The organism is Vreelandella sulfidaeris Esulfide1, from assembly GCF_054072535.1.
On the sequence record NZ_CM133364.1, the window covers coordinates 1318781 to 1376451 of the forward strand.

Genomic DNA, 57671 nt, shown 5'->3' on the forward strand with positions numbered 1-57671 from the left:
CTCCTAAGCGGCAGGTCGCAGGTTCGACTCCTGCCAGGGACGCCAATTAAATCAGTTGCTTAGCTTTGTTTTCAATCCCCCTCGTTCCGCGATTTAGCCTTTCGACCCCACAGGCGACCCCACAGAGAAAGCTCGCTATAAGCTGTATTCCTACTATATTGCCCTCTACTAATGTTATTCCCGACTGCACAATTTTTAACGCGTGGACCAACCAATAAATGCATTACCTACGTTTTTAGCGCTCCTAAGTATTCTCCCAGCCATACCTATGACGTTGTTCGATACAATAAGCACTTGCTAGGAAAGTGTTGCCACATCACGTATACGTGATGAGTTCGCATCTAGGCACGCGGCAAAACCTCGCAGTTAGGAGGGCGCATTATTAATTGGCATGTTTTCATGGTGGGTGTTGTTGTGAATGAGGCAACTACAGCAGTTATTGATTAAGTGCACCTAAGCGTGTGGAAGTTAGTCGCAGAGCCTGGCTGAGGAACTACGTAGGCTAAAGTATGTACCCTGTCATTTGGCTTGTTTTGTAGATGGATTCAACATATTGTAGAACTTATTTTAAGTTGTTTATTTTTTTTTGTATAATAAGTCACTGTTTTTAAGGCTTTTTATTGATTATTTTACAGATGTTGCGATTGAGGAATTAAGATAGTGAGTGATCTTGCGACGTTTCACCATCATGACTTGACGCTCCTGAATCCATCCTTTGATTCGCCTTTGGTAGATGTGCTGACTGAGCTTGAGCATCTCAGGAGACTTCGGTTTGAAGGCACTACCCCAGCCCCCACCTTTTTTCAGCTAAAAAACATTTTTCATATATTGGAGAGTTTAGGGTCGGCAAGAATCGAAGGGAACCATACTACACTGGCTGACTACGTTGAAAGCACGCTAGAAGGTACGCAGCGCTCAAGTGACCATTTAAGCGAGATAGCCAATATAGAAAAGGCTATGTCATACATAGAAGAAGAGATAAGTCCTGGATATCCTATCTCAGAACATTTCATAAGGGAGATACATCATCTCGCAGTCGATGGCCTTAAAAGGGAAGGAGATGAAACACCTGGAACTTATAGAACTGGCCAAGTCAGAATAGCCAAATCCAAGCACCTTCCTCCAGAGCCATTTCGGGTTGGAGAATACATGCGGGAGCTAGTTGACTTTATAAATGGTGACGATCAACCAAAATACGATCTAATGAAAGTTGCTTTAGCCCACCATAGATTCGGGTGGATACACCCATTTAGTAATGGTAATGGGAGGGTGGTCCGTTTGTTAACCTATGCGTTAATGATCAAATATGGGTTTAACGTTTCGATGGGTAAGACGGTCACTGGGCGTGTACTCAACCCGACGGCTGTATTTTGTAATGACAGGGAGCGTTACTATGAAATGCTATCGCTTGCTGATTCAGGCTCCTCAGAGTCGCTACATGACTGGTGTGTATATGTTTTGCAAGGGGTTCTAGAAGAGCTCAAGAAATTGGACAAACTTACAGACTACTCGTTTTTGAAAGAAAACATTTTGTGGCCAGCGTTAGAGCATGCCCGAGAAAGAGAGCTGATAACATCACAAGAGATGGGTATTCTAAATCTGGCTATTGAGAAAACTGTGGTTAAAGCAAGTGACCTTTCTTCTGTAATGAAAGGATCAAAGCCACCTCAAAGAACATACCAAGTGCGTAAGCTTGTTGATGCTGGGATGCTGAGACCGATAGTCGAGGGGGCTCGACAATATACGATTGGTTTTGATAATAGCTTTCTAGTAAGAGGGGTCATAAGAGCACTATCAGACAATGGTTTTATTCCATCTCAAGTTGAAATGCCTTGATGAACGGGTTGTGGGGGGGCTGAACTAAGAGTAATGAAATAACGACCTTTGCCCCCACCGCAACCATAATGGCTGCAAGGCATGCCTACTTCTAAATCGTATGATCTTGCATGCAAGGCCTATATGCCGGCCTCTTCACAATGGCTGGCAAAAGCCTAATTTGCTGCAATCTTACAAGTGGCTCAAGCTCACATGTAAGCGCCAGCAATGGCCATTCACAAAGAGTTTTAGAGGAAAAGACTAATAAGAGTTGAACCGCCCCGGCTTTACCGGAGACTCCATATCTTGAGAGGATGGAGTTATGAACTCACCAAAACGATATTCCCCAGAAGTCCGGGAGCGAGCTGTTCGATTAGTCCTTGAACAGCAAGGCGAATACCCGTCCAAGTGGGCGGCGATCTGCTCCATTGCCAGCAAGTTTGGCTGTACACCAGAGACCTTAAGAGCCTGGTGCAAACGCTCAGAACTCACGCAGGAAGATAGCTCGGCTAACCTGCCTGAAAATGAACGACTCAAGCAGCTAGAGCGTGAAAATACCGAATTGAAGCGTGCCAATGAAATTCTCCGTAAGGCGGCTGCTTTTTTCGCCCAGGCGGAGCTCGACCGCAAACCCAATTGATGGTGTCATTTATCGACGAGCATCGTGCTCAGTTCGGGGTCGAGTCGATTTGTAGCCAACTGCCAATCGCCCCATCGACGTATTACCACCACAAGGCACTTGAAGCTGATCCTGAACGGCGGGCAGACCGGTATCGGCAGGATGAGTTTCTTACCGCTGAGATTCAGCGAGTGTGGGAAGATAACTTCTGCGTCTACGGTGCCCGTAAGGTCTGGCGGCAACTCCGCCGTGAAGGCGTTAATGTTGCTCGTTGCACTGTAGAGCGGCTCATGCGCCGCCTGGGAATTCGCGGCGTGGTGCGAGGCCAACGCCCCTTCACGACCATCAGTGATCCCGGCCAGAAACGGGCACCTGATTTAGTGAAACGTGACTTTACGGCCATGCGTCCAAATCAGCTTTGGGTGGCCGATTTTACCTATGTCGCTACCTGGTCTGGCTTCGTTTACGTTGCGTTCGTTATCGATGTTTATGCACGCTGTATCGTGGGTTGGCGTGTAGCGACGTCGATGAGAACAGCACTGGTGCTGGACGCTCTAGAGCAAGCTCTGTGGGCACGAAAACACAGACAAGGGTTGATCCACCATAGTGATAGGGGAAGCCAATATCTCTCGATCCGCTACACCGAGCGTATGGCTGACGAGGGTATCAATGCCTCAGTCGGCACCACCGGCGACTCCTACGACAATGCGCTGGCAGAGACCATCATCGGCTTGTTCAAAACGGAGGTGATCCATCATCGTGGCCCATGGAGGGGACTAGATGCCGTTGAGTATGCCACGCTGGAATGGGTTGATTGGTTCAATAATCGCCGACTGCTGGAGCCTATCGGAAACGTTCCACCAGCAGAACGAGAAAGGACGTATTATCGTCAATTGGAGGAGTCGGGTGAAGCTGCCTGACTCAAACAAACCGGTCTCCGGAATAACCGGGGCGGTTCAAGTTGCGGCATTACCAATATAGCGGGTAACGGCGATGCCTTGCGAGGTTGTTAACCAAAATAGCGATTACTAGCATAATAACGCAGCCTAAGCCTATGGGGAGGAGTGGGAACCACCAGCCTAATTGATGCACGCTCTCTTCTCCTGCAACTGCAATTAAGGCTGCTGCAGCGCCTGGCGGATGCACCGTATGGGTGAGTTGCATCGCTAAAATTGCGAGTGAGACGGCTAAAGCCATTGCTAGTGGTGTAGCCCCTAACCCTTGGTAGCACGCTACGCCAATGGCCGCGGAAACAATACTTCCAAATAGAACATGACTGGGTTGAGCGAAAGGGCTATCCGGAGCCGCATAAATCAATACGGAGGTAGCACCGAATGACCCCACTATTAATAAGTTTTGTGGAAACCAGCCTGCGCTTAATAAACAGATGGTCGCCATGCCACTGAACGCGCCGAACCAAGACCAAAGCGCGTCCTTCCAACCGAAGAAAGGACGCTCTCTACGCCCACCACGCATTTTATTTAGGTAAAACTTCATTTTAGTCAACGATAGCAAGGGGGCTAGCTATGATGGCAAACGAGGGAAGATTAGCAAGCGAATTACAGTCAGTTGACTATTAGTTTTGTTCAATTTGATAGATAGATACTCGCATTGAGGTTCATGCAGCTCACTTTTAGGCGAACCGGGAGTGCACAGCATCAATGTCATATGAAATCATGCTGAAACGGGTATATGCCCCGTTAGAGGATCGGGACGGCGTACGTGTATTAGTCGATCGATTATGGCTTTGCGGAAAACCGCGAAATACGCTTGCACTCGATAAGTGGTGTTGGAGAGTGGTTCCATCACCCAAATTGCGACGTCACTATCATCAGCAGAAGATGAGTCATGCTGTCTTTACTACTCGTTCAGAATTACGTTGCCAGAGCGATAAATTTAAATGACCAATAAGTTTTTAAAGACGCCAGCAAAGCCAAACCGCCGAGTAGCCTAGCGATGCGATTTTCATAGCAACGGCCAACGGGCGCAAGAATGCGTTCATTTAAAACCCCGCCAAAGCGGGGTTGGTATTAGGTGTGAATCACATGTTCGATGGCGGTTGCCACAAACTGGTTTAGACTCTGCCCCCCTAGCATTAGCAGCATCTACTGCATGCTCGTGAATTTCAGCAGGCAGGCGAACCTGGAACTTGCCCGAATAGGACTTGGAAGGCTGAATGCCGAGGCGCTCGCACTCTTCAAGAAAAATGCGAAGGGATAGCCGTCCTTCCTTGCGAAGATCGGAGACACTATCGGCGTAGAAATCGGCGCTGCCGTTAAGTCCGACGAACTCGCCGCGAAACATTTCAACCTCTAGATCGTACTAAATCACGGTGCGATAGCCGTCGATAGCCATGATGTTGTTCATAAGGCTTCTCCATTCTCTTCTAACCACTTACGGACACAGGCAAAGGCACCGTTGTCTGTATCTGGTGATGGGTGCGGACGGTGAAATACGCGCACTTCGCCGAACAGCACAACCGCGATTTTTAGGCATCGGCCTGCCTCGTGCGACAGAGAAAAAACACTTTAATAGGCCTACAGGGAGAGCCGGAACTAGGAGCCATAGTTTAGTTATGATATATAAAAAAATATTCTAAACGCCCAGCCTGAAAAACCAATGAAAAATTGACCTAGATCAAAAATACAAAATTATTGTTTTTTAATGATTCATGTTCGGATGGCTCCTGCCGATAGTGAATTTACTTGCTTAAAACACGCATTGCTATTGCATGTTATTGAATTGCACCTTCCCTTGGCTGGATACATTCGTTACCGATTGATCCCCTATCTAAGAGCGGAAAATGAATAACGTATTGAAAAACCTCTCCGTTAAGTCAGGCTTAACGGCTGTTCTGGGCTTGTTTACTGCATTGATCATCCTAGTCGCTGCGTTGGGGTACCAATCTAGCACGCTGGGTGCTAGTTCGATTGATGAACTTAACCGTATCAATATTGAGCAGTTGAACGCTCTCAACCGTGCGCAAGTAAATATCGCTGACACCCAGCTGTTTTTCCTGAATCATCTCGACGCTTTGAACGAAGGGGAGCGGGCTCTGGCAGAAGCGCATCTCGAAAAAGCTGACCAAATGCTGCAGAGAGCCCAGGAGCGTTTTGAAGTCTTCGCAGCAGTACCTAAGTCAGAGCAAGGAAAGCACTATGCAGAAGCGCTAATAGCTGCTTTTAATCAACTTGTGACTAGTGGTTTAAAACCGCAATACCAGGCATTAGAGCGAAATAATGAAAGCGCCTTTCGTGCGGCTAAACGTGAAGGTGACCAGCTCAACCTAGCCTACATGCAGGCTAATGAAGCTTTCATCGATTTTGCGAGGACACGCGGTCAGAACCTTATGGCCGATTACCAATCGACCATGTCTAGCTCTAGTTATATTGGGCTGGCTGCATTGCTACTGGTTGGCTTTTGTGTCGTCTTGGTTCGGGTAGGCATGATGCGTGTTGTCATTCGTCCCCTTCTTGAAGCCGTGCAGCATTTTGAGCAGATTGCTAAGGGAGACCTTTCGCACAAGATCGCCGATCGTGGGCGAAACGAAATTGGCCAACTGTTCGCAGCCATGCAGCATATGCAGACAGGGCTTTATCAAACCGTTTCAACTGTGCGTGACAGTAGTGAGTCCATCCATATCGGCGCACGTGAAATTTCCGGTGGCAATGCCGACCTATCATCGCGTACTGAGCAGCAAGCAGCTTCACTAGAAGAGACGGCTGCCAGCATGGAACAGCTAACCGCCACAGTGAAACAAAACTCAGATAACGCTCGACAGGGCAGTATGTTAGCTAGTGAGGCTTCTGCTACAGCAGCTCGTGGTGGAGACGCCGTTGATCAAGTGGTCGTGACAATGCACGGCATAGCGGAAAGCTCTAAAAAGGTAAGAGACATCATTGGCGTGATCGACTCGATTGCCTTTCAGACCAATATTCTGGCGCTCAATGCCTCTGTTGAAGCAGCCCGTGCGGGGGAACAAGGGCGAGGTTTCGCCGTTGTAGCGAATGAAGTGCGCAATCTCGCTAGCCGTAGTGCTGATGCAGCTAAAGAAATTAGGGCATTAATCGAAACATCGGCTGGTCAGGTTGACCAGGGCTCAACCCTAGTGGAAGGAGCAGGCCAAACGATGGAAGATATTATGGCTTCTGTGAAGCGTGTTGCCGATATTATGGATGAAATTTCTGCCGCTTCGATGGAGCAAAGCGACGGGATTGAGCAGGTAAATCAAGCTGTGTCACAGATGGACGAGGTTACTCAGCAGAACGCAGCTCTCGTTCAGGAATCTGCTACAGCGGCATCGTCCCTTGAAGAGCAAGCAGCGCAGCTTGAATCAGCGGTCTCAACCTTTAAGCTGTCGGAGGGAGAGGTTCGAGGGCACCTTCCTGTCGGCAAACCCATATCTAGGACAATCTCCCCTGCTATAAAGGTTCGTGCTCCAAGTGGAAGACTGCCTAGCTCTAAAACGGCAGAGCTGGAGTGGGAAGAGTTTTAAGTAAGAGCCTAACTCAAAGGCAGGTTATCGTTAGTTAGTGTTGAAACCCAGCCCCACGGCTGGGTTTCTATTTTACTCATGCTTTTCTCGCTTGATCCCAAGTTAACTACCTGAGTGATTCCTACACTTGGCTCTGGAACCGTCTTGGTTAGTTTCGAAGTGATGGCCGTGCCGTGTTCGGTGCGGTGATCCGCTAGAGAGCTTTCGATCGTCGCGCGGTAGCTTAGCCTACTCACGATATCTGGTCGGTGGCGGCGCTTGGAGCGTGTCTGGGTGTTGCTTTGTTATAGCGCACCACGTGGCAGGTGAGAGTGACGGAGGCAAGGCGTTGTTATCTGGTGAATATCCAGCAATGTCGCGTAGCTTTCGGGGACCGAAGCCGCTGCTACTGGCAATTTCACCCCAAGTGACCTTTTACAGGTGATCGCTCCGGTGCTGTTCGCGGGTACTTCGTTGCACCACAAAACGCCGATTACCTAGACCCCTACTATGTTATGCATTTCGCGCCGAACTGATCGATCAGGAGGCCAACCTGCAAGAGGAAGGCATTGATGTGTCGGGGTGTATCGGCCACGTGCCTGAGTTTGTCAGCACTTGACTGTGCTGGTTGGCGAGGTGCGGCAAGTGATGCACGTCAGCCTTCCTTGGTTGGCCCAGCACGGCGAGCCAACACACCCGAATGAACTGGAGGCGTTGTCCAGGGTAGTGGCTGAAGGCGGCAACTTGAGCGGCCGTTGGTGCTTCGAGGAGAAGAGCATGCGTGTATAGGTAACAGCCATCAGCATGACTGCGCATCTGCGCCAGTCACGCGGCTTTAATGGGGGGCGAGGCAGGCGCCAGGCTTGTCCTAACAGCTGGCCGCGTATGCGCACCTTCGTTTATTTTCTTGTCGAGCGGCTAGTTGTGAACGGAGAGGGCAGGAATACGCATCAGCGTTGAGAGCTGTGATGTACGATCTGTTAACAAGTCGGCAAGCGTATATTGATCCAATACTTTAAGGAATGCCGTGAGCGCTTCCGCCAAAATTGGCTGCAAGCGGCATGAGGGCGTGATCACGCAATTATTACCCTCGCGAAAACACTCAACCAGCGCCATCTCGTGCTCGGTATCACGAACCAGCGCCCCAAGTGAAATCGTTTCGGGTTGGCGTCCAAGCAGTAACCCGCCACTTTTACCGCGAATGGCGGTGAGATATCCCTTCTGATTGAGCTCTTGAACGATTTTCATCAAGTGATTACGTGAGATAGAGAACGTCTCTGCTATCTCACTGATCGTGGTCCGCTCTTCGCCCTTAACTGCGAGGTAGAGCAGTACGCGAATGGCGTAATCGGTATAGCGAGTCAAATGCATAGAGGACCATCGGCTCAAAGAAAACGCCATTGTACGGTGTGTGCAGACGTGCGGAAATAATATTCGGTTTCAGTTTACGCCGAAAGGAAAGCTTGGTAGTTTAAAGAAGTATTTATGATGCATCTTATGGAGGGCGTATGTTAACACCTATTCAGGAAGAGGTAGTTCAAGCCACAGCGCCTGTCGTGGCTGAGCATCTAGACGAAATCACTCAACGCTTTTACCCGCTTATGTTTGAGCGCTACCCGCAAGTAAAGCCCTTATTTAACCAGGCACATCAACAAAATGGTGGGCAGCCCCGCGCACTGGCAGGGATGATTCTTGCCTACGTGCAGCTACGCCATTCACCACAAAAGGCGTTAGAAACATTGCAAATCGTGGTGAATAAGCACGTCGCTCTGGATATTCAGCCGGACCAATATCCCATTGTGGGCGAATGCTTGATGGCGGCGATTGGTGACGTTCTGGGGGATGAGGTCACGCCCGAAGTCGCTGATGCATGGAGTGCGCTCTATCAGGAGTTGGCCGACCTATTAATTGGCCTGGAAAAGCAGCGTTACCAAGCGTTTGAGCAGGAGCCTGGCGGCTGGCGCGGGACTCGGCGTTTTCGTATTGCGAAAACCCAACAGGAGAGCCGCGTGATTCGCTCGTTTATTCTCGAACCAGAAGATGGTGGCCAAGTGGCTGCGCACCTGCCCGGGCAATATATCGGTGTCAAACTCAGTATCAATGGCCAGCCGGTTTATCGCCATTATAGCCTTTCGGATGTACCCAACGGCCGCTCTTATCGGCTTTCTATTAAGCGGGAAGCTCAAGGCGTAGCGAGCCGTTTTTTTCATGACCAGCTTAGCGTCGGCGATACCATCGAACTGCTGCCGCCTGCGGGTGAGCTAACCTTGGTGGGTGATAAAGAGCCGCTAATGCTGATTAGCGGGGGCGTCGGTCAAACACCCTTGCTGCCAATTGCCAAGCAGGCGCTTGAGCAGGGACGCTATGTTACTTACCTGCATGCTGCGCTAGATGCCGAGCACCATGCCTTTGTCGACGCAGTAGAGGAGCTACGCAGCGCCTATCCCAACCTGCTGGAAACCGTCACCCTCTATGAAAATGAAGCGGGTGGGGATCATCAAGGGCGTATCAACGAGAACCTGCTTGCGAGCTACCTGCCGCCTCAGGCCCGCTGTTATTTTGTGGGGCCACATGGTTTTATGTCGCTTGTTAATCAAGAACTGGAACGTTTGGGTATACCTGCATCGAAGCGACATTTTGAACACTTTGGGCCTGCCGAGGCATTGAGCGCTGCGTAACTCATAGGGCGGCTGTCGACAGCAGAGCCTGAGGAAAGAAAGTATTGACGTGAGTAATACACACTGTGCCAGTGGCGGAATTGAGGGTGAGCGGCCTGATGCTCTCGCCCCTCTTACTCGATAGTTGTAATTATTTACATATACGTCAATACTTTCTCCATTACCCTCTAAGAATATCAACTGCCCGATTTTTGCATCACATGGACTAGTATCAATCGCAGTAAATAAGGCATTGTCAGCGGAGAGGGTGACAGAGCGATGGTGTATCACATTGAGCTGAAGCGCGTGTACGCTCCTATCGACGAGCAGGATGGCGTTCGTGTATTAGTCGACCGATTATGGCCCCGTGGGAAGACGCGGAGCACTCTTGCGCTGGATGAATGGTGCCGAGAAGTGGCGCCATCATCCGAGTTACGCCGACACTACCTCCAGCAGAAAATTAGCCAAGCCGTTTTTAACTCACGCTACCGTCATGAGCTCAAAAGCGCACCGGATAACGTACTACCGCTAATGAGGTATGCGCGGGAGGGTCGCCTTACGTTACTTACCGCAAGTCGCCACATAGAAAAATCGCACCTTCCAGAGCTAAAGGAAACGACGCTGGCCGCGCTTGCAGAAGAAGACGCTAGTGACAGCGAACCCTCTTCTTCCCCTTGCTATGCTCAAACCTTACCCACTTCTCTACGCTAGGGATGACCTCAAACACATAATAGCTAATAGCGCCTTTTTTATACGCTCGGACCTTAGCTAAGCCAAGAGAGGGGAGAGTGCTCCACCGCAACGCCAACTATGTAGGCGAACGTCAAAACCGCGGCGACGGCAGCCGTGGCACGAATTCTAGGCGTTCTACCAAGTTTGATAGCGACAGTGCCGAGCAAAATATAAATCACAAGCGCCGTGATTTTGGCGATAAGCCAGGGTGGTAGCGGCCAGAAGTTGAGTAGAACGGCCAGTGTTACGCCGAGCGTGAGCAGTAGGGTATCGATCACATGGGGTACGACTTTAACCCAGCGCGCTTGCAGTAAAGATACTCCCCGAACCGACCAGAATGCCCGTAGAACAAAAAATGCCAGGCTGGCATAAGCCGCTGTGATATGCAGCTGTTTCAATACTAAGTAGTGTTCAATCACCCTCATCCTCCCGCGCTGTTTGCCGCGCAAAAAATGGGCGATTGTTAGCCGTCCTCGCCATCAACACGCATGCTCAATAGTGGTACAGCGTAGTGCAACACAAACACTAGATAGCTTAAGCACCAGGCAATAATCACGACGCTGTAAACCCAGTGGCTAGAATGAGGAAATAACACTAGCCATACCGAGCGTAGCAGCGCAGCGATAAGCAGAACCCCTAACGCCACCCCAACACCTGGCAGTGTTCGAATGGTGCGCCCCGTGTGACCTAATGACACCCGCGCCATCATTGCCAGCATCATCGTGCCCATGCTACCAATCGCAAGCGCGTGAAGGGCGGTCTCTACCCGTTGACCAGTGAAGAGCTGCCACGCCCACATCGCCAACCCCAGCGGAATAAATGCATAGCTGAGGTGTAGTCCCCAGAGCAGTGGCTCTTTCCAGCTTAGCCATCCCTTCCAAAAGCTTAAACGCCAACCGTTGCTGATAGCCGCTATTACCATTAACGCCGCCAGCGTCGTATTAGCGCTTAGGCTGCTGAGCATGATTATCCCTTGAAGGAGTACGACTGACGCCAGGGCGCCCACGCTGGTAATCTCAATCGAGCGCCTTCGATCAGGTTGAGGAATCCCCAGCTTACGCGAAGTAAAAAACGGAATAACGCGACCCCCTAACAGCACCATCACTAACGTGATTATCAGTATCGCCAAGTGTCCCGCCTCAGGGATCAAGAGTGTATTGCCGGTCATAACACCGACATGCATGGCGATATTCGTCAGCGCCAGCACAAGAAGAACAGGAACAAACATCAGGTTACGCCACATTCGTACGGTGATGACAGGTTTTGCCATAGCTAACGCTACTAGTGGCAAAAATGAACCGTCAATCAGAAGCAGCAACCAAGCGGGCAAGTGAGCAGCGTAAGCAAGGAGTAAGCGAGCGGTTAGCCATAGGCTTACGAGTGCAAAGAGTGGCCAGCCAGACAGGCCAGGGCGCCCTGTCCAGTTCTGAACCGCCGTCAGTAGAAACCCGGCAATAATGGCGCTGCCAAAGCCAAACAGCATCTCGTGCTGATGCCACCAGAACATGCCGCCGTAGGGAGCAAGCCATAAATTGCCGTGCCAAAACGCTAGCCAAACTAGCAGTGCCAGTAAGCTAAATAGCGCGCCTAGTAAGAAAAAGGGCCGAAAGGCAAGGCGCATAAAGGCGAAGCGTTTAGGATTGCAACGTGCTGTCATGAAAAGCCTATTGGCGAAGAGCCAGAATTTTGATCAAGTTTACGTAGTCTACAAAACTGCCACTTAGAATTGATGACGTAGATCAATGGCAGCAAGCTATTTTTACTTCACCAGTTTGTGGTTGTCATAACCCATATAAGCGTCAGGCGCTTTGCTTGCAGCGCTGACATTAGAAAAGACGCTACTTACCTTTTGATAAGAATCAAAGCTCATGTTTTTTCAGATGGTTGAATCGCCCCAGGTTTCGTAGACACCTCCAGGCCTTATACTAAAGGTATCTAGGAGGATCCATGAGCCGCCCCCGTTACACTGAAGAATTCAAAATCGAAGCTGTTAAACAGGTGGTAGAGCGTGGCCATCGCGTGGCCGAGGTCGCTGAGCGTTTAGGCGTGTCAGGCCACAGCTTGTACCACTGGATCAAGCGCTACGATAAGCCGGCAGAACAACGGCAAGAAGATGATGATCTTCAAGCTGAAAACCGTCGTTTAAAGGCTGAATTAAAACGCGTGTCAGAAGAGCGAGATATATTAAACAAGCCACCGCGTACTTCGCCAGAAAGTCCGACTGAGGTACGCGTTTATGCAAAAGCATGCGAGCCAATATCCGGTACGGCGCTTGTGCCGCATGATGACCGTGCACCCTAGCGGCTACTATGCATGGTGCAAAAAAGCACTGTCTAATCGAGAACGGGATGATCAGCGTCTCTTGGGATTGATCAAGCATGCGTGGCTGGAAAGTGGCGATGTATATGGCTATCGCAAGGTCTATCAGGATTTGCGTGAGGCTGGCGAAGCCTGCGGTAAGCACCGAGTGGCCCGCCTGATGCGTAGGGAAGGTTTACGCTCTCAGACGGCCTATCGACGACGCCTTGGCTGCTATGGCGGTGGAAAACCGGCTGTTGTATCACACAACCATTTAGACCGTCAGTTTGAAGTAACAGTGCCCAATGTTGCTTGGGTGACGGACATTAACTACATTCGGACATACGAGGGTTGGCTCTCTTTATCGGTGGTCATCGATCTATTTTCTCGTCAGGTTGTTGGATGGTCGATGAAGCCACGTATGACCACGGAATTGGTGCTGGATGCTTTACTGCCAGCAGTTTGGCGACGCAAGCCGCAAAGAACTGTGATGGTGCATTCGGATAGTAAATGGCAGTTTAGATAGAGGGTTATATCGCTATCGTCATCTTATGGAGGATACCTTTCTAAGTCGAAGCCATATCGCGCCATAGCGGCGCGTTAAGACAAACTCAAGCGAAACTACGAAAGCATGGTGGCTTAGCTTGTGTTTTTTATGGCTGCCCATGTGAAACGTCAACAGGCCCTAGAAGCTGGGTGATCAAATAACCCTTCCCCAACGAAATGCCGTGGGCTCTAGAGCAGGTGGCATTTCGCTGACGGGTGAGGGTTACTGCGCGGTTAGCAGCATGACCACCGATAACGAGGCAGTTATCCACATGGCTGGCTTGATCTCGACAAAGCGCCCGGTGAGCAGCTTAATCAACACAAAGCTGATAAAGCCAAAGGCAATTCCCAGCGTAATTGAGTAGGTCAGCGGCATCAGAGTGATCGCCAGAAAAGCGGGGAACGCCTGATCAAAGTGCTCCCATTCTATCTTGCTGATGGGTGCCATCATGAACAGTCCCACCATGACCAGCGCTGGTGCGGTTGCAATATTTGGCACCAAAGAAAGCAGTGGCGAGAGAAACAAGAACGGCAGAAACAACAGCGCAATTACCAAAGCCACCAACCCGGTGCGCCCACCCTGGGCCACCCCCGCGCCGGACTCAATGAATGTCTGCGCCGCACTCGTGCCAAGCGGAGCGGCAATCATCGAGGAAAAGGCGTCTACTGTCATTGATCGCTTGAGATTGCGGGGGTTGCCTTCTTCATCCTTGAGATCGGCAGTTTCGGCCAACGCCATAAAGCACGACATGGCGTCAAAGAAGTTGGTGAACAGCATCACGAAGATGAACGGCAAGTAGCCGACTTTCAGCGCCCCCATAATGTCCACTTTCATGACCGCGCTGAAATCTGGCCATGCGGCAAGGCCTGTCCAAGCCACCAAGACTTCGTCTCCCCACAGTCGTCCCATGGGTGCGGCGGCCAGTGTGGTCAGCGCAATGCCCATGACCAGTGCACCGTTAAAGCGCATTATCACGAATACTGCCGTGGCAATCAGGCCCAGAAAGAATGTGGCCAGGTGAGCATTCATAGTGCCAAGCGAGACCACAGTGGCATCGCTTCCCACAATGAAGCCGGCATTTTGCAATCCGATGAAGGTGATGAACAGCCCTATTCCGCAGGTGATCGCATAACGCAGCGACAGCGGAATTGCCTCGATCACGGCCTTGCGCACATTGAACAGCGCCAGCACCGCAAAGATTACCCCGGACCAGAACACGCAGCCAAGTGCTACTTCCCAACTGATGCCTGCGCCCAGCACTAAGGTATAGGTAAACAACGCGTTCATACCCATGCCCGGCGCCACCATTATGGGGTTGCGGGCGTAAAGCGCCATGGCCAAACTGCCCAAGAAGCTGATCAGAACAGTGGCTGAGAGCGCGGCAGAGAAGGGAATGCCGGCATCGCTGAGTACGGCTGGGTTGACGACGATGATGTACATGCCAGCAAGGAAGGTAGCAATACCAGCGAGGACTTCTGTTTTTATAGAAGAACCGCGTTTGGATACATTGAAAAAGTGATCCAGAAATGGCGTACGGCGCGCCGCATCGGCAGCATCCGAGGTGTGTGCCTCGGAAGAGTGAGCAGTCGTTTCATGCATACCCAATACCTTGTTGTATTTGTGGTTGGAGGTGTTGTTATTGGAATTTAACGGTCTTCAAAATTTTCTGACCATTCGGTCAAGTCTATTCAGGCAACCATAGTCGGTCAAGGCAGGACAGACTGGTTTTTGACGAGCTCTTTCGTCCTTGAAATAAGCGATCGAGATGAGGGTAGACGATGGGTACCATGAATTGAGGTTGAGTGAGAAGCGAACTGCAGTTATTCCAATGGAAGGTTTACACTCTCAGACTGACTATCGACGGCGTCCTGGCTACTCCCAGGCGTACGAAAGCTGGTTCTATTTATCGATGGTCATCAACCTATTTTCTCCTCAGGTCGTAGCTGGTCGATAAAACCACGCAAGACCATAGAATTGGTTTTGGTTGCTTTATTGTCAGCAATTTGGCGTCGAAAGCTACAAGGAACTGGATGGTGCATTTGGATCAGGAAGGCCAGCTCAGTAGCGGAGACTGGCAAAGCTATCTGAAAGCTAACCACTGTGTGGGCAGCATGACCTGACGTGGTAACAGCCATGGAAACGAGGTTGCTGAAAGTCTCTTTCAACTCCTCAAGCGAGAGCGGATTAAGTGAAAGATTAATTCGACACGGTAAGCGGCTAGACGCGACGTGTTCAATTATGTCGAAATGCTTTACAACCCAAAGCGCCGACACGGCACTAGTGATAACTTGTCACGGTTGAGTATGAAAGGCGTTACTTTAAGGGCATAACGGGTGTCTAGAATATCCGGGTCGATTCATCCAGTCTCTTCGAAGCCGCCAGCGCTATCCGCCACAACACGCTATAAAAGTGCGTCATACAATCCATAGAAACCACAACACGCTGTAAAAGTGCGTCATACAATCCATAGAAAACGCAGTTTTTGCACTCGAATCACCCTAATCTTTTGCTTTATTTCTGTGGATAAGCCGTTGGTGCGCCGTAGAATCCATACAAATTGCGTCGGAGTCCATAGAACCTGGCTGAGACCTCGCGATCGAGAACAGCGCGTCCTTGATTCTATAGAAATGACGGAACCACTGGGCGGAACGATCACTGAAAACGGCGTGGTTACTCCGTAGAAGGGGAGTTAATTGCTTCTCTCTCAGCAAACTATAAGAGTAACTACGCGCTTAACCTATTGTAATTTATGACGTATCAGGGTAGCTGCGTCATAGCATCCATAGAATATTCAAAGAACTTTATTCTCCCATGTTTACTGGGAGCTACTGTCTCATACATGGCATCCCCCGCTCTAATATGCACAAAAAATCCCTACGTAAGTTACTGAAATATAATAGAGATATGGATAACTGCGTCACGGAATCCATACAAAGTGCACTGAAAGAACATAAATGCCTTAGTTATCCATGAACCAGGCGAAAAACGTGAGAATGTCCTTACGGAGCGGGAAGTGCCACTGTAGTAACGCGCTGAATTAGCAGTGGAATTTATATAAGTGCGTCGTGGCATCCATAGAAAACCATGTGATAGCTGCATAAACTGGCTGGAACCAATCAATCATCTCCAACTAGAGGAGGGTATCAAACAAAGGTGACCGGGACTGCGTCAAGGGTAGCCTAAAGGGCTTCTATGCAAGTGGAGCTGAATGCCTTGAGCACTTCGTAGCCTTTAGACGAGGCAGAGCTGTACAAAGCGACGCGGTTTCATAAATTTCTATCTTAAATAGAGCAGGACGACCTTCAATGACGAGGTGATATCGAAACAATTAGAGAATGTGAAAAATTGCTAGCGCTATCGTCTAGAATACCTGGAGATATCCACAGGTCGCCCATGTTGGCATCTTCATCATGAGCCTTAATAGCGCCATTGACCTACCGTTCGGTATAGCGTGTCATTCTCATAGTAGGCTCCCCGTCAACCATAGTTGGTTGTAAACCTCACCAAGTTCGTAATGTTAGTTTCCGGGGAAAAAACGACGAATCTCAATACACGCTGAGAATGATGAAATATTTTTTCCTACACACCCTTAAGCTTTATGTACAAGTGCCGATACAAACTTTGCACCAGAATTTGACCAAACGGTCGTTCGAATACGTCGTCTTGTATAGGAAAGAAGAATGAAGCTTCAGAAAGCCCTCATTGTACCTTTGACCACCGCTTCCTTGGCGGTATGTAGTGCCTACGTTATGGCTGCACCCGATGTCAGGGTCAGTGGTTTCGGTACGCTCGGTTATGTCACCACCGATACCAATGATGCTGAATACCGTAGCAGCCTGCGACAGCACAAAGGTGCAACCGAATCCAACGGTGATTGGGGTGTTGATAGCCGCTTAGGTCTGCAAGCAAACACTACCTTCAACGAAACCTTCTCGGCAGTGGCGCAGGGCTACATCAGCCGTCGTGATGGCGACTCTTCTCCCGATATCGAATGGCTATTTCTGCAAGCCGACGTGCTTGACGGTACGAGCTTTCGCGCCGGTCGCATGCTAGTTCCGACATTTTTACTCTCTGATTTCCGTCAAGTTGGCTATGCCCAGCACTGGCTACGCTCACCTGTCGAAGTCTATGGCAATTTCTTGAACACCTCCTTTGATGGATTGCAGAGCGTTTCGCGCTTCGCATTGGGCGACTACAACGCCACCGTCCAGCTATCAGGCGGTGAGGCCACGGGCAATAAAAAGTATTTCGCTGTTGGCAACAACTTGTTTGAAACCGATGAAAAAAGCGACAGCCTCTATTCTGCAAATGTATCGCTACAGCAGGGCGATTGGACGGGCCGCGTCGGCTACACGTACATGAAGGACGTTGAAATTGTTAGCGGCGGTCGCGCCATTCAGAGTGGCGACGACAACTTCTATAGCGCTGGCCTGCAATACGATAACGGCACCGTTCTCGCCATGTCAGAATATATTTGGCGTCTTTGGGATGCCGAAGGTGCTCAGGATGGCACGTTGGACAGTGAGGCATTCTACTTGACTGCCGGGTATCGTTTTGGCGATGTCATGCCCTATGTGACGTATTCAAAATTCACGCCTGAAGGTAATGGCTATGTCGCTCAGGGCAGCTCCATGGATAGCCGTAAAACAACCGCTATTGGTGCGCGCTGGGATGTTGTCACCAACCTGGCATTAAAAGCTCAGATCGAAGAAGTAAGTGGCGGCGTGGGTGATCAGTTTATTTCTGATCCGAGCCGTCAAGGCCGCGAGCCAACCACGCAAGTCTATAGCATCGCCCTCGACTGAACCGCCCCGGTTATTCCGGAGACCGGTTTGTTTGAGTCAGGCAGCTTCACCCGACTCCTCCAATTGACGATAATACGTCCTTTCTCGTTCTGCTGGTGGAACGTTTCCGATAGGCTCCAGCAGTCGGCGATTATTGAACCAATCAACCCATTCCAGCGTGGCATACTCAACGGCATCTAGTCCCCTCCATGGGCCACGATGATGGATCACCTCCGTTTTGAACAAGCCGATGATGGTCTCTGCCAGCGCATTGTCGTAGGAGTCGCCGGTGGTGCCGACTGAGGCATTGATACCCTCGTCAGCCATACGCTCGGTGTAGCGGATCGAGAGATATTGGCTTCCCCTATCACTATGGTGGATCAACCCTTGTCTGTGTTTTCGTGCCCACAGAGCTTGCTCTAGAGCGTCCAGCACCAGTGCTGTTCTCATCGACGTCGCTACACGCCAACCCACGATACAGCGTGCATAAACATCGATAACGAACGCAACGTAAACGAAGCCAGACCAGGTAGCGACATAGGTAAAATCGGCCACCCAAAGCTGATTTGGACGCATGGCCGTAAAGTCACGTTTCACTAAATCAGGTGCCCGTTTCTGGCCGGGATCACTGATGGTCGTGAAGGGGCGTTGGCCTCGCACCACGCCGCGAATTCCCAGGCGGCGCATGAGCCGCTCTACAGTGCAACGAGCAACATTAACGCCTTCACGGCGGAGTTGCCGCCAGACCTTACGGGCACCGTAGACGCAGAAGTTATCTTCCCACACTCGCTGAATCTCAGCGGTAAGAAACTCATCCTGCCGATACCGGTCTGCCCGCCGTTCAGGATCAGCTTCAAGTGCCTTGTGGTGGTAATACGTCGATGGGGCGATTGGCAGTTGGCTACAAATCGACTCGACCCCGAACTGAGCACGATGCTCGTCGATAAATGACACCATCAATTGGGTTTGCGGTCGAGCTCCGCCTGGGCGAAAAAAGCAGCCGCCTTACGGAGAATTTCATTGGCACGCTTCAATTCGGTATTTTCACGCTCTAGCTGCTTGAGTCGTTCATTTTCAGGCAGGTTAGCCGAGCTATCTTCCTGCGTGAGTTCTGAGCGTTTGCACCAGGCTCTTAAGGTCTCTGGTGTACAGCCAAACTTGCTGGCAATGGAGCAGATCGCCGCCCACTTGGACGGGTATTCGCCTTGCTGTTCAAGGACTAATCGAACAGCTCGCTCCCGGACTTCTGGGGAATATCGTTTTGGTGAGTTCATAACTCCATCCTCTCAAGATATGGAGTCTCCGGTAAAGCCGGGGCGGTTCACGACTTCATATTCTAAAAGGAGCTGACATGAAAACTAGTAGAACCTTATTGTTCGCCATGCTTCTTTTGTCTTTCTCCAGTTTCAGCTTTGCTGCTGATTTGGTAGTGATCGGGCATCCTTCGGCGGAAACGTTGACCAAGAACCAAGTGGCAGACATTTACTTGGGTAAAACCAGTAGCGGAACCCTTTACGATTTACCTGAGGGAAGCGACCTTTACGCTTCTTTCTATGACCAAGCGGCGGGACGCAACGTTTCTCAAGTGAAATCCACTTGGGCGCGAATCGTCTTTTCCGGTCAGGCTCAAGCGCCTAAGCAATTGAATGATTCGAATGCGGTGCGTAGTGCGGTCGCGGAAAATCCCAATGCAATCGGCTATATCGAAAAGTCAGCGCTAGACGACTCAGTGAAAGTTCTTCTTGAACTGAATTGATCGCTATTAATCGGCCCACGTTTGGGCCGATTTTTATTCATTTAGTGACGCGGGATTTGCCGTGAAAATACGTACAAAGATTTGGATGTTGCCCCTCAGTGCTGCAGTTATTTTGCTGGTGGGTATTAGTTTTAACTATTTTGTGGGTAGCAATACTTCTTCGGCCATCGAGCGCCTTAGGGATATCGATAACCCCTACATGCTTGAAATTAACCAAATTGACAGAGAATTAGAGGCTTTTCGTAATCAAATACAAGCAGCCGCAGCGGAAGGCGACATTGATGCCCTAGATAGTGTCGAAGCTCTAAATGAGCGGGTCTTTAGTCGTATTCAGAATATTGCTGAGATTCCCGGTAAGGAAAGCATTGCCGCCGAGTTAGAAACGACTTATGACACTTATCAGTCAGCTGCACTTGGGGCTACCCGTGCCATGCTGGGAGTAGGCGAACTTGGCAATCAAATAACGCAAATGCAAGCTTCTCAAGCCAGTCTGACTGAGCTAGTAGATATGGAGATGGCCAATGCCCTGCAGTCTACGCTTGACCGCCAGGAAAGAGCCAACCACGGTGTTACAACTTCGCTTTTAGTCAATTTGCTGACTGGCTTGGCTGTACTTACTGTGCTTGGCGTGTCCTCCTATTTTGTAGTCAATGCTGTCTGGCGTGAGCTAGGCGACGAACCTGAAAACCTGCGTAAGGCAATGAAGCGAGTTTCTGCAGGCGATCTAAGAACTGAGTTTACTGTTAGCAATAGCGCAAAAGATTCGTTGAACATGAGCGTGCAGCAAATGGTTCTGACCCTGCGTGACATGATTGGACAGATACGGGAGTCAACTGAGTCAATTAGCTTAGCCTCATCTGAAATCGCTTCAGGAAATCATGACCTAAGCTCCCGCACCGACACGACCGCTGGTCATCTTCAGCGAACCGCAGCCGCTACGGAAGAATTGACCGTAACGGTAGGGCAAACTGCCGATTCAGCTCGTCATGCAGATCAGTTAGCCTCATCTGCTGCTAATGCCGCAGCTCGGGGAGGTGATATTGTAGAGCAGGTAGTTGTCAACATGAGCGAGATTGAACAATCATCTAAAAAGATCACTGAAATTATCGGTGTCATCGATTCCATTGCCTTTCAAACCAATATCCTCGCGCTTAATGCATCGGTAGAAGCTGCCCGAGCCGGTGAGCAAGGACGAGGCTTTGCAGTCGTCGCAAGTGAGGTCCAGCTACTGGCTCGCCGAAGTGCAGAAGCAGCCAATCAAATTAAAACACTCATCGGTACATCGAGTGAAAAAGTAGCCAGTGGAACCAAGCTGGTAGAAGACGCTGGTGAAGCAATGGATGAAATTGTAAAAGGTGTACAGCAAGTTACCGACATTATTGGAGAGATTAGTGCTGCGACAAGTGAGCAATCATCTGGGCTAGCCTCTATCAATGTTTCGGTTGCTGAGTTGGACGACATGACCCAGCAAAACTCAGCTTTGGTACAAGAATCTGCTGCCGCTGCCGCAAGCCTCAGTGGCCAAGCAGAAATGCTCTCTCAGGTTGTATCTGCATTTCGTTTGGCTCGTGGTGAGAGTAACCTGTCGCATTCATCATCTTCGAAAGAACTCTCAAAGGAAGTTGACGGTTATCACTACCAGAGTTCTCCGAAAAGCCTAGCTGCCCCAAGCGTAGTTTAAAACGTCACGAAGGGGTTTGTATCTTGTCCAAGCAAACCCTTTCTTTGACTGAACCTTTTACGATGATTTATGTAGGTCCCAGCCTCTGCTTTGTGATGTAGCTAAAGTAATACTCGCATGGGGGGTATGACTTGCCACGCACATGAAATGTTTCTGCTCGTGAATTTCCTACCAAAAGGACTCACATATCCCCGCTTCCTATTCTAGTGATTGGCTTCCTAGAAAGGAGTTTGCACGCTATCTCCTATGTGTTTCTCGGTATTGTTACTAACATTTGTTAAGTATAATTGCAAAATGCTACCTTTAACCTACCGAAAATATAGCTGGCAGTTTCGCAGGCTGACAGCACAGCAGCAGGAACAGTTATCATGGCGTCTTCGTCGAGTGATAGTTCAGGACTACTGGATATTATTTTGCCGGCGACGGCTCGTCTGTTTGATTATAGTGGTGCAGCCATCTCTCTGTTCGATGACCAAGACCGCTTACTTTATGCAAATACCTGCTATTACAACTTAATTTGCTACAAGTGGGGGACGCTCCCAACCTGGCCAGATATCGTGCGTGACAACTACGCTAGGGGGCAGGGACTGATTGCTGATACAGATGATATTGAACTGTGGATTCAGACGGTGTTAGCTAAGCGTCGTACGCAAACCTACCGCCAGTTTGAAATCGACGCATGGGATGGTCGTTGGCTGTTGATGACGGAAACATGGATTCCAGATGTTGGCCTTCTTGGTATCGGTGTCGATATTACTCTGGCAAAGAATATTACTACTACTTTAAAACAAGAATACCAGAATGCCTTAGTCAGGGCGGAAACCGACCAGCTTACGGATTTAGGTAATCGCCGAGCCTTAGAAAGCTTGCGAAAATTTTTGTTGAGTAAGGAGCCACGTCTTCAGGTAACAGCATTAATGATCGATATTGATCAGTTCAAACCCTACAACGATACCTTGGGGCACTTGCAAGGAGATCAGTGTTTACAGCAGGTGGCAGGGGTGATTCGAGGCAGTATCAAAATGAGCGAGAGCTACCCTATAAGGCTAGGCGGTGACGAATTCCTGGTTCTGATACTGGATGCTCCACTGTCAATAGCTCAGCAGCTGGCGCAGAGAATCAAAAATAGAATGCGTATAAGTGCTATCACCCACCCTGCGACAGGGTCTGGGCTGGTTACCCTCAGTATGGGCCTTGCTAGTCGAGAAATTGCTGATTCAACATGTTTTACATCGCTTCTTAAGGCTGCTGACGACGCGCTCTATCAAGCTAAACGTAACGGGCGTGACTGCATCACCAGCCCGATGGAAACTTCTGGAAGTCAGCACCCATTAAATAGTCATTTAGAAGCTCCCTAAATTTACTAATAAACGAACAGGTAGAGGGATATATAAAAATAAAACGTTCGAATACTACGATACTGTGTCTGCTCTGGATAAGCTTATCCTGGACGGCGACCATTCACGTAAGATTAGTATGAATCTAGTAACAATCCGGTCCTTTTTCATCCAGCCAAGCTAAGCCGCTACCGCCATGCAGACGAGTCTGACTACGTCATTCGCTCTCGGATAACCCGACGTCTTCCTGGCGATGGTTCTGAAGCATCCCAAGGTGCTTACGCAAGGCTTCATAAGTGACCTTGAGATGGTTTGCTCGCTCGGCGTCCTCAAGACTTTCAGGGGGTATTTCCTGCAGTAAATCCAATGCCTGACGATGGACATTCATTTGATAATCAAGAAACTGGCGATCGAACTCGGCGCCGTCCTGAGACTGTAGAGCTTCGTAGGCCTGCTGTTGTTCATCGTTGCTATACGCCGCGTCGTCACCACGCTGCCGCTCATCGTGCCCGGCCTCCTGTAACCACTCGTCGAGAAGGTGGTGATCCACGGCGATTGATTCCGCTAACTCGCTAATCTCTGCGGACTCGGCTTGTTGTTCAGTCAGTGAATTCAGTTCCTGCTGATGCTGGTGAAATTCGCTGAGTCGGGTTAGGAGAGCTGCGGAATCATCTTCTGTGGTGGCTAGCGTAGCCCCCGAGAACACCAGCATACACAGCAAGGACCAAGCACCCCTCTTAAAAGTCTTTCTCATTTCAAGTCTCCTTTCGTCAAATTTGGCAAAAATTAAGTTTGGCGCATCGATGAAAAACAGATTTGCCAGCTGCGCCGATGATTCCTAAGGTAGTACAAGGAGTCGCGTTGGGGTGAGTCTATTTATGGAAAGCACTAACGATAAGAAAGAGAAAAGACGCGAGCTAGCCGTCTTCCTGTTCCTGGCGGGTATCCTGTTTCCGATCCTGGCGGTGCTGGTGGTATCCGGGTATGGCTTTCTCGTATGGGCCTACCAGATATTTACCGGTCCACCGGGGCCGCCAGGATGACAGGAGGAGCCATGGCGAATCCATCCAAGCAGGTATCGGTTGATCATTCGCGGCGAGCTTTGCTATTTGGCTACCGTGGGCGTCATGCCCCGCTGCGCCCACCCTGGTCCCAGCACGAGTCGCACTTCACGGCGCGTTGCACCCAATGTGATGACTGCGTGCGAGCCTGTGAAACCGGCATCATCGTACGTGGTGATGGCGGCTATCCCGAAGTTGATTTCAACCGAGGCGAATGCACTTTCTGCGGTGCCTGCGAGCAAATCTGCGTCGAAGGCGCTTTCCTTGATGCCAACCAAGAACCTCCCTGGGATTACGTCGCTAAGATCGGCGACGGGTGCTTGGCCCTACAAGGTGTCTACTGCCGTAACTGCGGGGAGAGCTGCGAGGCAGAGGCGATTCGCTTTCATTTTAATATGCACCGGGTACCCGAACCCACGGTGGGAACGGATGCTTGCACCGGCTGCGGAGCTTGCGTCGAGAACTGTCCTACCCAGGCCGTAACGGTGAGACAACAAATCTAATAAGACTGACAAGTAAGCCAAGCACACAACCCAGTACGCAAGGATGGATTATGAATGATAACAATATACATATCTCCAGCCTGCTGGTGCAGCTACAACCAGAGCGGATAGAGACGATAAGCGAGCGCTGCTTAGCTTTCGACCAAGCGGAAATCCACGCCACCGACCCGTGCGGCAAAATGATACTGGTGCTTGAGACGCCCGGACAGCAGGAAATCCTAGAGTTTATCGACTGGTTGCAGAGCGAGAAGGGAGTACTTTCGGTTAGCTTGGTCTACCACCATGTGGAGAGCGCGCAGGAATTGGAGCAAGAGATCGACGCTGGTGAACCAGCCAGCGATATACCGACCGTCCAAATAATGGAAGCCACATAAAGGACAGGGGGAGAAGCCATGAAGCTGACGCGACGTAGTTTCATCAAGAGTTCCGCAGCCGGCACGGCCGCCGCCGCCGCGGGTATCAGTCTGCCCGGCCAGGCGCAGAATATCATCACCGATGCCAGCCAGACCCAGTTGAAGTGGGCAAAGGCGCCCTGCCGTTTTTGTGGCGTGGGGTGTGGTGTCAATGTGGCGACCCGCGACAACCAAGTGGTGGCTACCCACGCTGACATCAACTCGCCTGTCAATCGGGGCGTCAACTGCATCAAGGGCTACTTCCTGTCGAAGATTATGTACGGCGAGGACCGCCTAACCCAGCCGTTGCTGCGCAAGACCAACGGCCAGTACGACAAGAACGGCGAGTTCACCCCAGTGAGCTGGGACGAGGCATTCGACGTGATGGCCGACAAGTTCAAGGCGACGATTCGCGACAAAGGCCCTGAGGCGGTGGGCATGTTCGGCTCGGGTCAGTGGACGGTATGGGAAGGCTACGCGGCCAACAAGTTAATGAAGGCGGGATTTCGCTCCAACAATATCGACCCCAATGCGCGCCACTGCATGGCCTCGGCAGTATTCGGCTTCATGCGTACCTTCGGTATGGACGAACCGATGGGCTGCTACGACGATATCGAGGCTGCGGACGCTTTCGTACTATGGGGCTCCAATATGGCGGAGATGCACCCCATTCTATGGACCCGGGTAACCGACCGCCGCCTCTCCGCGCCGCACGTGAAAGTGGCGGTGCTCTCCACCTATGAGCATCGCTCCTTTGAGCTGGCTGATACTCCCATTATCTTCACGCCCCAGGCCGACTTGGCGGTGCTCAACTATATCGCCCGCTACATCATCGAGAATGATCGGGTTGACTGGGACTTCGTCAACGAACACGTGCGCTTCATGGAAGGCAATGTCGATATCGGGTATGGCCTGCGCCCCGAGCATCGCCTGGAGCTGGCGGCGGAAAATGCCGAAGATGTTGCCGGCGCGCGTGACATCAACTTCGAGCGTTACCGGGAATTTCTGCAGCAGTACGATGCTGATTACGTCACCGAGATCTCCGGTGTGCCCAAGCGTCAGCTTGACGAGCTAGCCGAGCTCTACGCTGACCCCGAAAGGCGTGTGATGTCGTTCTGGACCATGGGCTTCAACCAGCACACTCGTGGGGTCTGGGCGAACAACATGATCTACAACATTCATCTGCTCACCGGCAAGATATCGACCCCCGGCAATAGTCCCTTCTCGCTGACCGGCCAACCTTCCGCCTGCGGTACCGCGCGCGAAGTGGGCACGTTCTCGCATCGCCTGCCGGCTGATATGGTGGTGACCAACGACTATCATCGCCAGTTCGCCGAGGAGGTCTGGCGCGTTCCGGCGGGCACTATCCAGAAGCAGCCCGGCGCCCATGCGGTGCTACAGAACCGTCAACTCAAAGATGGCGTGATCAACGCCTATTGGGTGCAATGCAATAACAATGTCCAGGCAGCGGCTAATCTCGTTGAGGAAACCTATCCCGGCTATCGCAACCCGGACAATTTCATCGTGGTATCGGACGCTTATCCCACCGTTACCACCGAGCTTGCCGATCTGATCCTGCCGACTGCCATGTGGGTGGAGAAAGAGGGGGCTTATGGCAACGCAGAACGGCGCACCCAGTTCTGGCACCAGATGGTCGAGGCGCCGGGCGAGTCCCGCTCCGATCTGTGGCAGTTGATGGAGTTCTCCAAGCGCTTCCAGATCGAGGAAGTGTGGCCGCAGGAGATGGTCGACGCCAACCCTGACTTCCGTGGTAAATCGATGTACGACGTCCTGTTTCGCAATGGCAACGTTGATGCCTTCGGTCTCGACGACGTCGATCAAGAGTACCCCAACCAAGAGGCGGAGCACTTCGGTTTCTATGTGCAGAAGGGGCTCTTCGAGGAGTATGCCCAGTTCACCCGTGGCAAGGCCCATGACCTCGCTCCGTTCGATCGTTATCACCAGGAGCGCGGGCTGCGCTGGCCGGTGGTCGATGGCGAGGAGACTCGCTGGCGCTATAACGGCGAATACGACCCCTATGTCGAGGCGGGACGTGACTTCCAGTTCTACGGTCATGCCGATAACCGGGCTGTTGTCTACGCTGTGCCCTATGAACCCCCGGCCGAGTCGCCCGATGACGAGTACCCGCTGTGGCTGGTTACCGGACGGGTGCTTGAGCATTGGCACTCCGGTTCGATGACTCGGCGTGTACCCGAGCTGCATCGTGCGTTCCCCCAGGCGGTGGTGTATCTCCATCCGCAGGATGCACGCGAGTTGGGGGTGCGGCGGGGCAGTGAGGTACGCATCATTAGCCCGCGGGGCGAGATGAATAGCCGCGTTGAGACGCGGGGGCGCAACCGTATGCCGCGTGGCCTTGTGTTTGTGCCGTGGTTCGATGCCAGCCAGTTAATCAACAAGGTAACGCTGGACGCCACCGACCCCATTTCCAAGCAGACGGACTTCAAAAAGTGCGCCTGCCGGATTGAGCCGGCTTAGGGAGAGAAGGCTTCGGGGGAGAAGACTTAGGGGGAGAAGACTTAGGGGGAGAAGAACAATGCGCCACATTACGATTGCTTTAATACTGCTTTGCTTCAGCATGGGGAGCTTTGCTGCGGAAGGGGAGCACGATGCGCTGCGCGGCAACGTACCGCTGCTGGAGGAGCGTACGCCGGAGCCCCTTTATCAGGTCGAGAATAAGGACTTGAGAAGGGCTCGCGCCTATCCGATGCAGCCGCCCACCATCCCGCATAAGATCGACAATTATCAGGTTGATCTTAACGCGAACCGTTGCATGAGCTGTCATAGCCGGCAACAGGTAGCTCAAAGCCAAGCGCCTATGGTCAGTGTCACCCACTATATGGATCGTGAGGGCAACTTCCTGGCCGAGCTGTCGCCTAGACGCTATTTCTGTAGCCAATGCCACGCACCACAGACGGATGCGCCGCTGGCGGTCGAGAACGATTTTGTCGATATTGTTGAAATCCTTCGTCAGCAGGGCGGAGCGCAAGAGCGGGGGGCTGAGGAATGATCAAACGTATCAAGAAGCTACTCAGTGAGTTCTGGCGCATCTTTAATTCGCCCAGCGGCTATTTGAGCCTTGGGTTTCTCACCGTTGGGGGATTTATCGGTGGCGTGCTGTTCTGGGGTGGGTTCAATACCGCCATGGAAGCGACCAATACCGAAAAGTTTTGCATCAGCTGTCACGAGATGCGCGCTAACGTCTATGAAGAGATCCAGCCGACCATCCATTTTACCAACCGCTCCGGGGTACGGGCAGTCTGTTCGGACTGCCACGTGCCGCATGACTGGACCGACAAGATGGCGCGCAAGATGCAGGCATCGAAGGAGGTCTGGGGCAAGATCTTCGGCACGATCAATACTCGTGAGAAGTTCCTCGACCACCGTCTGGAAATGGCCTCTCGCGAATGGCGACGTTTCGAGTCCAACGACTCATTGGAGTGCCGTAACTGTCACGACGAGGGAGCCATGGACTTTACCCGGCAAAGTACCCGAGCAGCTGAAGCGCATCAGCGCGGGCTGATTGATGGCGACGCTACCTGTATCACCTGCCACAAGGGTATTGCTCACGAGCTTCCTGACATGGCTGGCATTGAGGGGTGGGACGGCATCCACGGGCGTATTGGGGATTGATATCATGAATTATCGCAATGAGTTGAAACTGGTTCTCGTCGTAACATTCTTCGCGGTTTCGCCGCGCGTTATTTCGGCTGATCAGCCTATGTCGAACGACCAGCTCAATCCTGATCAGCAAGGCAGTGCTGTGATCGACAAGATGAACACGAAAGAACCGGCGAAACAGAATGCCGCCATCACTTTTGATGAAGACCTGGAGGAAACCAAGCAGCCTATTCGTCCCGGCCAGATGGAACAGGAAGAGGCCATAGGAGATGACATTGAAGGTAATGTGAGCGACGCCAGCAATAAAAGTGCTGATGATAAAGAGGAGCCCCGATGAAGTAGTGGTGGCTAACAGTGCCCGTTCATACATCGCAAGAGAAGTACCCCCTGAGCGACCGTTTGGCTTTGTTGGTCTACATCCGAACCAGTTTGCAGTAATCTATGGCTTAAATTAGATGCGTATGGGTGGGCCTAGGTGCACCCTGTAAGTCGGCGAGTGTAAGCGCCACCCGCAAAATGCGATGATAGTCTTGGGCGGAGAGTATGAGCTTTTCAATTACGCCCTCAAACCAGGCATATTCGTCATCAATGAGGTCGCAGGCGGCTTCCAAGACTTTGCCGCTTAACTGGCTTTAGCGGCCATTCAATTTACCTTTCTTGTAGTATCATTGCCTGCGCTCACGGAACAACCGTGGCGCTTCTACTAAGTTAGCGGAGAACTCGGACAGTGCGTCTAGATCAGTACTCCGTGATAATCGGTAAAACATTGTGTAGAAGAAAATCAAGAACCACCAAATAGAAAGCTTTCGGATCCTTTTCAATGGAGGCTATGACTTGTAACCAGTTACGGATGGCAGAAGTGTAAGACACTCCGTTTAGTTCAGCATTATATCAATAAAGCTTAAATGCCTGCTTGTGAAGCGTTATTGTATATTCAAACACAACAATGAAAGCAGAGTTGCTTAGCCTGTGATTTGCCCTAATCACTGAAGTAAAATGTCGTCAACTCTCAGGATTTTAATACGCCGAGCATGGTACTTTACCATTACACTGGTAACGAGGCCTTGGCGTGACGATAGTCCTTTCTAAACAACACCCTTCCACATTAGGTCGCTATTGGCGCTGGCTACAATTCATTGGCGGTGTGCTGATTACAGTCTTATTGTTGGCAGGAAAAGGGGGTTGGGTACCACTACCCATTCTGGAGCGCCTGGAGTGGCAGGCGTATGACTTGAAGGTACGCGGCACGCTCATCGAACAGGCCGATCCTTCATTAGCTATTATTGATATTGATGAGCGCAGCCTCTATGAAATAGGCCAGTGGCCATGGCCACGGGCTACTGTAGCGGAACTGGTGAATATATTGTTCACTGAGTACGACGCCGGCCTTTTAGGCGTTGATGTGGTTTTTGCCGAGCCAGAGACCACGCTTTGGCAGCAGTATTGGGAAGATGTTACTCGCGACTATCCCCAGCTAACTAACATACCCCCACCAATTGATGGCGATGAACGATTGGCGAGTACCTTGTCAGCCCACCCGGTAGTTTTGGGGTATTATTTCCAAGCATATCGGCATCCCAGTGATCCACCCGCTCTAGGGCAGTTACCTGTGCCTGCTATCGTCGCAGAGCCCCAGCCTCTCGCCTTTCCTGAGCCTGAGCGCTATACCGCAAACTTGCCCGTATTGCAGAACAATGCATTGGGGGCGGGCTTCTTTGACAATCCCCGCGTGGATGAAGACGGAGTGTTTCGTCGTGTCCCCATGCTGCAACGCTGGGAGGGGGAGTTGTATCCCAGTTTACCCATGGCGATGCTACTCGCGTTATTGGGGCAACCAGTGATCAAGCCTATCATTGGCGAAGGAGCTGGCGTTACCCAACTGGAAGCGTTGGATGTCGGTGGCTTCAAGATCCCCGTCGACGCGGGGGGGGCCGCACTGGTGCCCTGGTATGGTCCGCGTGGCCACTTTGATTACTTCTCAGCGGCCGATATTTTGAAAGGGCGTCTTGATCCGGGTGCGCTGGCGGGAAAAACATTGATCCTAGGCGCATCCGCCCCAGGGCTAATGGATCTACGTTCAACGCCGGTCGGGGGGATCTATCCAGGGCCTGAGATTAATCTGAGTCTATTGGCTGGCATGTTGCACCAGCGCATACACGCTCAGCCGCCCTGGGTGCTGGGCTTTGAGCTAGTAAGCCTGCTCGCCTTGGGTGTTTTTATGGTGCTGCTATATCCCCGGTTAAATGCGCCGCTATTACTAGTGGTAAGTGGGGGACTGCTTTTCACGGCGGTGGGGGGCAACCTGTGGGCGTGGTATCAGGGACTCGCGTTGCCTATTGCGGGGTTATTGGTATTGCTGGTGCTACAGATGCTGTGGCACTTAGCAATGAACTTTCTGCGTGAGACACAGCAAAAACGCTGGGTGGCCGAGCGTTTTGGGCAGTACATCCCGCGCCAATTGGTTGAAAATATGGTCGTAAGCGGTGAAAGCTTTGGCTTAGAAGGGGAGGAGCGAGAGCTAACGGTACTGTTTTCTGATATACGGGGTTTTACTGCATTTTCCGAATCGATCCCGCCCTCAGAGCTTACCGAAATCATGAACCGTCTGTTAACACCGTTAACAGGTGCTATCCATCAGCACCATGGCACCATCGACAAGTACATGGGCGATGCCATTATGGCGTTCTGGGGTGCGCCGTTGCACGATGAGCAACATGCCGATCACGCTCTTGAAGGCGCCTTTGCCATGTTAGACGCGCTCGACGGCATCAATAATGAGTTTGCCGCCGAAGGTAAGCCGGCGCTGACGATGGGGGTGGGGTTGAATACCGGTTCCATGAGCGTGGGTAACATGGGCTCTAGTTTCCGCATGGCCTATACCGTCATGGGCGATAATGTGAATCTCGGTTCGCGCATGGAGGGGCTGACCAAAAAGTATGGGGTGAGCTTAATTGTCAGCGAGACCACCGCTAAGCAAGCGCCGAAGTGGTGTTATCGTCGACTGGACAAGGTGCGCGTTAAGGGTCGCAGCATACCGCTGTGGATTTTAGAGCCGCTTGGTCGTTGGGAAACACTTTCAGAGGAGCAGTACCAGTGGCATGCCGCATTTGAGCAAGCGCTGGAGCACTACCACGCGGCGGACTTTGCATCCGCCGAGCGCGCCTTCCGGGCGCTTGATCCGCAAGATCAGCCGACGCAGATGTATCTGGCGCGCATCGAGCATTTCAAGTCAGCGCCGCCCCAAGAAGGTTGGGACGGCATCTGGACACACACGACGAAATAACGGCATCCGACTCTTTAAGGCTATTGAGCAAGACGAACAAAAATACCGGGACCACTGTAGTCACCGGTTTGTTCTCCCCAGGCTTCGATCAAGCTCATTATGGTGGCGGCTTCTTCACCAATATAGCGGCCATTGAACTTGCCACCTTCAAAGCAATTACTATCGCCACATGCCTCGTGCGTCAGATTGATACCGTCCAGCGAGAACGCATCAGATTGATTACTGCCCAACAGCCTGCCAAAGCCGTCTAATAGAATCTCGACCTGCACGCCTTCGCTGTTTGAAAGCATAATAGAACTGTTAGGTAGGATAGGAATAATATCGCCGCCATCGCTAGGCACTAAGCCAGTGCCGCCGACCCAGTTGAATGTCACACCCGTTTCGAGCTGGTCTCGCAAAGCGTTGAGGGCCGACTCACTTAATGATGCGCTCAAAGAGTCTGAAATCTCATCGGAAGCTGCAATAAAGACAATGGATTTGTCTAGCGACGTTGAGCCATCCACAGAGGCGGGTACTTCGGTGCCGCTCTTCCAGTAGCCCCAGACTATTTCACCGCTATTAACAGGGTAAGTTCCTTGAGCTGAAGGTGTTATGTTTTGAAGATAAAGTTCTTCAAAAACCTCCCTATCTGCAACATTTACCAAAGTTTGAGCTCTAGTTGGTTCAAAGTCGATCCAAGATATGAAAGTATTTTCACCTAGTGCTGGGCCGTTATTACCATTCCCCTGGCCGTTATTGCCGTTCCCCTGGCCGTTATTGCCGTTCCCCTGGCCGTTATTGCCGTTCCCCTGGCCGTTATTACCGTTCCCCTGGTCGCTATTGCCATTGCCATTGTCAGTACCGGTAGCCTGATTGCTGTAGTCGATGCCGCTGCTGCCGGAGCCTATGTCGTTATTGGTGCCGCCATTCCCAACATCATCGTTGCTGTCGCCATTGTTGGTACCGCTGTTGCCAACGTCATTATTGGTACCGCTGTTGCCAACGCCATTGTTGGTGCCGCTGTTGCCAGCGCCATTGTTGGTACCGCTGTTGCCAACGTCATTATTGGTACCGCTGTTGCCAACGCCATTGTTGGTACCGCTGTTGCCAACGCCATTGTTGGTGCCGCTGTTGCTGTCGCCATTGTTGGTACCGCTGTTGCCAACGTCATTATTGGTACCGCTGTTGCCAGCGCCATTGTTGGTACCGCTGTTGCCAACGTCATTATTGGTGCCGCCGTTACCAACGCCATTGGTGCTGCCGCTGCCTGTGTTGGAATTACTTTGGTTGACTGCAGTTGCGCCCTCGAGCTGAGCTACTATTCGTTCTTCGCTTTGATATTCGCTATTCGTGTTCTGTACTGAGCTGTCGTCTTCAAACGGAGTGAGTGCAGCGTTTTCAAGGGAAGTACCAGCTGGGGATGTGCCGGGATTATTTGATGCCTCCTCTGTAGCTGTTGGGACTGGAGACGCTTCTGCTGTTGTGTCTTCCCCTTGAGGCATGTTGTTATCGAGCTGCTCAAAGATGTCGATGCCACCGGGAACCAGCTGTGGTGCGGTATCGAGTGAGGGCGTGAAAAAGACTTGGCCCGGGCGAATTAGGGTTTCGCCTGCATTCGTCGACATGGCCAACATGCCGCTTTCTACATAGAAGTAGCTGCCTGTATCGACGCCGGGAAGCGAGGAAGTTCCCCCTTCTGGTACATGGAGGATTTGAAAGCTGGTGCCACGTATCCCGATGGTCGCAACGGGGGTTCTATGCGTGACGTTCTGCGGCGCGTTTTTGCCGATGGCGCCGGTAATCGAGCGCAGGCCTCCGCGGAGGAGTTCGCCGCTTTGTGCCGAGTTGTCAGGTGTCTCTTCGTCGAGAACGTAGCGCTCAAGGATATAGGAGCTATCGGGGCGAATCGCCTTGGTGCCGCCATCGCTGTAGCGCAGTTGCAGCGTACTGGCTTGAGCGGTATGAAAGGTATCCCCGGCAAAAAACTCGTCGCCGCGCTCAGCCGGTAAGCGCTGTCCATTGCGCTCGATAGTTGCATCGCCATGAACAAACATGATCCGCCCTGCTGGCGTATCAGCGAAGGAGGGAAACGGCAGCAGCGCCAGGCTACCCAGGCCGATCGTTGTAAAGCGAGCTAATGGACGTTTATGAAAACAGGCCATAATAATCTCCGTTAGAAAAGGTAGCGAAGCGCTAACTGAGTCTGGTAACGGCGCATATCAAAGAAATTGATTGAGGAGCGCCGACGTTCAACTTCGGCACCGGCTTCCAACAGCCAGTCCGTATTGAATTGATGCAGCCACGAGAGCCGTGCTTGCCAAATACGATCGCGGCGGGCTGTGGGTGAATATTCATTAAACGGTGCAAAACCATCTTCTTGGTAGGTGCGGATTCGATGATTGAGGTTGACGCGAAACAGGTGGCGATCACTCAGTGGATAATCGATACCTGCGCCTAACAGCAGATGCTGGAGGTCACCTCCGTCGCGATCGCCAGTGGCCCACTCATGCTCAATTTGCGCAGTTAAACGAGTACGAAGCGCGGTATGGTTGGTGTCAAGTTGAACGCCTAAGCGACCCATATCGTAGTTATTGTTGGCGGCGCTAAAGCGGTTATGCTGTGCGTCAAGCTGCCAGGTAAGTTCGCTACCCAATCCAAACGGGTGGCGTAAATCCACTCCGCTGCCCCAGCGAGTAAGCAAGTGATTCTGGCTACGCCCGCTCCAACCCTGCAGAGCGCTGCTCTTGAGCATTACTGTGCGCTGTGACGCTAGGTCGCGTTGATAACCCAATTGGGCTTGGATCAGGGTAAGGTCGTAATCTTGCGCCGTCATCTCGGTATAGCGCTGAGCTTGGCCAGTTGTGCTGATACGCCAGCGGGATTGCGAATCGATAGGGAAAAGACCCTGATAGTTTCCCTGTAGCCGCTGGTAGGTGCTGGCATCTCGATTAAGTACTTGAGTCTGCGGAATGGAATCCTCATCAACCTCAATGCCCAGTTCGCTCGCCTGTTTACGCAACTCCTCTATGGCATCGAGAAAGCGTTGAGGGGGGGAAATAGCGATTTCATTAGGAAACTGCTGCGGATTGCTGTCATAACCGATATCCACACCTAAAAGGCCTTGATGCTGCGGGCCGTTCTTGGCCTGAAGGTGCTGCTCAATTACTGCTTGAAATCGGGCAATGGCGGCTTGGGCATCGGGTGGGGGTGAAAGGGCTTGTAACTGCTTTATTTCACGTTCGGCGTTCCCTAGTTGATCGAGCTGAACCAGGGCGGCAACGCGCTCAATACGGGCGCCAGCATGGTTGGGTTGGCGTAAAATGGCTCGGTCTAATGCCATCAGCGCGTGACTTGACTCACCCGCGCGAAGGGCCGCAACGCCCAGCCAGTAATCGTATTCAGGGTTACCGCTGTGTTCGATCTCTGTGGCCCGCAACTGCGAGTAGGCGGATTGGTTCTCATCTTGGGCCAACAATATTTGAGCGCTAGCAAGCTCTGCTTGAAAAGCCCATGTGGGGGAAATCAATGACGCGCTAAGTACCATACCAAGAAGGCATGGAATTATGCTGCGTCGTAGAAAATGCCTCATGAAGGCAGGACCCAATTCAAGTGAGAGGGGAGCTGCTGACAAAGCTCACTGGCAATGCGTTCGCGCTGTTTAGGCTTTAAGTGTGTGATCCATAGCTCTTCCGGGAGCGTATCCAGGGCATCAAGGAGCTTGGCAAGACGATGCGGCGTTAAGTGATTGCTAATTTTTGCTAGTGCATCAAAGTGGTTACTGTATGCACATTCGATGGCCAAGCGATTTAGTGGCCCTAAACGGTTAAGTGCTGTAATCGTGGATTCGCTTAGGCCGGTATCGCCGCAAATGGCGACCTGTTTGCTACCATCGTTAATACAGTAGCCGCAGGTGGGGACTCCATGAGAAACGGGAAACGGCGTCACTTGTAACGGTATGTTGGCTTCTCCGGGTAACGTAAACTCCTCCCACAAGGTGATAGGAACAAATTGGAGCACGGGGGAGTCAGCTGAAGGAAGCTGAGTGAAATCAGGCCAAATATGTTCGTTGAATATATGCCGCTTAAGGGTTTCCAACACTTCCGGAAGTGCGTAGACGTTTAGGGATCGCTCTTGCTCGGCCAGCGCGTCAAACTGCATGTCAATCAGAAGGGGGAGGCTTGCGATATGATCGAGATGGGCGTGTGTTAGCAGTACGCTATGCACTGACATTAATTCAGCATTGCTGAGTCTTTGAACGCCTGTGCCAGCATCAATGAGCGTATGAGGCGGCAAATGAAAAGCGCTAGTGCCTTGCTGTGGTTCAAGCCCACCGCTTGCGCCGAGTGTGATTATTTGCATAAAACTATTATTATCTTTGCGAAGGTTTTAATCGTTGACCCTGTCAACTGATGCGATGGACACTCTTAAGAGTGAATCGATATCGACAGTGTCTATTTGGTAATTCTGTAAGTACTGACGTGCATAATCCAGGTACACACCTTCTTCGATAAACACAGCAAATAAAACCGGATCGAGGTGCCGTTCCTCTACCATGCGTCCCATAATATTCAGGGCTTGAGAAAGCTTCATCGGTGTTTTATAAGGCCGGTCCGGCGCTGTAAGCGCTTCAAAAACATCAGCAATCCCCAACATTCTCGCTGGTAATGAAAGCTGTTCGCGAGTCAGTCCGTTAGGGTATCCGGATCCGTCCATTCTCTCGTGATGCCCTCCTGCATACTCGGGAACACGCTGCAAATGCTTCGGGAAAGGCAACTCAGCCAGCATGTCGAGCGTAGCGATTACGTGCCCTTCGATGATTTTCCGCTCTTCTTGATTCAATGTGCCGTGACGGATGCAAAGGTTTTCTAGCTCGTCTTCAGTCAATAGAGGCTGTCGATGGCCATCTATGTCTTCCCAGGTATCTTGCGCAATTGCCTGGAGCCGCTCGACATCTTGATCTTTAAGGTACTCACCGTCCGTATTTGAACGACGTATCAAAGTGAGATCTTCCTGAAGTGTTGACTGTTTGTTTGCGAAGACTTCGCGTTCTTCTTCAGTAAACAGCTGACCGTTGCGATAAGCATCGAGCTCAGCACGCAGCTGTGCCGCACAAAGCGCTTGCTGCTTTGCCGCAAAGCGGGCTTCAATGGCAGGAAGACGATCAAACAGCCCTTCAAGCTTGGTCGACTTTTCCATGACATGGTGGGGTATGACGATTTTTCCACAGTCATGGAGCCAGGCAGCGGTTTTAATTTCGTAGCGATCATCTTCGGTTAGGGTGAAACTGGCGACTTCGGGGTGTTGTGAGCGATGCGTTGCCTCGGCAAGCAATAACGTTGCTTCTGGCATACGACGGCAATGAGCGCCGGTATGAGCAGATTTAGCATCAATAGCGGTGGCGATAACGCGGACAAAGCTGTCGAAGAGAGCCTGCATTTCGTCAACTAGCCGATGGTTAGTGATAGCTACGGCGGCCTGCGAAGCAAGCGACTCTGCAATATGCTGATCAGCTGAGCTAAAAGTACCGTCAATACCGTGTGCGGTACGTTTATTTAAAAGTTGCAAAACCGCTACAGTATCACCCTGGTGGTTGTGCATCGGTACGGTGAGAAAAGCCCGCGACCGATAACCCGTGGCTTGGTCGATTTTCCGCGTGCCAGCGAAATCGAAGCCTTTCGCGGTGTAAGCGTCTTCAATATTGACGGTACAGTCGTTTAAGACAGTGTGAGCTACTACTAGGTGGTGATTGGGTAAGCCATCAGCTTGATATAAATCAATGATGGGAAACTGTTCGCCTACCGGTTCGCTAAGTCCCCCAAGGCGTAGGTCCAATGTATCGTTTTGTACGATTGCAAAAGAGAGCTGCTGTTTTGAAGCATCAAAGGTGTAGAGCGTGCCAGCGTCTGCTTGAGTTAATTCCCTTGCGCTAGTCAGCAGGTTCTCTAGCAACGCATCGTGATTGCGCTCTGAAGAAAGGGCAATGCCGATCTCGTTGAGTTGGCGGATCCGTGTAATGTCACTGCCGTAAGACTCCCCACCCATATAGCACCTAATTTATTTTGTTTCATTCATTATATAGGATGAGAAAAGTTAATCCAGGAAAGATGCCAATTCTAATCGAATCGCCGGCTCGGACAGGTGAGGTCAGGTAACTACCCGATTAACAGGTATTTGGGGTGACAACTTGAAGATTACCTAAATGGGGATAGGTCGATGGGTTTTTTAATTTACTTCCGGTCGTCAATAGCCCAGGCGGCGACAAAGCATGGATATAAGCTATTGTTTATAAGATGAAATGGAAATTCTGTCAGCCGTTAAGAGCAAGATTGGTCGACAGATTCTTGAGCGTGCAGAGACTCCCAAAGGACTCCTAAGTGCTTTCAATAAGCCTGCGGCTCACCTGCAAGTGGATCATCGGCTACCATTAAAAAGTATGGTGCAGGCACGGCCGCTGCGTTTCGCAAGGTACATGCTGCGATCGGCGGCTTCAATAAGTTCAAGAGGCGTCCTAAAGATAGCGTCACTCATGCTGGCAATACCAATCGAGGCGCTCACCTTAAGGGGTTGGCCCGATACTTCGAGTATCGTGGTAGTCAGCAAAGCGTGATTTAACTGATCTGCTAGATGTTCGGCTTGTTCGGGCGGTTGTTGCGAAAGCAATACCAGGAACTCTTCGCCTCCGTAACGACCCACCATAATATCCTGTAGATTGACCGCTGAACGCTTTTTCTCGGCCACTAGGCCGAAAAGGAGCCTGGCGAACTGTCTCAACACATCGTCGCCTACTTGGTGCCCATAAGTATCATTAAGTTGTTTGAAGTGATCCAGATCAATAAAGATAACGCTCAGCGTTTCTTGGCCAGAGTTGGCTTGCTCAAATAAAAGGGCCAGCTGCTTTTCCAGATATGCGCGATTGGCGATGCCGGTGAGAGGGTCTGTTCGGCTCTGGTGATCAAGAAGGGTATTTTGCTCTTGCAGGGCATTGCTTTTTTCCTGCTCGCGTTTCAGTAGTAACTGAAGCTGCTGATTCCGCTCGTGCAATAGCTGTTTGGCTTCTGCTAGTAGGACCTCACTGTTGAGCATAGGGGGCATGATGAGGTTGAACAGCTGTGCTATAGGAGGTAGTTTCGTTTGCAAATGATCCAGAAGATTTGCTAATAGCTTGGGTTCTAATGCTGGATGGTGCGTTACTAATTCCCCAAAACACTTTTGCGGAGTGGGTGAAAGCCAAGCGTCGGCAATACTCCCGGAAAGTTGCAGGCACAGTAGGGAAGTTTTAATAGCCTCATTGCCGTCATGGCTTTGAGCGACCAAAATGGCGAGATCTTCAGGTATACCCAAGCTCTTCAAAAGCCAGGCACCAATGGCGGCATGATCGCAGCCAAAGAGTGATTTCTCCTGGGCGCAAAGTGCTTCGTGATCGTGTAGATATATCCCCAGCATTTCTGCATAAGGAGGGGCGATTTCATGCAGCGCCATTATTCCGATATCCTGCAACAGCGCAGCGGTGAAAAGCTGCCTCGCTTGTGATTGACACAGAAAATGTTCGCTGAGACATTGTATGCTAAGAGTTGCGATTAGGGCTCGCTGCCATATATATGTATAAGTGTCAGTACTCTGTTTACCTCCAATCAAGCTAAAGCTCAAGACGACGGCAATGGTAGCGTCAGTACCTAGCCGGACGACAGCTTCTCGACAGGTCGTGACGTTTTTCTTGGTGCCCCGGTGCAGGGCGCTATTGGCAAGAGATAAAAAGCGCAAGGTGAGGGCGGGATCACGCTCTATAGCATTGGCGTAGTCGCTCAACGAGGCGTCTGGGTCTCGGGCTATTCTGAGCACTTCCAAGACCGCGCCAGGCATTGAAGGCAAAGTGTTGCAGTCCTTCAGTCGTTGCGTCAAAGCGGGTGGTAAGTCGAAAAACGCTGGCGAAACAGTACTAGCCAAATTGGTGCTAACGGTCGGTGCTTGGAAGTGCTCGGACATAGTAAATCTCTTATTTTTTTCGACCATGGCCTAGAAAGCAGTAAAGCCACTGCTTGGCTTTGCTTCTTAATATGGGTGCTAGTTTTCTAAGAAGATTCGCCTAATACTTTTGTGCTAGCTGTTTTTTTGTATCCGCCAAACAGCCTGCAAACGCCCGGTATTGAAGAAACGCCTTATTTTTCATGCTTATAGCTCATTTTTTTGATGTGCCGTCTACGCTAACTGTACTCTTTTCCGATTGCTTTACACATCAATTAAGATGCTGTCATTCTAGCAGGGTGCTTCTAAAAAGGACATATTGGATGCTAATGATGTGATTGTTCTAATGAGAATTTACCAGAGCACTGTGCCCTAAATGATATTTATGTTCTTTGAACTGAGCCTAAAAGCTGGGCAGTAAAAAACTAACCACCCAAGGTCTGATTTCGATACTGAGCCGGTCTCAGGCCTCTTGGCTTGGTCTTGATGTGCTCATGATTGCAGTAATGGATCCAGGGACGGATATCCGCCTTTCACTGCTCAATACCGACTAAAAGGTTCAAGTAGTTTCAGCAACCTAAAGAAGCTCTCCATCGCTGCGTTATACCGTCCATTTCCCTTTCTTGACTTGTTCTGTATCATGCCGTGCTCGCTGAGTTTGCGTTGGTAAGCAGGCATCGATATTTCCCAGCCTTGGTCGGAATGCAATAGCGGCGCGGCTTGATCTTTGGCCTGACGAAAGACCCACAACTTTTTTTAGATATGCCGCCTTAGCACGCAACTTTTCGTTTTCTTAGAGCAACTGCTCCAGAGAGCTCTTCTTAGTCAGTGGAAGTGGTGGTTTGGGTAACTCTGCTGTGAGTATCTACTTCTGGTGGCCTCGGGTTATTGGCCAGCGACTGGAAGCCTTAGCAAACTATAATAGCTGGTGCGACCTAATCTTTATCTTCACCATCGATTTTTTGATGCAAGTTCATTTCCCGCCTCCCTATCATCTTGGCAGCCCTCACCGAGTCTACTGATCAACTACCAAGAGAAGTTATGGTTAAGAAAAATATAGATTGATTACGTGGTGATAAAAAAACGGTATCTTTGTGCCTCCGACGCCGGGTTCACCTTTCCCTATAGCCTGAGCCGTACCGCTAATTTTATCTTGAAGCTGGCCGCGCACTATCGCTCAGAGTTAATGGTCCAATCGGCTTTACGTGGCAAGAACATCTTTTCTAAATGGACCCGCTAACCTTTATACTTAGTAAGGCTGCTTAGAATAAGCAAAGGGTCCGGCGCAAGGACTCTCGGTACTTTTTGGCTCTCTGGCGGCATATGTCCGGCATCAGAAGTGAGAAAGCTCGTTGGCTGGTATATACACCTTGGCATTGAATGTATTACGTACTCGTTTGCTTCGTAGGACATCAGAATGCGTAAGGCAATATAGAACTTTCTCAAAAAAATATGCAAGGAATCTAATATTTATATCATTGAAATCTATACCTAAAGTTGTGCGGTTTTCGTAGTAATCTGCTCAACAGGCACAGAGTAATTACTGCTGTTTTCAAGCCTGATAAATCCATGCTTTTCAGCAAAACTGTGTATTGAAGATGTGCTAGCTTGCTCAATCCCGATAACATCGTATTGATGCTCTTGCGCAAAATCGCTAATGAAACTAAGCAGTTCACTGCCATGTCCTTGGCGAGTTTTATTAAACTCTATTCGGCTAATCACAAGTGCTTTACCGCCCCAGTATTGATTGCCCAATTCGAATATACGTATGTATAGATCAAATTTATGGCGCCTTGCGTTAACATTCACGCCTAAGCCAGATGAAGTGCATGATGTCTTATAATTAAATTTTTCCATTAGGTAGGTGTTTAGAGCGTTGCAAAAAAGGTGTTTTTCGGATATTTCATGAGCAGGCATATATTTTTCCAGTCAATTATTTGATGAGCTATCGGCATTGATAATCATCTTGCACCTCGCTGATATGATGACATAAGAGCAAGCCTAGTATTTTCAAGATGTTTAAGATAGCAGAGCTTAAGGGGCATGCATTCTTGGGCTACATTATAAACTGTTAACCTAAAAAGACCAGAAGTTATGCAAGTAGACGCCTATCTTTAATCTGGTTTATCCACTTTAACTTTTGCTCTGCTTCGTGATGCCTTAACATTGAAATAGTGCCTTGTTCAGCGCGCTTAGCAACAGGCTGTATATGCGGTTTATTTGTACAAGGGTTATAAGGCTTATGTGGTTTGCGCAACGTATTAGAGGATGCGACTAATTACAATTTTATAGGGAAGTAGTTATCTGGGTTTCACCCTGCTGAGTTTCACCAGCCTGTGCCGAAACGGGCGCTGCAGCGACTCCACCGCTTCGTGTCGGTCCATAAAGCTAGACAAGTGCAGGCGACAGCGGAACGATATTCTCTTGTAATATTGGGTTAAGACTATCGTGAGGTAGGATGCATTTGCGATAAAAACAGATCAATTCGCTTCAGATTTTGTAGACGCCCTTAGGCCCTGTATTAAAGATATTAAGGTAGATCCATGAGCAACCTCCATTACATCGACTATTCAAAGTCGAGCCCGCCAAGTAATTAGTAGCACTTGTCTAGCGAGTCGCCGAACCCTCTAATGGTTAGATACCAGCCATTAGCTGTAGCAATGGAACGAGCGTTTCGTCAAACCTTCGCAATACGACGACAAAGAAATAATCTACAAGCTGAAATCTTCACATGTAGGCTGGACTAAACCGGGTATTTAAATGGCGATATTTTAAATAGCTCACCGTTGGCGTTCCACGTAGAATTTTGACTAAAAGGGTCGTTATTGATGTGTTCATTCATGTACATGCCACACAATGTCCAAGTTGTAGAATTTCTGTCATTAGCAGTGCGATTTTGATGGCCTTATTTCCCATACTGTTAATCACAATTATTTAATCTGCCTAGGTAAGTCGAAAGATGTTCTAGCTCGTTCAATTATGGAGTAAGAGATGTCTGATTTTGAGAAGGAGAGGTATCTGAGGCTGGCAGATGTGTGCGAACGTTACAGCATTTCTCGTTCGACGTGGTGGCGTTGGATAAATACTGAAGATGCTCCAAAGCCCGTGCGGATTGGCCCACGGGCCGTACGCTGGCCATTAAGGGTTTTATTGAACTGGGAGAATGGTAAATAAAGTAAGCAATGAATTTTCTCTGAGATATCAATATACGCACATTGGGAAACACCCATTATGCCGCCGTTGAGTATGCTTAGCGAGCGGCATAATGTGTTCCTCCAGAACAATAAAGGTGGCTGTGCGAAGGACTCTTTCGAGCGTGCCGGTTCCTTTTTTGGTCGGTCGGCCAGCCCGCGCATAGTTGCCGCTTTATATTTTGGCCGCAACCGAAGACGACTCAGATCAAATTGGTGTCGTCCAGTAGCTATTCTTCAAAAGCGCTAAGCTAATCGAGTGTCCAGAGTGCAAAAGGGCGCATGCGCTCTTTTTGTATCTAGCACTGCACAGGCTGTGAAGGACAACCAGTCATGGTGTTAATGGGAGCCATAAACGAAGTAGAGACGGCCGCAGGCACCACATTCGACTCTCGGCTAGGCGAGTCCCACTGGATTGAGAAAGAACGCATGCGGCTTTTGTTAATAGGTTTATGCATCGGGTTCCTATGACAACTCACCGTGTAGCTATGAGCACAAACATGCGAAGTACAGGGGCTCAATTCACAACTAGTAAAATCAGCAATATACTGAAATCAAACACACTGAAAAAGTCCGCATGCGGACTTTATGTAAGGGACTTTGCGCTGGTATGCCAGGTCAAAACAGCGGGATGCTATGAGCAGTTTCATTCGAAGCTCTGTAGTTCCCTCCATCACTAGCAAAGCCAAAATTCCGTCGAATGCACTGTCATCTCGCTCTCAAGTCAACTATGCATGGAGTTGTAGGCTGCATTACCCAAGTTAGAAACGCCTCACCGTCAGACTATCCCTACACTAAGCAGCGAAACCTAGAGCTAGAAAATTTCCGCATGCGGAAATTTTGAATGCACCGTCATCTCGTTCTCAGGTCAACTATGCATGGAGTTGTTGGCTGAATTCTCTGCATAGCGGGGTCACATGCAGACTATTCGGGGAGTAATAGACGAATCCGAGAGTAGAAAATTACCGCATGCGGTAATTTTAGTGCACCGTCTTCTGGTTCTCCGGTCAGCTATACATAGATTTTTTGACTGCATTACCCAAGTTAGAAACGTCGCACCGTCAGACTATCCCTACACTAAGCGGCGAAACCTAGAGCTAGAAAATTACCGCATGCGGAAATTTTGAATGCACCGTCATCTCGTTCTCAGGTCAACTATGCATGGAGTTGTTGGCTGGATTACCCAAGTTAGAAACGGCTCACCGTCAGACTATCCCTACACCAATAGACGAATCCGAGAGATAGAAAAAGTCCGCATGCGGACTTTTAAGAAGGAGCAATGTCACTGGCTGCTATAGGAACCAGTCTACGTTCTGTTAGAGGTACATAAGTAGTCAGAGCGCTCGCAGCATCACTATTAATCAGTAAATGCTGCCTAACCTAGCAAATGAAAAAGTCCGCATGCGGTCTTTTTGTAATGCACTTTGCACTGATATGCCAGGTCAAAACGGCGGGATGCTATGAGCAGTTTCATTCGAAGCTCTGTAGTCCCCTCCATCACTAGCAAAGCTAAAACTCCGTCGAATGCACTGTCATCTCGTTCTCAGGTCAACTATGCATGGAGCTGTTGGCTGCATTATTCAAGTTAGAAACGCCTCACCGTCAGACTATCCCAACACTAAGCGGCGAAACCTAGAGCTAGAAAATTTCCGCATGCGGAAATTTTGAATGCACCGCCATCTCGTTCTCAAATCAACTATTCATGGAGTTGTTGGCTGAATTCTCTGCATAGCGGGGTCACATGCAGACTATTCGGGGAGTAATAGACGAATCCGAGAGGTAGAAAATTACCGCATGCGGTAATTTTAGATGGATTCATGTCATGGACTACTAGATCGAACAGGCGTGGTGGCTGTATCAAGATTATTTCTAGTAGCGACGGCTCACAGTTCGATGATCAAAAATACTGACAGGCCAGCAGAAAGACGAATCCGAGAGTTAGAAATTACCGCATGCGGAAATTCTGAAGGCGTCGACATCTCGCTCTCAGGTCGACTATTCATTGAGTTGTTGGCTGGATGGTTGGATTATCCAACTTTATTCAGCTCACCGTCAGGCTATCTCAACAAAAATAACGACGCTTAGTGCAAGAAAATTACCGCATGCGGAAATTCTGAAGGCGTCGACATCTCGCTCTCAGGTCGACTATTCATTGAGTTGTTGGCTGGATGGTTGGATTATCCAACTTTATTCAGCTCACCGTCAGGCTATCTCAACAAAAATAACGACGCTTAGTGCAAGAAAATTACCGCATGCGGTAATTCTGAAGGCATCGACATCTCACTCTCAGGTCGTCTATTCATTAAGTTGATGGCTGGATTCTCTGCATAGAGGAGCTCACATGCAGACTATTCTGGGAGTAATAGACGAATCCGATAGAGAGAAATTACCGCATGCGGTAATTTTGAAGGCACCGCCGACACGTTGCCAAGCCAACTATTCATTACTTTCTTGGCTTGATAAACCAAGTTTGTAGCGGTTCACCCTCAGGCAATCCCGCCACAAAGGGGCAATCCGAGAGATAGGTATTTCCGCATGGGGGAATTTTGAAAGCACCGTCAAACAATAAAGAGATGTAGTTGGGATGTGTCGCAAAATAAAGCAGCAACTAGGGCTGGGCAACCTGGCATACAACCGATAAGAGGATCATCAGGTTAAGATAAGCAGGATGAAGCTATGGGGAACGTCTACCGGGTGTGTGCGCGGACGTGTTAGATAAAGATGCAGGTTGTAAGGTGAAACAGTTGCCGAGAATTAGCTATGGCATATCAACGCTTTTATTGCCTTCATGAAACTACTATTTAATTTACGTGGGCATAAATAGGAAGCCCGCGACAGTTGGATAAAGACTATCACGGGCTAGAGCAAGGCATGGGGATGCCTTGAATTAGTAATAGCATCTTTAGCGTGAAAATACATCTCTTCGGGGCAGTTTCATGGCAACTAGCCTTGTAATTTAACCCCTTAAGCAATACATATCAGCCCTCTCCTGAAACCCCATAGTTAGGACATCTATTGAATACCTGCTATCCGCCTATAATAGTCACTAACGAATGTGCAAATCGACTATATAAAGTTTATTGATAACCCAGACGCTCAAAGGCTTTTTACGCCAAGCATATTTATTTGAAGCAACTAACAACGTGACGCCTGTAGTCGTTTCAAACTCTGCTTGGAGACGCCCACAGGCGTTTATTAAAAAACATTAGGACGCCTGCAAGCGCTTGTTGCCAATAGAGAGACTCCCACAGGCGTCCCTATAACAGTTCGAGGATGCCTACATGCGTTTTAAACCTACTTCGAGACGCTCACAGGCGTTTCTTTACCGGGTAAAACACGCCCACAGGCGTTTTACTTGTGTTACGAGACGCTCACAGGCGTCTCTATATCTGTCTTAAGACGCCTACAGGCGTTTCCGCCATCTACCTCTACGCTAGAAGGGTTCTATCAAGCTGTAAGCGGTTCTATCAAGCATCCACGAAGGCCTTGATAAAGGCATTGAAGCACAAGTGTGCAAAAGAAGAAGCAAAGATCGGTTCGATCAGGTAAAGCTTAGTTCAACTATAGTCTCGCAATAGACAACGATGCTTTATGAGCTAGCCAACGACATTCCCAGCTTTAAGATGTTGGCCAGATTCTCTATGGGTTATCCATGGTCATCCAGTAAAGACAATCTCCGAAAGAGTGATTTCACGTTCTATGCGTTTAATCGTCAGGCCGATCTCAGTGAGACCGTTAAGATAATTCAGTCGCATGACCTGAAGAGCCGAATTGATTCGTTGCTGTGCTTGAGCATGCCATTCCGAGTGCTGATCAATATAGATGCGTGGCTCGGTACTCAGTAGGGCGGTAAACAGGGTTGATAGAAGCAGTGAGTTCATTATGGTCTAGTCAGTGAGAGGTTGATTAAATGCCGGCGCGACCACGAGGGTAGTCGATAAGCCTTTCGGTGACGCAAATAGGTAGAAGAGATGCCCGACCGGACTTTCACAGTTACTGACCCAGTGACTTTTATTCTCTGTCTGCATGGCCAACTGACATAGCTATTGTTAAGCGCCTAAGCAGTGCCAGCTCACAGGAACGCCATGTTGGGCTTTGACGCTATCGGCATATGCATTGGGTACCGAGGTCAGTTGTACTTTCAGACCAGGGTGGGGCGATGATGGATCAGTCTGTAATGATAACCGTGACATAGGGTGCATTTATTGCTGCAGCTCATCAGCCGCGTTATCGATTAATGGAATGTTGTCTCTAATAAGGTCAAATGGCGGGTTGGGCATAGCGAGACCAGAGACCTTTGGCATATCGATTGCTTTTCCCTATGACACTACCGGCGTTATCTCCGATGTCGTCGAGCTTGGGATCATCCAAAGAACCCGGTAGTTGTAAGAGGTCTAGCAGTGACGATGCATCTTTCCATATGCCTTTACCTTCGTTTTGCGCTTTCTCTTGCCAGGCGTAAAGTCTGTCACCCACCGACGTGCCTGGTGGTAGTAGTGCATACCCTTAAGCAATCACGTCTCGATTGATCCACCGATCACCCTGATAGGAGTTGCCGGTGACACTGCCATCAGCATCTAGTGAATCAGGAGCAATCATGAGTAGCTGACCTCCAACCATGCGGGTAAGGGTAGATATCGAATCAAAAGCAAAGGGCGGGGGAGGAGTGGGTGCTAGTACAGAGGACAGTTTAATGGTGAGCTGTTCACCGACCTGTGAACACCATTGGCGACGGCAAGTATTGCGTACCGATATTCTGACGGTATCGCCTGAGGCTACCTGGGTCAACGATCCGCGCATGGTAACGCTGCCCCGTTGTACGGTTTTTTGCTGCAGCGCGTTTGATTGAGTAGCTCTCAGCATTACCGTTGCGGATAGGGCCAGTGTGGGAAGGAGTGAACGCATAAAGCACCCGTCAGTCATTGATATAGCGTCGATGCTAGCAAGGTGCTTTATTCCGGGTGACCGATGAGGCGATCGTTTTGGCAGCCTTATCGGCATTGTTCAGATAATGTCCGTTTATCATTCATCGTTAATAAGCCCACTTAACCCTGTGCTATCAATAACAACACCGACCCATTCGTAGGGGGTGGCCATCATGTCGGGCCATAAATGTAGCGCTGCCAGGGTGAGAATGTCCCTCAGCACCACGCCGCCAAGATTGGATCTCATCAGAACAAACAGGGTGCCAAAGAGTAGGGCGGTTGGTGGTATAGGAAGTATAATCAGATGTCCTTTTCGGCTAGTATTTACCCTGGGCTTGAGCGGTATCTTCCGCTAAGGCCTCGGCTTCATCATCCACAATCATTCCGCGAATCACTTGGATGTATGCTCCCATGGGCTTCGCGCCAAAGACAATCTCGGTGCGTCCGGTTTTATGATTAATGATCATTGAGGAGGTCGTTGGGTTCATGTCCTGGTTCTGAGCACTGCGATTATCTTCACGGATTTGGGCGATCACGTCCTGGTCGTTCAATCAGGAGGCAAACGCTTCTTTGTCCAGGCCAATCGATGTCGCCATGTCGGTCATGCTGCGCGCATTGGTAGCACTGCTGATGTTGTCGTAATGATCGTCCAAGTAAACCCAAAATGCTTTATTCCCAACAAGACGACCCGCACACTCAGAGGCCACGGCTTTCGGTTCCGACAGGCTATAGATGATCGTCATCGGGAGGTACTGCGTATTGACTAGTCCATCACTGGCCTCGACCAATTGATTGGGCGTGCCGTGGAAGCGCTGAAAAAAGGAACACTGCGTATCAGCAAAGGTATAGAGGGTGAACCTTGCGTCGGGCTACCGTATATCCAGTTGTCGCCTTCTACGCTGTCATGAAGCAAGTCATAGGATGCGAATTTCTCAGCACGCATGGCTTGCTGCTGATTTTCGTAATGCGCCTTGATGCCTTCGGCAATAGCAGTGGAAAGGTTATCGTTACTGGTCGCCGGTGCGGCGAGCTGTGAGTGTTGAATCTACGTCAAGATCGCGATGTTGTTGTCAATCTGATCGTTCACGCTGACCATGCCAGTGGCATAAAGTGTTAAGACTGATCCAGCTGCTGCGCCGATAAACGAACCCAAACCACCGAGTAGTAGGGGATTAGCGATGCTACTACTTTTCTTTGCTGCTACTGCCTTTCTGTTCATCAAGGGTTTCTCACAAGTTTAAGTACGCCAACCAGACTGCTTTGGCAGCAATGGCTACGACATAGCCAAGTCCGGCATTAATGATAGAAGCTACCAGGTGACTGAAAACGTCTACGGACTTCAGGTGATCTTTAACTGACAGCGCCATGACTATAATGCCGGGGATAAAGAACATCAGGTGACTACTGCTAACACTGTCAGTAAAAACCGTTGCCCAAATAACCGGCAATAAACAGGTCTGCAAATAACCGCCAATGTATCCTCGAACTTGCCCGACGGATGCTGTGGTCGGTAGCGACTCTTTAAGGAACGTAAAAATGGATTTTGTGAATATAACTTTCTCCTACCTGGTTATGTTGTTAGCTCATCCACTTTACTGACCAAGCCGCGATCGACAAGCGTTACTGTCGCCTGCATCGACCTTCAAGTACAACAGACCAAGAAGCAGGCAACATTCTAATGATTTCCAACAGAAGCTGTTCATCTGCTAATTACAGGATCATACCCATCCACTCTTCAATTATCATTGGGCGAATTTCAAGCTGGCCCCATGATTGCAACCTTTGTGCACTTACATCTATTGCCTGATTGGCTAATACCAACACGGGACATTTCGAAGAAAGCCCATCGGTTTTACGTTAAATTAATACAGCAGTTTGGGCCGCACGCCATTCAACATCATCAACCACCATAACGCAGAATCAACGATGGGTGCTTCGAGTTGCTAATAGGGGGCAAGTTCTGATCTATCTGATATAGGCGCGCAGCGTATATCTGCGTTTGTCTACTACGCCCATACAATAGATCGTCTAAATACATCGTCTGTCGTTCCGGTTAAGAAAAATGTATTTTAGCGTCTTCAAAATCCGGGAATTGTAGATTAGGGTGCAATTTTGAGGGGGTTAATGGCTTTTTTACTAGATATCAAAAATTGAACGTGGCACTACCATTTTTTTTGCATAATTGCGAAGCATTGAGCAAACCATACGATCGTCATAAGCGTCTTCATCGGTCGTGTACCGTAGAGGTGAATTTTCAGCATTACGGATACATACTAAAGGTGGGCCTTCTCCAACTTCTTCCGCGAAACAAAAGCCAGGAAGGTATCAATAATGATGTCAACTTCTTTTCTAATCTCAATAAAATAGTGTGGTTTTCAGAACGTTGCAGACTGCCCCAAGGCGGAAAAGCTCAAAGAACCGCGCAATAGACGATGAGGTATTTCTGCTTTCTCTAACTGGTAAGATACCAGGGAGCTTGCCTCAAGACATTCCATCGAATGATCAACCACCACATCAGAGCAGAGCTCGTAAATTAATTGAAGGACAGAGAGGTCGTAAGGTTGCATTATAGTGTTTTTCAGCAAAAAAATTCACAGAGCGACAAGTTTAAGCGCGTCTTTTGAGTAATAAATGTTTGTTCATTTAGAGAGTCATACTTGATGGCTATCATTTAATAGACCTTATTCAGATAACCGTAAAGAGATGCTTGGATAAGATTAATGAACGCCTGCAAGCTCTACTCGTAAACCAGCACGACGCCCACAGGCGTTTTATGCATACCCATCATGACGCCCACAGGCGTCTCTGGCTAAAGCATAAATGATTATTTATACTTTAATCACACGCATCGCTTCTTTAATTGTTTGCTAAATTTGTACATATAGCTCCTGCTAAAAATTCCAAATTAACGCATAAAATCGCAGTTAGCTTGATTTCGGCTGCAAAACAGCTCGTAGAAGGTCGTCTCTGAGTGCGTTCAGGGTAGCACCCTATGGCTCCCCCTAGGTTGGTCAGCGGAAAGCTGCCACAGGGCCTATGTAGGTCTTCTGTGAGGGAGGGAGAAGGTGCTGCCTCGCAGGTCAGACTGCGATTAAGGCTAACGGAGGGTGCCTAAAGCATTTTTGTAAGCTTTCAGCTGTGATCGCTGTTTCGCGAGCAGTTTTGTCATCTCACGACAAACCTTAAATTTTCTCTCCATAACTCTAACGATCTCTTTCCCCCAATCCAAAAGACCAGCTATATCTTTTTCAAGACATGTATTTAGACCTGTTTTGCGTAAGTGTTGAGCTTTGATCTTACTAGCGCCCTCATGTTTAATTTAAAAAGCTTTGTAGTACGATATTTCTAATGAGTCCTCGCGGTGCCGGTTTCTCACGCCAAGAGAATTACCATACTGCCCATCAGCACGGTATTCATCTATCTCTTCCCAGAATTCGTCTGAAAATGAAACTGCAAGTAGCTAAACCTTCTTCAGCTCAAATTTGAGTTCTGCAATCCTCTCGTCCACTTCGTCAGCCATCGATGAGCAAAGCTCGACCATTCAACCTGCGCGGACTTCTGGTGAGTCTATCAACTGCTGAATATGTGTTGGGGAGTCGTATATTTTGATGGGGAACATCCCTGCCCATTCCCCACGTTAATATCTGTCTGGGGAAGCAACATGTTTTCGACCGCTTTTTTGCGTGTGAGATGCGACGAGTGGCCACCGAATGTAAAACGAACTGGGGGCGGGGAAATACGATGTGTTCCCCAGACTGACTTGGTTTTCCTAATTTAACAAGCTAGGGCTTTATCTTAAATAGATCCATAAGCTTTTTTAGTCAGTCTGGGGAATGCGTTTAAATCAAGCATAAAGCTTTCTTCTGCAAAAAAGGCTACTCGAAATGATCAATAGCTTCAAAAGACGCCTGCAGGCGTCTCGTTGGAATACGTATATTAATGTTTTATGATTAACATGCTCTGTGATTTGTTTTTGTTATCGTTAAGAGGTAGGCTAAATAGGCGTAATATTTGAACAGATATTATGTGTTTGGAGGCAATATCCATTAATGGAAGAGTCAATGTAAATCCTTAATTCGTATTTTTTAAATCTGCTTTGCATTGATAAGATTGCTAAATAAAATTTATTAAAATGAGTAATTTGGAATTTTGGCGGCCGAAATTAAATGCAGTAGCGAGAGGCTTGCCTAGACTTTGTTGATTGGTTCCTGATTCTGAAAATTAAGTTAACTAGAAATGCACTGATACTGAAAAATATTGTTTATTTTTTATGTGATATTTATTTATGACGACGCAAATTAAGTTGCTATGCTTATTGTTAGCTCTGTATTGCATAGTTGAAAGTATTAGAAATAATTGCAAAGATAATCGAAATGTCAGCAACAAGCCTGCGTCAGTCGAACTGTACAATCCAATTAGCGTTAGCAGAATCTCTGTACGCCCCTGCGGCCTCTAGCGTGACCCCCGTGAGCTGCACATACAAAAAGTAAAATAACGAGGGAAAAAATGCTAAATAAATTTAATAAATAACGAGTACGATACGTGATGTTTCCCCAAAAAAAACGCCATGTTGGCGGTTCTTAACAGTGAGTTTTACCAATGCTTATTTTTTTCGATTAAGACGGTGTACACCAATAGTGAGCAATACCGCAATAAATAATGGTGTACAAAGCAATAAAAATTTGATACTTAAAATTTCATGAATCATTTTGTCTTCTCCTCTATGTCTAATTTTATTTTATTATAAAGGCATGTGAAAGTTGTTAATATCCCTACGACTATCGCAAGTATTCCAGTCTTCAAACTAACCTCATCCAAGAATAAGGTTAAGACGATGCTTAGAGATGTAATTAAAACCCCTAATCGTTGACAAGCATTATTCGCCTCTCTAAAAAGAGAGCGTAAAATTTTTTCTTGCATCTCGAGTCACCTATTTAATTTATATTTAAAATTTTTTACCAGCTTCTAAAAGGATACCGCACTTTTTGCGCAGGGCAAGTCGAATCTGCATATTTTTATTCTTGCTATTTGTGTCATCGCGCTATTGCGCTGCTATTTTTCTATTATATAATTTCATCTGTTTAAACCAGTCAGATTTAGATGAATTGCTAAGATTTTTTTTTGTATTTTCTAGATTATGGTTTGTTTGCTACTGAGGAAGAATAAAATGAAAATTATTGGGAAGTTGGAAATCAATACCGTTACAGACGTGATATGTGATGTATGTCTTTGTTCTACTCGAATTGCATCTGATACACTTGAGTTTGCGACGCTAAAAGCTCATTGGGGCTATGGCTCTGAGCATGATGGCGAGCGATACGAGTTGCATCTATGTGAAAGTTGTTTTTTTAATACAGTGTCATACTTAAAACAAGAACGAAGCATACAAAACTTGTTCAGCGACGACGACAAGGCCAATTGTAACGGTGAGGGCGAAAAATTAGGGTTGGTGGCCACTGACTCCTTTTTCGGCAATAATGATTGAGCTAAACACTAGCCCGATAAATACACAAACAGTTTGCAGTTTTGTTATTTGATTCTAGGTGTTAACATCTTTTTTTCTTTTTCTCACTCTTTGGCAGCTCTTACAGACAGCGGCACTTAGTATGTTTGCCTATCTATATAACGCTGAAGAGCGAGTTGCTAGTAATCATTGAAAACATGTTGTTGTACATTGCTTAATAGTCCAGTTCAAGTCTAGCAAGACATGATTACTTAGGGTTTGTCGAATGGATAAAAAAGACTTAACATCTAATTCGCAAATACTAAGCATATGCTAGTGACCATGTCAGCAGCTATAAGTAGCTTCATTGCCTAGAGACCCATGTAGTCGGTGTCTAGGCTATGTTAGAGGTAAGGAGGGAGTGAGTAAACGCGCTGTTAATACACACTTCGACTACCGGTAATAGTCAAACTTTACAGCACTCAGCCATCAAATATAATTTTTATGCCCTATATTAAGGCCGAGGGATTAGCTTATAGCGAATCCATCTAAGCATGGGTTGATCGTCTTTTTTATGTACGTTAGTCTAAAGATGTCGGCGGCAGGAAGCCGCTTTAGAAATGGATGTCTCGCTCAGGACGAGCGGCCACAAGCCAGGAAGGCAAGAGTTAGAAACGCCCCATGATTGGGGCGTTTTTTTGTCTGTTGTAGGAGTTGGTTTACAAAAACTATCACTGGTTTCCTGCATAACTAATCCTTTAAGACCATTATGCTGTAGATGTGACGCCAGGATCGCCGCTCAAGCATGGCGGATGCGTTACACCATGGAAGTGATGTTTGATAGCGAAGGGAATCTGAAATGCCTGGGACGGCATGCCTGCCTTTACGCTGAAAACAACACTTAAAATACAAAGCATTACGTGAAACAGATGCTCGCATTGTCATCCGACAGCTTATGGTGCTTCTGAGAGCGGTGGGGGCTAGCCAGTGGTAATGCCTTTATTATGGCCGCTCGCTATTCTGGTTGAGCTGGCTGATGCCGCTGGAGTGATCCTCGTTCATATGAACCGCATTTTTCAGGCGCTTCGTTCGGAAGGCTTCTGATAGTGATTCTCAGTGGATTCATGCGTCATCATCCTTTACAGGTAGTACTTCATCTAGGTCTACATCAATACCTGACGTAAGACGTTCGGCAGCGGCAAAAGCGCCATTGGTAACAAGACGAATGTTTTCCGGATGTTCGAGCAAATCGTGCTCTAGGAACGCCAAAAAGCTGTTTTTAACGAACTCTTGGCTAGACTCATCGTTAGCGCGTGAGAGTATCACTTCCCCATTGGCTCGAATCGTATAGTGAATTCGATCATGTGGTTTCAGCTTTAGTGCCTGACACACCGATTTGGGCACCATCGTTTGGTAGTGATCTGATAGGGTGGTGTACGCCTGAGTGGAAGTGGTCATGTTCGGTCATCCGTTCGATGATATGGCTAAATTGATGCAAACGCATCGTCGAGGGGCGATCAACAAGTATCACAACTACATAATGGTAACTGTTGAGGTTATTTCAGGGTTGACGCAGCATAGTGGGTAACGTAAGAGCGATCGAAGCCGACCACATCTACTGACCAGACCAGAGCACCATAGCGCATAAGCTAAGGCTTGATCAGTAAACCGTGTTGGCAAGAACTACCTTAACGCTTACATTGTTACACATAAAATTCCACGCAGTGTAAAACTAAAGTACCCAATTAATACAACCTGCAGGGGGTGTTCAGCCCGATATTCAACTTAACTAATTCTCAGAGTGAGTTCCTTGATATTCTCTGGGCGGATGAGATTCCTTATGGCACTACCGAATCAAAAAATATGATGTCTCATCAAATATATGCTGCTGGACAATCTCTGACGCAGAAAGGGCTTCTTAAGTTTTTCAAGGTCAAGGATAGTGAAACCACCGAAGAAGATTTTTCTTTGACAGAAGAGGCAGAGGTTACGTTGCAAGAACGAATATTAAAAAAAAGCCTAAGCGTAAGGTTGTAAGGATCTCACTTAGATTTGTATACGCTCCTGGTTCATCAGGTGGTGGAGCACCTGGTGCCAAAACAAAGTTAATTTAACAATCTGCTGCACAGCGACCGATTTTCTGCCACTTCGCGGCTCCAAACCAGCGCGTGAGCTGGGCGTTATATCAGTGTCGACTAAATGACCGCTCCTGGCCGAAACCAGCCTTCCAAGGCCCTTATGTGTCATTTCCAGAAAGTGACTACCTGAATGTCCTCAGTGGGCGCATTCACCTTTTACCCTAGCCATACGCTTGCGTCAAAAACGCGATGAGGCTTAGTGGTGGCTCCTATCGATGAGCCGTCAAAACCATGAACGCAGCCAATGGCAGGGTAGGGCAACACTGGCTCGACGAAATTCAGGCGTTATGGCCAAAGGTTTTGCGCCAGTCGCGTGGGTTGACTTGATGATGATGCCTAAAGTGTTGCCGGAAAGAGGTCGCTGTGTGGAAACCAACTTTCTCTGATATCGCTTCCACCGACAAGGAAGTGGTTTCCAGCAGTTCGCGCCCACGTCGTAACCGCTCGTTCACTAACCACTCCACGACCGTCATGCCGGTCGCTTTTTGAAAATGACGCGTGAAGGTACGTCTGCTCATGGCGGTACGCGCCGCTAGCTCATCAATGCTATGCGAAGCGGTTAGGTTTTCTCTCAAATAGTCCAATAAGCGGTTGATGTGGGCATCCTGGGTGGAGGTAGCCACCGGTTGTTCAATGAACTGCGCCTGGCCACCCTCACGATGCGGCGCAACTACCATGACCCGGGCTACCTTGTTCGCAATTTGCGCGCCGTAATATTCACGCACTAGGAATAAGCAACAATCCAGGCCAGCAGCAGTACCCGCAGAGGTCACCAGCCGATCCTCCTCCACATAGAGCGCATTGGTGTCCAGTTTGACCTTGGGGAAGCGGCGACTGAAATCCTGCTCGGCCAGCCAGTGAGTCGACGCCCGCTTATTGTCGAGCAGCCCCGCGTAAGCCAGGGCATAGGTGCCGTAACAAAGCCCGACCACATGAGCACCCCTTTCATGACAACGGATGAGCGCTTCGGACAGCGCTGACGGCGGGGCTGCATCCAGGTCATGCCAGCCGGGCACCACCGCGATATCCACGTTGTCCAAAAGCTCTAAACCGCCATCGGGACGGATCGTCATTGCATGCTCGGCCTCCAATGATTCCCCTCCCGGTGCCACAAGGGTTAGATCGAACAGCGGGCGATCGATCAAAGCCATGCCGAACAGCGTGTAAGGCACTGAGAAGTGGAAAGGGCTAATACGTGGATGAAGGATCAGTCCAACGCGAGGCAGAGACAAGGCTTGGCTCCTAAGGGTGTATTCACTTAATACTACTATGCTGGCCCAAAAGTTTCGATCATTGGCTTTCAGGCCAATGTTTCTGTTGTTTGAACGCCTCTACACTGCCTGTCATCAACCATCCATATTTTGATAGGAAGTATCTAGATGTTATTTAAAACCTTAGCCAGTTCTCTCGTCCTAGCCACAGGACTCATTGCCGGTAACGCATTGGCGGATTCAACCCCCCAGGCGTCAACGCATCAAGTGCAGCAGATTCGCAATGCAACGGTGAAAATCACCTATGGGGACACCACCTTTTTGGTTGATCCGATGCTGGCCGTGCAGGGCGCTTATCCTGGCTTCGAGAATACCTATCGTAGCGAGTTGCGTAATCCTCTGGTGGGGCTGCCCATGCCCTTTGAGGTGATGATCGATGACGTCGACGCTGTCATCGTTACTCACACACACCTCGACCACTGGGACGATGCCGCCCAGGAGCTGCTGCCGAAGGACATTCCCCTGTTTGCACAGAACACTGCCGATGCCAAGCTGATTCGCTCACAGGGTTTTAGCGATGTGCGTTTGTTGGACGGTGAGGCGGAATTTGGTGGAGTAACAATGCATAAAACGGGCGGTCAGCATGGCTCGGATACTCTCTATGCTGTCCCCGAACTGGCAAAAGCCCTCGGTGACTTTATGGGCGTCGTCTTCGAAGCCCCTGACCAAAAAACCACGTATCTGGTGGGCGACTCCATTTGGCGTGATGAGGTTGAACAGGCACTGGCGCAATATAACCCAGAGGTAATCGTATTGAATGCCGGTGCCGCAGAGATGACCGGTTTTGAAGGTGACCCGATTATTATGGGTAAGGAAGACACACTGCGGGCCCATCGAGCGGCCCCTGATGCCACCATCATAGCAGTGCATATGGAAGCCGTGAACCATATGACGCTAAGCCGTGACGAGCTGTCTGATTACGTGCAAGAAGTAGGGATCCAGGATCACGTCTCTATCCCTGCCGATGGTGAAGTCATCTCCTTTTAATGCCATGGGCCGCCTTTCACGGCGGCCCATTTCTTCATATCAATGTCTCTAAAACTGGCTTGCTGGCTTCATTGCCCAGGCGTAAACGCCCAGGCAACCACTACTGAAAAGGATTAACCCCATGAGTAATCGCGCTATTATCGTCGTCGATATCCAGAATGAGTATTTTCCCGGTGGCAAGCTGCAACTGGAGGGTA

The 57671-nt window shown here is 49.4% G+C and carries 47 protein-coding genes, 1 tRNA gene, 3 pseudogenes and 2 other annotated features (2 of these 53 running past the window's edge); of the genes and pseudogenes, 26 read left to right on the forward strand and 25 right to left on the reverse strand.

Going from position 1 to position 57671, the window contains the following annotated elements:
- The 3 genes from ACW44H_RS06080 to ACW44H_RS06090 form a co-directional block, all read left to right on the forward strand.
- A tRNA-Arg gene (locus ACW44H_RS06080) sits at window positions 1–45 on the forward strand; it begins 32 nt to the left of the window's first position.
- Window positions 46–660: 615 nt separating this feature from the next.
- Entirely contained in the window at window positions 661–1836 is a 1176-nt protein-coding gene (locus tag ACW44H_RS06085; RefSeq protein WP_457507735.1) for a Fic family protein, read from the forward strand.
- A 301-nt stretch (window positions 1837–2137) separates the two neighbouring features.
- Window positions 2138–3354 (forward strand): IS3 family transposase gene (locus ACW44H_RS06090; RefSeq protein WP_457505098.1). Its coding sequence is split into 2 segments (ribosomal slippage): window positions 2138–2423 and window positions 2423–3354, totalling 1218 coding nucleotides; the frame shifts between segments, so codons are not numbered across the junction.
- Window positions 2413–2529 (forward strand) — a sequence feature (AL1L pseudoknot). Its footprint overlaps the gene before it by 117 nt.
- Window positions 3355–3403: 49 nt before the next feature.
- On the opposite strand, the gene ACW44H_RS06095 is transcribed toward ACW44H_RS06090, so the two are convergent.
- On the reverse strand, window positions 3404–3931 hold the full coding sequence (locus ACW44H_RS06095) for an HPP family protein (RefSeq protein WP_457507737.1): 528 nt from the start codon (window positions 3929–3931) through the stop codon (window positions 3404–3406).
- Between the two features lie 179 nt (window positions 3932–4110).
- On the opposite strand from ACW44H_RS06095, the gene ACW44H_RS06100 reads away from it, so the two are divergent.
- Window positions 4111–4338 (forward strand): DUF488 family protein, N3 subclade, encoded by a 228-nt coding sequence (locus tag ACW44H_RS06100; protein WP_457508945.1) that lies wholly within the window; start codon window positions 4111–4113, stop codon window positions 4336–4338.
- Between the two features lie 94 nt (window positions 4339–4432).
- On the opposite strand, the gene ACW44H_RS06105 is transcribed toward ACW44H_RS06100, so the two are convergent.
- Complete coding sequence (locus ACW44H_RS06105) at window positions 4433–4738, reverse strand: type II toxin-antitoxin system HicB family antitoxin (protein WP_457507739.1); 306 nt, start codon at window positions 4736–4738, stop codon at window positions 4433–4435.
- A gap of 499 nt (window positions 4739–5237) precedes the next feature.
- Here ACW44H_RS06105 and ACW44H_RS06110 point away from each other — a divergent pair, with 499 nt between their 5' ends.
- Window positions 5238–6929 carry a methyl-accepting chemotaxis protein gene (locus ACW44H_RS06110; protein ID WP_457507741.1) on the forward strand — a complete coding sequence of 564 codons (1692 nt, stop codon included), beginning with the start codon at window positions 5238–5240 and terminating at the stop codon, window positions 6927–6929.
- Between the two features lie 627 nt (window positions 6930–7556).
- A complete protein-coding gene (locus tag ACW44H_RS06115; RefSeq protein ID WP_457507743.1) occupies window positions 7557–7697 on the forward strand; it encodes a hypothetical protein in 141 nt (46 codons plus the stop codon).
- A gap of 129 nt (window positions 7698–7826) precedes the next feature.
- Here the strand turns inward: ACW44H_RS06115 and ACW44H_RS06120 are convergent, their stop codons facing one another.
- On the reverse strand, window positions 7827–8279 hold the full coding sequence (locus ACW44H_RS06120; protein ID WP_457508947.1) for an Rrf2 family transcriptional regulator: 453 nt from the start codon (window positions 8277–8279) through the stop codon (window positions 7827–7829).
- A gap of 137 nt (window positions 8280–8416) precedes the next feature.
- On the opposite strand from ACW44H_RS06120, the gene hmpA reads away from it, so the two are divergent.
- Together hmpA and ACW44H_RS06130 are read left to right on the forward strand one after the other, a co-directional pair.
- Window positions 8417–9586 carry an NO-inducible flavohemoprotein gene (gene hmpA, locus ACW44H_RS06125; RefSeq protein ID WP_457507745.1) on the forward strand — a complete coding sequence of 390 codons (1170 nt, stop codon included), beginning with the start codon at window positions 8417–8419 and terminating at the stop codon, window positions 9584–9586.
- A gap of 258 nt (window positions 9587–9844) precedes the next feature.
- The gene (locus ACW44H_RS06130; RefSeq protein ID WP_457507747.1) at window positions 9845–10276 is read left to right on the forward strand and encodes a DUF488 domain-containing protein; all 432 of its coding nucleotides are present in this window, start codon (window positions 9845–9847) and stop codon (window positions 10274–10276) included.
- A 53-nt stretch (window positions 10277–10329) separates the two neighbouring features.
- On the opposite strand, the gene ACW44H_RS06135 is transcribed toward ACW44H_RS06130, so the two are convergent.
- On the reverse strand, window positions 10330–10716 hold the full coding sequence (locus tag ACW44H_RS06135) for a SirB2 family protein (protein WP_457507749.1): 387 nt from the start codon (window positions 10714–10716) through the stop codon (window positions 10330–10332).
- A 44-nt stretch (window positions 10717–10760) separates the two neighbouring features.
- Window positions 10761–11954 (reverse strand): NnrS family protein, encoded by a 1194-nt coding sequence (locus ACW44H_RS06140; protein ID WP_457507751.1) that lies wholly within the window; start codon window positions 11952–11954, stop codon window positions 10761–10763.
- Between the two features lie 290 nt (window positions 11955–12244).
- Between ACW44H_RS06140 and ACW44H_RS06145 the strand changes: the two are divergent.
- Window positions 12245–13115: pseudogene (locus tag ACW44H_RS06145) on the forward strand (IS3 family transposase); the annotation flags it as partial.
- A 249-nt stretch (window positions 13116–13364) separates the two neighbouring features.
- On the opposite strand, the gene ACW44H_RS06150 reads toward ACW44H_RS06145, so the two are convergent.
- A complete protein-coding gene (locus ACW44H_RS06150; RefSeq protein ID WP_457507753.1) occupies window positions 13365–14741 on the reverse strand; it encodes an NCS2 family permease in 1377 nt (458 codons plus the stop codon).
- Window positions 14742–14970: 229 nt separating this feature from the next.
- Between ACW44H_RS06150 and ACW44H_RS06155 the strand changes: the two are divergent.
- Window positions 14971–15483 (forward strand): annotated as a pseudogene (locus tag ACW44H_RS06155) (DDE-type integrase/transposase/recombinase); the annotation flags it as partial.
- Between the two features lie 1339 nt (window positions 15484–16822).
- Window positions 16823–17947 carry a hypothetical protein gene (locus ACW44H_RS06160; RefSeq protein ID WP_457507755.1) on the forward strand — a complete coding sequence of 375 codons (1125 nt, stop codon included), beginning with the start codon at window positions 16823–16825 and terminating at the stop codon, window positions 17945–17947.
- A 36-nt stretch (window positions 17948–17983) separates the two neighbouring features.
- Here ACW44H_RS06160 and ACW44H_RS06165 read toward each other — a convergent pair.
- Window positions 17984–19200 (reverse strand): IS3 family transposase gene (locus ACW44H_RS06165; protein WP_457505098.1). Its coding sequence is split into 2 segments (ribosomal slippage): window positions 17984–18915 and window positions 18915–19200, totalling 1218 coding nucleotides; the frame shifts between segments, so codons are not numbered across the junction.
- Window positions 18809–18925, reverse strand: a sequence feature (AL1L pseudoknot). Its footprint overlaps the gene before it by 117 nt.
- A gap of 77 nt (window positions 19201–19277) precedes the next feature.
- On the opposite strand from ACW44H_RS06165, the gene ACW44H_RS06170 reads away from it, so the two are divergent.
- The 3 genes from ACW44H_RS06170 to ACW44H_RS06180 all read left to right on the forward strand — a co-directional run bounded on the left by ACW44H_RS06170 (window position 19278) and on the right by ACW44H_RS06180 (window position 22721).
- Entirely contained in the window at window positions 19278–19682 is a 405-nt protein-coding gene (locus ACW44H_RS06170) for a hypothetical protein (protein ID WP_457507757.1), read from the forward strand.
- A gap of 61 nt (window positions 19683–19743) precedes the next feature.
- Window positions 19744–21363, forward strand: a complete 1620-nt coding sequence (locus ACW44H_RS06175) for a methyl-accepting chemotaxis protein (RefSeq protein WP_457507759.1) — start codon at window positions 19744–19746, stop codon at window positions 21361–21363.
- Between the two features lie 368 nt (window positions 21364–21731).
- A complete protein-coding gene (locus tag ACW44H_RS06180; protein WP_457507761.1) occupies window positions 21732–22721 on the forward strand; it encodes a GGDEF domain-containing protein in 990 nt (329 codons plus the stop codon).
- A 196-nt stretch (window positions 22722–22917) separates the two neighbouring features.
- Here the strand turns inward: ACW44H_RS06180 and ACW44H_RS06185 are convergent, their stop codons facing one another.
- On the reverse strand, window positions 22918–23454 hold the full coding sequence (locus ACW44H_RS06185) for a DUF4142 domain-containing protein (RefSeq protein ID WP_457507763.1): 537 nt from the start codon (window positions 23452–23454) through the stop codon (window positions 22918–22920).
- A 112-nt stretch (window positions 23455–23566) separates the two neighbouring features.
- Here ACW44H_RS06185 and napE point away from each other — a divergent pair, with 112 nt between their 5' ends.
- From napE to ACW44H_RS06220, 7 genes are read left to right on the forward strand one after another with little or no spacing between them, the layout of a single operon-like run.
- Complete coding sequence (gene napE / locus ACW44H_RS06190; protein ID WP_444648419.1) at window positions 23567–23743, forward strand: periplasmic nitrate reductase, NapE protein; 177 nt, start codon at window positions 23567–23569, stop codon at window positions 23741–23743.
- Window positions 23744–23754: 11 nt separating this feature from the next.
- On the forward strand, window positions 23755–24264 hold the full coding sequence (gene napF / locus ACW44H_RS06195; RefSeq protein ID WP_457507766.1) for a ferredoxin-type protein NapF: 510 nt from the start codon (window positions 23755–23757) through the stop codon (window positions 24262–24264).
- 50 nt (window positions 24265–24314) lie between these two features.
- Window positions 24315–24638 (forward strand): chaperone NapD, encoded by a 324-nt coding sequence (locus tag ACW44H_RS06200; protein WP_457507768.1) that lies wholly within the window; start codon window positions 24315–24317, stop codon window positions 24636–24638.
- An 18-nt stretch (window positions 24639–24656) separates the two neighbouring features.
- On the forward strand, window positions 24657–27152 hold the full coding sequence (gene napA / locus ACW44H_RS06205) for a nitrate reductase catalytic subunit NapA (RefSeq protein WP_457507770.1): 2496 nt from the start codon (window positions 24657–24659) through the stop codon (window positions 27150–27152).
- A gap of 58 nt (window positions 27153–27210) precedes the next feature.
- Window positions 27211–27684 carry a nitrate reductase cytochrome c-type subunit gene (locus tag ACW44H_RS06210; protein WP_457507772.1) on the forward strand — a complete coding sequence of 158 codons (474 nt, stop codon included), beginning with the start codon at window positions 27211–27213 and terminating at the stop codon, window positions 27682–27684.
- Window positions 27681–28307 (forward strand): NapC/NirT family cytochrome c, encoded by a 627-nt coding sequence (locus tag ACW44H_RS06215; protein ID WP_457507774.1) that lies wholly within the window; start codon window positions 27681–27683, stop codon window positions 28305–28307. Before ACW44H_RS06210 ends, ACW44H_RS06215 begins: the two co-directional genes overlap by 4 nt.
- Window positions 28308–28311: 4 nt before the next feature.
- Window positions 28312–28632 carry a hypothetical protein gene (locus ACW44H_RS06220; RefSeq protein WP_457507776.1) on the forward strand — a complete coding sequence of 107 codons (321 nt, stop codon included), beginning with the start codon at window positions 28312–28314 and terminating at the stop codon, window positions 28630–28632.
- A 109-nt stretch (window positions 28633–28741) separates the two neighbouring features.
- On the opposite strand, the gene ACW44H_RS06225 is transcribed toward ACW44H_RS06220, so the two are convergent.
- A complete protein-coding gene (locus ACW44H_RS06225; protein ID WP_457507778.1) occupies window positions 28742–28906 on the reverse strand; it encodes a magnesium chelatase subunit ChlI family protein in 165 nt (54 codons plus the stop codon).
- Window positions 28907–29364: 458 nt separating this feature from the next.
- Between ACW44H_RS06225 and ACW44H_RS06230 the strand changes: the two genes are divergently transcribed.
- Window positions 29365–31578: a CHASE2 domain-containing protein gene (locus ACW44H_RS06230; protein WP_457507780.1), complete on the forward strand. Its 2214-nt coding sequence runs from the start codon at window positions 29365–29367 to the stop codon at window positions 31576–31578.
- A gap of 20 nt (window positions 31579–31598) precedes the next feature.
- Here ACW44H_RS06230 and ACW44H_RS06235 read toward each other — a convergent pair whose 3' ends face one another.
- From ACW44H_RS06235 to ACW44H_RS06270, 8 genes and pseudogenes are all read right to left on the reverse strand, one after another.
- Window positions 31599–33719 (reverse strand): FecR domain-containing protein, encoded by a 2121-nt coding sequence (locus ACW44H_RS06235; protein WP_457507782.1) that lies wholly within the window; start codon window positions 33717–33719, stop codon window positions 31599–31601.
- An 11-nt stretch (window positions 33720–33730) separates the two neighbouring features.
- Entirely contained in the window at window positions 33731–35083 is a 1353-nt protein-coding gene (locus ACW44H_RS06240; protein WP_457507784.1) for a hypothetical protein, read from the reverse strand.
- 59 nt (window positions 35084–35142) lie between these two features.
- A complete protein-coding gene (locus tag ACW44H_RS06245; RefSeq protein WP_457507786.1) occupies window positions 35143–35916 on the reverse strand; it encodes a 3',5'-cyclic-nucleotide phosphodiesterase in 774 nt (257 codons plus the stop codon).
- Between the two features lie 27 nt (window positions 35917–35943).
- Window positions 35944–37599, reverse strand: a complete 1656-nt coding sequence (locus ACW44H_RS06250) for a GAF and HD-GYP domain-containing protein (RefSeq protein ID WP_457507788.1) — start codon at window positions 37597–37599, stop codon at window positions 35944–35946.
- Window positions 37600–37968: 369 nt separating this feature from the next.
- The gene (locus ACW44H_RS06255) at window positions 37969–39540 is read right to left on the reverse strand and encodes a sensor domain-containing diguanylate cyclase (RefSeq protein WP_457507789.1); all 1572 of its coding nucleotides are present in this window, start codon (window positions 39538–39540) and stop codon (window positions 37969–37971) included.
- A 404-nt stretch (window positions 39541–39944) separates the two neighbouring features.
- The gene (locus ACW44H_RS06260; protein WP_457508949.1) at window positions 39945–40043 is read right to left on the reverse strand and encodes an IS3 family transposase; all 99 of its coding nucleotides are present in this window, start codon (window positions 40041–40043) and stop codon (window positions 39945–39947) included.
- Between the two features lie 43 nt (window positions 40044–40086).
- Window positions 40087–40233 (reverse strand): annotated as a pseudogene (locus ACW44H_RS06265) (IS3 family transposase); the annotation flags it as partial.
- 777 nt (window positions 40234–41010) lie between these two features.
- Window positions 41011–41436: a hypothetical protein gene (locus tag ACW44H_RS06270; protein ID WP_457507791.1), complete on the reverse strand. Its 426-nt coding sequence runs from the start codon at window positions 41434–41436 to the stop codon at window positions 41011–41013.
- Between the two features lie 1074 nt (window positions 41437–42510).
- Here ACW44H_RS06270 and ACW44H_RS06275 point away from each other — a divergent pair.
- Window positions 42511–42693, forward strand: coding sequence for a helix-turn-helix transcriptional regulator (locus tag ACW44H_RS06275; RefSeq protein ID WP_457507793.1), 183 nt, complete (start codon window positions 42511–42513; stop codon window positions 42691–42693).
- 3673 nt (window positions 42694–46366) lie between these two features.
- Here the strand turns inward: ACW44H_RS06275 and ACW44H_RS06280 are convergent.
- From ACW44H_RS06280 to ACW44H_RS06305, 6 genes are all read right to left on the reverse strand, one after another.
- The gene (locus ACW44H_RS06280) at window positions 46367–46591 is read right to left on the reverse strand and encodes a hypothetical protein (RefSeq protein ID WP_457507795.1); all 225 of its coding nucleotides are present in this window, start codon (window positions 46589–46591) and stop codon (window positions 46367–46369) included.
- 379 nt (window positions 46592–46970) lie between these two features.
- Entirely contained in the window at window positions 46971–47186 is a 216-nt protein-coding gene (locus tag ACW44H_RS06285) for a hypothetical protein (RefSeq protein WP_457507797.1), read from the reverse strand.
- A 30-nt stretch (window positions 47187–47216) separates the two neighbouring features.
- Window positions 47217–47615 (reverse strand): hypothetical protein, encoded by a 399-nt coding sequence (locus ACW44H_RS06290; RefSeq protein WP_457507799.1) that lies wholly within the window; start codon window positions 47613–47615, stop codon window positions 47217–47219.
- Between the two features lie 117 nt (window positions 47616–47732).
- Window positions 47733–47882, reverse strand: coding sequence for a hypothetical protein (locus tag ACW44H_RS06295; protein WP_457507801.1), 150 nt, complete (start codon window positions 47880–47882; stop codon window positions 47733–47735).
- Between the two features lie 70 nt (window positions 47883–47952).
- Window positions 47953–48171, reverse strand: a complete 219-nt coding sequence (locus tag ACW44H_RS06300; RefSeq protein ID WP_457507802.1) for a hypothetical protein — start codon at window positions 48169–48171, stop codon at window positions 47953–47955.
- A 15-nt stretch (window positions 48172–48186) separates the two neighbouring features.
- Window positions 48187–48378: a hypothetical protein gene (locus ACW44H_RS06305; RefSeq protein ID WP_457507804.1), complete on the reverse strand. Its 192-nt coding sequence runs from the start codon at window positions 48376–48378 to the stop codon at window positions 48187–48189.
- Window positions 48379–52802: 4424 nt separating this feature from the next.
- On the opposite strand from ACW44H_RS06305, the gene ACW44H_RS06310 reads away from it, so the two are divergent.
- Window positions 52803–53120: a hypothetical protein gene (locus tag ACW44H_RS06310; protein ID WP_457507806.1), complete on the forward strand. Its 318-nt coding sequence runs from the start codon at window positions 52803–52805 to the stop codon at window positions 53118–53120.
- A 1080-nt stretch (window positions 53121–54200) separates the two neighbouring features.
- On the opposite strand, the gene ACW44H_RS06315 is transcribed toward ACW44H_RS06310, so the two are convergent.
- The gene (locus ACW44H_RS06315) at window positions 54201–54536 is read right to left on the reverse strand and encodes a type II toxin-antitoxin system PrlF family antitoxin (RefSeq protein ID WP_457507808.1); all 336 of its coding nucleotides are present in this window, start codon (window positions 54534–54536) and stop codon (window positions 54201–54203) included.
- Window positions 54537–55494: 958 nt separating this feature from the next.
- The gene (locus ACW44H_RS06320) at window positions 55495–56448 is read right to left on the reverse strand and encodes a GlxA family transcriptional regulator (RefSeq protein ID WP_457507810.1); all 954 of its coding nucleotides are present in this window, start codon (window positions 56446–56448) and stop codon (window positions 55495–55497) included.
- A 147-nt stretch (window positions 56449–56595) separates the two neighbouring features.
- Between ACW44H_RS06320 and ACW44H_RS06325 the strand changes: the two genes are divergently transcribed.
- Window positions 56596–57474: an MBL fold metallo-hydrolase gene (locus ACW44H_RS06325; RefSeq protein WP_457507812.1), complete on the forward strand. Its 879-nt coding sequence runs from the start codon at window positions 56596–56598 to the stop codon at window positions 57472–57474.
- Between the two features lie 121 nt (window positions 57475–57595).
- On the forward strand, window positions 57596–57671 hold the beginning of the coding sequence (locus tag ACW44H_RS06330; RefSeq protein ID WP_457507814.1) for a cysteine hydrolase family protein. It continues 470 nt past the right edge of the window; only the first 76 of its 546 coding nucleotides appear in the window; the start codon lies at window positions 57596–57598; the stop codon falls past the right edge of the window.

Bases quoted from the DNA above. Each gene is read 5' to 3' on its own strand.
- ACW44H_RS06100 (WP_457508945.1), top strand. From the start codon at position 4,111: ATGCTGAAACGGGTATATGCCCCGTTAGAGGATCGGGACGGCGTACGT.
- ACW44H_RS06220 (WP_457507776.1), top strand. From the start codon at position 28,312: ATGAATTATCGCAATGAGTTGAAACTGGTTCTCGTCGTAACATTCTTC.
- ACW44H_RS06140 (WP_457507751.1), bottom strand. From the start codon at position 11,954: ATGACAGCACGTTGCAATCCTAAACGCTTCGCCTTTATGCGCCTTGCC.
- ACW44H_RS06235 (WP_457507782.1), bottom strand. From the start codon at position 33,719: ATGGCCTGTTTTCATAAACGTCCATTAGCTCGCTTTACAACGATCGGC.
- ACW44H_RS06215 (WP_457507774.1), top strand. From the start codon at position 27,681: ATGATCAAACGTATCAAGAAGCTACTCAGTGAGTTCTGGCGCATCTTT.
- ACW44H_RS06105 (WP_457507739.1), bottom strand. From the start codon at position 4,738: ATGTTTCGCGGCGAGTTCGTCGGACTTAACGGCAGCGCCGATTTCTAC.
- ACW44H_RS06315 (WP_457507808.1), bottom strand. From the start codon at position 54,536: ATGACCACTTCCACTCAGGCGTACACCACCCTATCAGATCACTACCAA.
- ACW44H_RS06180 (WP_457507761.1), top strand. From the start codon at position 21,732: ATGGCGTCTTCGTCGAGTGATAGTTCAGGACTACTGGATATTATTTTG.
- ACW44H_RS06250 (WP_457507788.1), bottom strand. From the start codon at position 37,599: ATGGGTGGGGAGTCTTACGGCAGTGACATTACACGGATCCGCCAACTC.
- ACW44H_RS06295 (WP_457507801.1), bottom strand. From the start codon at position 47,882: ATGAGATCCAATCTTGGCGGCGTGGTGCTGAGGGACATTCTCACCCTG.
- ACW44H_RS06200 (WP_457507768.1), top strand. From the start codon at position 24,315: ATGAATGATAACAATATACATATCTCCAGCCTGCTGGTGCAGCTACAA.
- ACW44H_RS06305 (WP_457507804.1), bottom strand. From the start codon at position 48,378: ATGACGATCATCTATAGCCTGTCGGAACCGAAAGCCGTGGCCTCTGAG.
- ACW44H_RS06160 (WP_457507755.1), top strand. From the start codon at position 16,823: ATGAAGCTTCAGAAAGCCCTCATTGTACCTTTGACCACCGCTTCCTTG.
- ACW44H_RS06095 (WP_457507737.1), bottom strand. From the start codon at position 3,931: ATGAAGTTTTACCTAAATAAAATGCGTGGTGGGCGTAGAGAGCGTCCT.
- ACW44H_RS06110 (WP_457507741.1), top strand. From the start codon at position 5,238: ATGAATAACGTATTGAAAAACCTCTCCGTTAAGTCAGGCTTAACGGCT.
- ACW44H_RS06255 (WP_457507789.1), bottom strand. From the start codon at position 39,540: ATGTCCGAGCACTTCCAAGCACCGACCGTTAGCACCAATTTGGCTAGT.
- ACW44H_RS06290 (WP_457507799.1), bottom strand. From the start codon at position 47,615: ATGCGTTCACTCCTTCCCACACTGGCCCTATCCGCAACGGTAATGCTG.
- ACW44H_RS06170 (WP_457507757.1), top strand. From the start codon at position 19,278: ATGAAAACTAGTAGAACCTTATTGTTCGCCATGCTTCTTTTGTCTTTC.
- ACW44H_RS06280 (WP_457507795.1), bottom strand. From the start codon at position 46,591: ATGAACTCACTGCTTCTATCAACCCTGTTTACCGCCCTACTGAGTACC.
- ACW44H_RS06115 (WP_457507743.1), top strand. From the start codon at position 7,557: ATGCACGTCAGCCTTCCTTGGTTGGCCCAGCACGGCGAGCCAACACAC.
- ACW44H_RS06185 (WP_457507763.1), bottom strand. From the start codon at position 23,454: ATGAGAAAGACTTTTAAGAGGGGTGCTTGGTCCTTGCTGTGTATGCTG.
- ACW44H_RS06150 (WP_457507753.1), bottom strand. From the start codon at position 14,741: ATGCATGAAACGACTGCTCACTCTTCCGAGGCACACACCTCGGATGCT.
- hmpA (WP_457507745.1), top strand. From the start codon at position 8,417: ATGTTAACACCTATTCAGGAAGAGGTAGTTCAAGCCACAGCGCCTGTC.
- ACW44H_RS06120 (WP_457508947.1), bottom strand. From the start codon at position 8,279: ATGCATTTGACTCGCTATACCGATTACGCCATTCGCGTACTGCTCTAC.
- ACW44H_RS06245 (WP_457507786.1), bottom strand. From the start codon at position 35,916: ATGCAAATAATCACACTCGGCGCAAGCGGTGGGCTTGAACCACAGCAA.
- ACW44H_RS06270 (WP_457507791.1), bottom strand. From the start codon at position 41,436: ATGCCTGCTCATGAAATATCCGAAAAACACCTTTTTTGCAACGCTCTA.
- napF (WP_457507766.1), top strand. From the start codon at position 23,755: ATGGCGAATCCATCCAAGCAGGTATCGGTTGATCATTCGCGGCGAGCT.
- ACW44H_RS06130 (WP_457507747.1), top strand. From the start codon at position 9,845: ATGGTGTATCACATTGAGCTGAAGCGCGTGTACGCTCCTATCGACGAG.
- ACW44H_RS06275 (WP_457507793.1), top strand. From the start codon at position 42,511: ATGTCTGATTTTGAGAAGGAGAGGTATCTGAGGCTGGCAGATGTGTGC.
- ACW44H_RS06325 (WP_457507812.1), top strand. From the start codon at position 56,596: ATGTTATTTAAAACCTTAGCCAGTTCTCTCGTCCTAGCCACAGGACTC.
- ACW44H_RS06310 (WP_457507806.1), top strand. From the start codon at position 52,803: ATGAAAATTATTGGGAAGTTGGAAATCAATACCGTTACAGACGTGATA.
- napA (WP_457507770.1), top strand. From the start codon at position 24,657: ATGAAGCTGACGCGACGTAGTTTCATCAAGAGTTCCGCAGCCGGCACG.
- ACW44H_RS06210 (WP_457507772.1), top strand. From the start codon at position 27,211: ATGCGCCACATTACGATTGCTTTAATACTGCTTTGCTTCAGCATGGGG.